This is a genomic window from Eubacterium sp. AF19-12LB (assembly GCF_003479125.1).
GTDB classification, from domain to species: domain Bacteria; phylum Bacillota; class Clostridia; order Lachnospirales; family Lachnospiraceae; genus Eubacterium_U; species Eubacterium_U album.
Map to the genome: position 1 here is coordinate 57672 of NZ_QUGP01000006.1, position 57671 is coordinate 115342.

General features: G+C 32.5%; 52 protein-coding genes and 1 pseudogene (2 of these 53 cut by a window edge). 3 read left to right on the forward strand and 50 right to left on the reverse strand.

The genetic code is table 11. From position 1 onward, the window contains the following. The 5 genes from DWX29_RS07425 to aroD form a co-directional block, all read right to left on the reverse strand. Nucleotides 1-523, reverse strand: the 5' portion of a protein-coding gene (locus DWX29_RS07425) for a hypothetical protein (protein ID WP_118565528.1). Its footprint begins 341 nt before the window's first position; only the first 523 of its 864 coding nucleotides appear in the window; it begins with the start codon at nucleotides 521-523; its stop codon lies off the left edge, out of view. 74 nt (nucleotides 524-597) lie between these two features. Continuing rightward, nucleotides 598-1542 carry a D-2-hydroxyacid dehydrogenase gene (locus DWX29_RS07430; RefSeq protein WP_117910656.1) on the reverse strand — a complete coding sequence of 315 codons (945 nt, stop codon included), beginning with the start codon at nucleotides 1540-1542 and terminating at the stop codon, nucleotides 598-600. A 221-nt stretch (nucleotides 1543-1763) separates the two neighbouring features. Beyond that, on the reverse strand, nucleotides 1764-2321 hold the full coding sequence (gene efp, locus DWX29_RS07435) for an elongation factor P (protein WP_117910655.1): 558 nt from the start codon (nucleotides 2319-2321) through the stop codon (nucleotides 1764-1766). A 139-nt stretch (nucleotides 2322-2460) separates the two neighbouring features. Continuing rightward, nucleotides 2461-3609, reverse strand: a complete 1149-nt coding sequence (locus tag DWX29_RS07440) for a hypothetical protein (protein ID WP_118565529.1) — start codon at nucleotides 3607-3609, stop codon at nucleotides 2461-2463. Between the two features lie 243 nt (nucleotides 3610-3852). After that, complete coding sequence (gene aroD, locus DWX29_RS07445) at nucleotides 3853-5115, reverse strand: type I 3-dehydroquinate dehydratase (RefSeq protein ID WP_117909852.1); 1263 nt, start codon at nucleotides 5113-5115, stop codon at nucleotides 3853-3855. A 406-nt stretch (nucleotides 5116-5521) separates the two neighbouring features. Between aroD and DWX29_RS07450 the strand changes: the two genes are divergently transcribed. Next, entirely contained in the window at nucleotides 5522-6388 is an 867-nt protein-coding gene (locus DWX29_RS07450; RefSeq protein WP_118565530.1) for a shikimate dehydrogenase, read from the forward strand. Between the two features lie 191 nt (nucleotides 6389-6579). Here DWX29_RS07450 and DWX29_RS07455 read toward each other — a convergent pair whose 3' ends face one another. From DWX29_RS07455 to lgt, 21 genes and pseudogenes are all read right to left on the reverse strand, one after another. After that, complete coding sequence (locus DWX29_RS07455; RefSeq protein WP_118565531.1) at nucleotides 6580-7095, reverse strand: YqeG family HAD IIIA-type phosphatase; 516 nt, start codon at nucleotides 7093-7095, stop codon at nucleotides 6580-6582. A gap of 186 nt (nucleotides 7096-7281) precedes the next feature. Next, complete coding sequence (nrdR, locus tag DWX29_RS07460) at nucleotides 7282-7731, reverse strand: transcriptional regulator NrdR (protein WP_022088197.1); 450 nt, start codon at nucleotides 7729-7731, stop codon at nucleotides 7282-7284. A 62-nt stretch (nucleotides 7732-7793) separates the two neighbouring features. Beyond that, entirely contained in the window at nucleotides 7794-8057 is a 264-nt protein-coding gene (locus DWX29_RS07465) for a PRC-barrel domain-containing protein (protein ID WP_117909849.1), read from the reverse strand. Nucleotides 8058-8239: 182 nt separating this feature from the next. Beyond that, the gene (gene sigG, locus DWX29_RS07470) at nucleotides 8240-9016 is read right to left on the reverse strand and encodes an RNA polymerase sporulation sigma factor SigG (RefSeq protein ID WP_118565532.1); all 777 of its coding nucleotides are present in this window, start codon (nucleotides 9014-9016) and stop codon (nucleotides 8240-8242) included. Nucleotides 9017-9115: 99 nt separating this feature from the next. Beyond that, nucleotides 9116-9817: an RNA polymerase sporulation sigma factor SigE gene (gene sigE / locus DWX29_RS07475; RefSeq protein WP_243003032.1), complete on the reverse strand. Its 702-nt coding sequence runs from the start codon at nucleotides 9815-9817 to the stop codon at nucleotides 9116-9118. Between the two features lie 90 nt (nucleotides 9818-9907). After that, nucleotides 9908-10813, reverse strand: coding sequence for a sigma-E processing peptidase SpoIIGA (locus tag DWX29_RS07480; RefSeq protein WP_118565533.1), 906 nt, complete (start codon nucleotides 10811-10813; stop codon nucleotides 9908-9910). Between the two features lie 159 nt (nucleotides 10814-10972). Further along, complete coding sequence (locus DWX29_RS13045; protein WP_347497665.1) at nucleotides 10973-11149, reverse strand: hypothetical protein; 177 nt, start codon at nucleotides 11147-11149, stop codon at nucleotides 10973-10975. Then, nucleotides 11126-11341 (reverse strand): annotated as a pseudogene (locus DWX29_RS12940) (pyridoxal 5'-phosphate synthase lyase subunit PdxS); the annotation flags it as partial. The gene DWX29_RS13045 and the pseudogene DWX29_RS12940, both read right to left, overlap by 24 nt. A gap of 234 nt (nucleotides 11342-11575) precedes the next feature. Continuing rightward, nucleotides 11576-12874, reverse strand: a complete 1299-nt coding sequence (locus tag DWX29_RS07490) for a hypothetical protein (RefSeq protein ID WP_118565535.1) — start codon at nucleotides 12872-12874, stop codon at nucleotides 11576-11578. Further along, nucleotides 12862-13770: an ABC transporter ATP-binding protein gene (locus DWX29_RS07495; protein ID WP_118565536.1), complete on the reverse strand. Its 909-nt coding sequence runs from the start codon at nucleotides 13768-13770 to the stop codon at nucleotides 12862-12864. Before DWX29_RS07495 ends, DWX29_RS07490 begins: the two co-directional genes overlap by 13 nt. Next, nucleotides 13770-14147 carry a GntR family transcriptional regulator gene (locus tag DWX29_RS07500; RefSeq protein WP_118565537.1) on the reverse strand — a complete coding sequence of 126 codons (378 nt, stop codon included), beginning with the start codon at nucleotides 14145-14147 and terminating at the stop codon, nucleotides 13770-13772. The genes DWX29_RS07495 and DWX29_RS07500 overlap by 1 nt, the downstream gene beginning before the upstream one ends. Before the next feature lie 130 nt (nucleotides 14148-14277). After that, entirely contained in the window at nucleotides 14278-15396 is a 1119-nt protein-coding gene (ftsZ, locus tag DWX29_RS07505) for a cell division protein FtsZ (protein ID WP_117909842.1), read from the reverse strand. 170 nt (nucleotides 15397-15566) lie between these two features. Continuing rightward, the gene (locus tag DWX29_RS07510; RefSeq protein ID WP_117909841.1) at nucleotides 15567-16760 is read right to left on the reverse strand and encodes a cell division protein FtsQ/DivIB; all 1194 of its coding nucleotides are present in this window, start codon (nucleotides 16758-16760) and stop codon (nucleotides 15567-15569) included. A gap of 22 nt (nucleotides 16761-16782) precedes the next feature. Further along, nucleotides 16783-17970 (reverse strand): putative peptidoglycan glycosyltransferase FtsW, encoded by a 1188-nt coding sequence (locus tag DWX29_RS07515; protein ID WP_117909840.1) that lies wholly within the window; start codon nucleotides 17968-17970, stop codon nucleotides 16783-16785. A gap of 39 nt (nucleotides 17971-18009) precedes the next feature. After that, a complete protein-coding gene (gene mraY, locus DWX29_RS07520; RefSeq protein ID WP_022088210.1) occupies nucleotides 18010-18981 on the reverse strand; it encodes a phospho-N-acetylmuramoyl-pentapeptide-transferase in 972 nt (323 codons plus the stop codon). A 115-nt stretch (nucleotides 18982-19096) separates the two neighbouring features. Continuing rightward, complete coding sequence (locus tag DWX29_RS07525) at nucleotides 19097-20818, reverse strand: penicillin-binding transpeptidase domain-containing protein (protein WP_199663680.1); 1722 nt, start codon at nucleotides 20816-20818, stop codon at nucleotides 19097-19099. Nucleotides 20819-20886: 68 nt separating this feature from the next. Beyond that, nucleotides 20887-22872 carry a penicillin-binding protein 2 gene (locus DWX29_RS07530; RefSeq protein ID WP_118565539.1) on the reverse strand — a complete coding sequence of 662 codons (1986 nt, stop codon included), beginning with the start codon at nucleotides 22870-22872 and terminating at the stop codon, nucleotides 20887-20889. A 6-nt stretch (nucleotides 22873-22878) separates the two neighbouring features. Continuing rightward, entirely contained in the window at nucleotides 22879-23364 is a 486-nt protein-coding gene (locus DWX29_RS07535; RefSeq protein ID WP_118565540.1) for a cell division protein FtsL, read from the reverse strand. 2 nt (nucleotides 23365-23366) lie between these two features. Beyond that, the gene (gene rsmH / locus DWX29_RS07540) at nucleotides 23367-24302 is read right to left on the reverse strand and encodes a 16S rRNA (cytosine(1402)-N(4))-methyltransferase RsmH (RefSeq protein ID WP_118565541.1); all 936 of its coding nucleotides are present in this window, start codon (nucleotides 24300-24302) and stop codon (nucleotides 23367-23369) included. A 30-nt stretch (nucleotides 24303-24332) separates the two neighbouring features. Continuing rightward, nucleotides 24333-24758, reverse strand: a complete 426-nt coding sequence (gene mraZ, locus DWX29_RS07545; protein ID WP_022088215.1) for a division/cell wall cluster transcriptional repressor MraZ — start codon at nucleotides 24756-24758, stop codon at nucleotides 24333-24335. A gap of 317 nt (nucleotides 24759-25075) precedes the next feature. Continuing rightward, on the reverse strand, nucleotides 25076-25996 hold the full coding sequence (gene lgt / locus DWX29_RS07550) for a prolipoprotein diacylglyceryl transferase (protein ID WP_022088216.1): 921 nt from the start codon (nucleotides 25994-25996) through the stop codon (nucleotides 25076-25078). Between the two features lie 227 nt (nucleotides 25997-26223). On the opposite strand from lgt, the gene ychF reads away from it, so the two are divergent. Both ychF and DWX29_RS07560 read left to right on the forward strand, forming a co-directional pair. Continuing rightward, nucleotides 26224-27321, forward strand: a complete 1098-nt coding sequence (gene ychF, locus DWX29_RS07555) for a redox-regulated ATPase YchF (RefSeq protein ID WP_022088217.1) — start codon at nucleotides 26224-26226, stop codon at nucleotides 27319-27321. Nucleotides 27322-27625: 304 nt separating this feature from the next. Beyond that, nucleotides 27626-28360: a phosphatase gene (locus tag DWX29_RS07560; RefSeq protein WP_118565542.1), complete on the forward strand. Its 735-nt coding sequence runs from the start codon at nucleotides 27626-27628 to the stop codon at nucleotides 28358-28360. A gap of 472 nt (nucleotides 28361-28832) precedes the next feature. On the opposite strand, the gene hydE is transcribed toward DWX29_RS07560, so the two are convergent. From hydE to DWX29_RS07680, 24 genes are all read right to left on the reverse strand, one after another. Further along, nucleotides 28833-29879 carry a [FeFe] hydrogenase H-cluster radical SAM maturase HydE gene (gene hydE / locus DWX29_RS07565; RefSeq protein ID WP_118565543.1) on the reverse strand — a complete coding sequence of 349 codons (1047 nt, stop codon included), beginning with the start codon at nucleotides 29877-29879 and terminating at the stop codon, nucleotides 28833-28835. 14 nt (nucleotides 29880-29893) lie between these two features. Then, nucleotides 29894-30547 carry a ribulose-phosphate 3-epimerase gene (rpe, locus tag DWX29_RS07570; RefSeq protein WP_117909833.1) on the reverse strand — a complete coding sequence of 218 codons (654 nt, stop codon included), beginning with the start codon at nucleotides 30545-30547 and terminating at the stop codon, nucleotides 29894-29896. A gap of 23 nt (nucleotides 30548-30570) precedes the next feature. Then, complete coding sequence (gene rsgA, locus DWX29_RS07575; RefSeq protein ID WP_022088513.1) at nucleotides 30571-31455, reverse strand: ribosome small subunit-dependent GTPase A; 885 nt, start codon at nucleotides 31453-31455, stop codon at nucleotides 30571-30573. A 52-nt stretch (nucleotides 31456-31507) separates the two neighbouring features. Continuing rightward, nucleotides 31508-33532, reverse strand: a complete 2025-nt coding sequence (gene pknB, locus DWX29_RS07580) for a Stk1 family PASTA domain-containing Ser/Thr kinase (RefSeq protein ID WP_118565544.1) — start codon at nucleotides 33530-33532, stop codon at nucleotides 31508-31510. Beyond that, nucleotides 33525-34268, reverse strand: a complete 744-nt coding sequence (locus tag DWX29_RS07585) for a Stp1/IreP family PP2C-type Ser/Thr phosphatase (RefSeq protein WP_117909831.1) — start codon at nucleotides 34266-34268, stop codon at nucleotides 33525-33527. The genes pknB and DWX29_RS07585 overlap by 8 nt, the downstream gene beginning before the upstream one ends. Further along, complete coding sequence (rlmN, locus tag DWX29_RS07590; RefSeq protein WP_118565545.1) at nucleotides 34265-35317, reverse strand: 23S rRNA (adenine(2503)-C(2))-methyltransferase RlmN; 1053 nt, start codon at nucleotides 35315-35317, stop codon at nucleotides 34265-34267. The genes DWX29_RS07585 and rlmN overlap by 4 nt, the downstream gene beginning before the upstream one ends. A gap of 11 nt (nucleotides 35318-35328) precedes the next feature. After that, the gene (rsmB, locus tag DWX29_RS07595; protein ID WP_022088509.1) at nucleotides 35329-36681 is read right to left on the reverse strand and encodes a 16S rRNA (cytosine(967)-C(5))-methyltransferase RsmB; all 1353 of its coding nucleotides are present in this window, start codon (nucleotides 36679-36681) and stop codon (nucleotides 35329-35331) included. Continuing rightward, the gene (locus DWX29_RS07600; protein WP_117909828.1) at nucleotides 36671-37399 is read right to left on the reverse strand and encodes a zinc metallopeptidase; all 729 of its coding nucleotides are present in this window, start codon (nucleotides 37397-37399) and stop codon (nucleotides 36671-36673) included. The genes rsmB and DWX29_RS07600 overlap by 11 nt, the downstream gene beginning before the upstream one ends. 2 nt (nucleotides 37400-37401) lie before the next feature. Beyond that, nucleotides 37402-38328, reverse strand: coding sequence for a methionyl-tRNA formyltransferase (gene fmt, locus DWX29_RS07605; RefSeq protein ID WP_022088507.1), 927 nt, complete (start codon nucleotides 38326-38328; stop codon nucleotides 37402-37404). A gap of 85 nt (nucleotides 38329-38413) precedes the next feature. After that, nucleotides 38414-38887 (reverse strand): peptide deformylase, encoded by a 474-nt coding sequence (gene def / locus DWX29_RS07610; RefSeq protein WP_022088506.1) that lies wholly within the window; start codon nucleotides 38885-38887, stop codon nucleotides 38414-38416. Between the two features lie 16 nt (nucleotides 38888-38903). Next, nucleotides 38904-41135: a primosomal protein N' gene (gene priA, locus DWX29_RS07615; protein ID WP_158574519.1), complete on the reverse strand. Its 2232-nt coding sequence runs from the start codon at nucleotides 41133-41135 to the stop codon at nucleotides 38904-38906. A gap of 31 nt (nucleotides 41136-41166) precedes the next feature. Beyond that, the gene (gene folD / locus DWX29_RS07620; protein WP_118565546.1) at nucleotides 41167-42009 is read right to left on the reverse strand and encodes a bifunctional methylenetetrahydrofolate dehydrogenase/methenyltetrahydrofolate cyclohydrolase FolD; all 843 of its coding nucleotides are present in this window, start codon (nucleotides 42007-42009) and stop codon (nucleotides 41167-41169) included. Between the two features lie 124 nt (nucleotides 42010-42133). Continuing rightward, entirely contained in the window at nucleotides 42134-43804 is a 1671-nt protein-coding gene (locus tag DWX29_RS07625) for a formate--tetrahydrofolate ligase (protein ID WP_117909826.1), read from the reverse strand. 11 nt (nucleotides 43805-43815) lie between these two features. Beyond that, on the reverse strand, nucleotides 43816-46491 hold the full coding sequence (locus DWX29_RS07630; protein WP_117909825.1) for a DNA translocase FtsK: 2676 nt from the start codon (nucleotides 46489-46491) through the stop codon (nucleotides 43816-43818). A gap of 78 nt (nucleotides 46492-46569) precedes the next feature. Next, on the reverse strand, nucleotides 46570-47442 hold the full coding sequence (locus DWX29_RS07635) for an undecaprenyl-diphosphate phosphatase (RefSeq protein ID WP_117909824.1): 873 nt from the start codon (nucleotides 47440-47442) through the stop codon (nucleotides 46570-46572). A 190-nt stretch (nucleotides 47443-47632) separates the two neighbouring features. Then, nucleotides 47633-48304, reverse strand: a complete 672-nt coding sequence (locus tag DWX29_RS07640) for an ATP-dependent Clp protease proteolytic subunit (protein WP_022088500.1) — start codon at nucleotides 48302-48304, stop codon at nucleotides 47633-47635. A 129-nt stretch (nucleotides 48305-48433) separates the two neighbouring features. Then, complete coding sequence (gene hisA, locus DWX29_RS07645) at nucleotides 48434-49210, reverse strand: phosphoribosylformimino-5-aminoimidazole carboxamide ribotide isomerase (RefSeq protein ID WP_118565547.1); 777 nt, start codon at nucleotides 49208-49210, stop codon at nucleotides 48434-48436. Nucleotides 49211-49239: 29 nt separating this feature from the next. Beyond that, nucleotides 49240-52410, reverse strand: a complete 3171-nt coding sequence (locus DWX29_RS07650; protein WP_118565548.1) for an ABC transporter permease — start codon at nucleotides 52408-52410, stop codon at nucleotides 49240-49242. 25 nt (nucleotides 52411-52435) lie between these two features. Further along, a complete protein-coding gene (locus tag DWX29_RS07655) occupies nucleotides 52436-53134 on the reverse strand; it encodes an ABC transporter ATP-binding protein (RefSeq protein WP_022088497.1) in 699 nt (232 codons plus the stop codon). Between the two features lie 180 nt (nucleotides 53135-53314). Continuing rightward, nucleotides 53315-54595: an O-acetylhomoserine aminocarboxypropyltransferase/cysteine synthase family protein gene (locus DWX29_RS07660; RefSeq protein WP_118565549.1), complete on the reverse strand. Its 1281-nt coding sequence runs from the start codon at nucleotides 54593-54595 to the stop codon at nucleotides 53315-53317. 63 nt (nucleotides 54596-54658) lie between these two features. Beyond that, nucleotides 54659-55849, reverse strand: coding sequence for a UDP-N-acetylmuramoyl-L-alanine--D-glutamate ligase (murD, locus tag DWX29_RS07665; RefSeq protein WP_118565550.1), 1191 nt, complete (start codon nucleotides 55847-55849; stop codon nucleotides 54659-54661). A gap of 4 nt (nucleotides 55850-55853) precedes the next feature. Next, entirely contained in the window at nucleotides 55854-57227 is a 1374-nt protein-coding gene (locus tag DWX29_RS07670) for a hypothetical protein (RefSeq protein WP_117909821.1), read from the reverse strand. A gap of 201 nt (nucleotides 57228-57428) precedes the next feature. After that, nucleotides 57429-57632: a hypothetical protein gene (locus DWX29_RS07675; protein ID WP_022088493.1), complete on the reverse strand. Its 204-nt coding sequence runs from the start codon at nucleotides 57630-57632 to the stop codon at nucleotides 57429-57431. 21 nt (nucleotides 57633-57653) lie between these two features. Then, a protein-coding gene (locus DWX29_RS07680; RefSeq protein WP_022088492.1) for a hypothetical protein crosses the window boundary here: on the reverse strand, nucleotides 57654-57671 show its end. The gene runs 1476 nt beyond the window's last position; 18 of the gene's 1494 nt are visible here — the last part of the coding sequence; the start codon falls outside the window, past its right edge; it ends in the stop codon at nucleotides 57654-57656.

A 57671-nucleotide genomic window follows, 5' to 3' on the forward strand; every position in this document is an offset into this window, starting at 1 on the left:
TAAAACTTGAATCAGCATCATTAGGAAGTACTTCTGAGAGTGCATAAATATCACCCTGTTCTTCTGTTCTGTCACCAAATTCTCCACCCATTCCATAATAAATGAATGTTGCATTAGCAGATGCTTTAAATGTTGCCTTGTAGTTTTCTGTTACGCCCGGCTGTAAGTGTAACCAGTCTGCATAAACTACTGTGTCCTGTGAATCTGTAACTTTAAAGAATACCCATTTTTCAGCCGTTGTAGTTGTTGCTTTAAAACTAAGAGTATACTTCTGTCCTTTCTTCACTGTGATGTCTCTGTGTGCCTGTGCTCCCCAAACACCGCCCCAGCCAATCGCATCCATATCAGCTGAGAAAGAACTTGCTGTTGCGCCTGACAAACTACCGTCAGCTCCTTCGTACCAATTTTCTCTCTGTCCAAAGTAGCCTTCAAATGTTGTACCTGCAAAACATGTTGCACACATAGCTACTGTTATAGTTGTTGCAACTATAGCAGCTGAAATTTTCCTGATAACCTTTCTCATTGGTTAATCCTCCTTAAATATAAGTATTTGTATCTTCTTTTAGAACTATAACTTATATCTAACACCCTTCGGTTCTATTTTATAACATTTACAGGGGCTCCTGCAACCCATTTTTTAATATTATTTTTTACAATTTCAACAAGTCTTGTCCTGGTTTCAACAGGTGCCCATGCTGAGTGAGGTGTAATAATTATATTATCTATATCAAGAATCTCTTCATGCTTTTCCATCGGCTCTACTGCTACTACATCAAGACCTGCTCCTGATATTTTCTTAGATTTAACAGCATCAATTAATGCCTGTTCATCAACTACTCCGCCTCGTGATGTATTTATAAACAGTGCTCCATCTTTCATTTTTTCAAAAAACTCTTTATTACACATCTTTTCTGAATCGCTATTTAATGGGCAATGAATAGAAACTATATCTGATTTTTCAAGCAGTTCATCCATTTCTACAAATCGGACGCTTTCATCTTTCTTAGGACTTCTGTTATACGCTAAGACCTTCATATCAAATGCCTGTGCAATTTTTGCAACTTTCTTTCCTATTGAACCATATCCTACAATTCCTAATGTTCTTCCATCCATTTCCTTCATTGGTTTAAATGGCGAAAATTTTTCGCTGTGTATCCACCCTCCGTCTTTAACAAATTTGTTATACTCTCCAACTTTATTGTAATGTTCAAGAATAAGAGCAAATACATGTTGTGCTACAGCATTTGTAGAATAACTTCCTGCATTACATACCGTTATATTTCTTTCATTTGTATATTCTATATCCACATTATTATATCCTGTAGCAAAAAGTCCTATATACTTTACATTCTTTGCATCCTTCAAAGTCATTCTGTTCATTATCGACTTATTACACAAAATAATTTCAGCATCCTTTATTCTTTCCGCTATCTGATTATATTTAGTATAATCATAAATTGTCACTTCACCAAATTCATCAAATACCGAAAAATCAATATCATCATTCGTTAAAGTTTTTGCGTCTAAAATTACTACTTTCATCAGCCCAATATCTCCTACTATTATATGTATTACCACTTCCATTAGTCAGTGGTCATTTGCCAAAGCATTTATGTAAAATTAACTTCATTCAATGTTTTTCTAAACATTGCTTTCATGTTAAAGACTTTCACCTATTAGAAACGTGCACCGCAAGGTGCACAACATAAAAAAAGAAGTTCCCAAACAGGAACTTCTTTTTATTTATTAATCCTAAAATCAGATTATACTCTTGAAAGGTATTCACCTGTTCTTGTATCAATCTTAATCTTTTCACCCTGATTAACGAATAATGGAACATATACTGTTGCTCCTGTTTCAACCACTGCAGGTTTTGTAGCACCTGTAGCTGTGTTTCCTTTAACACCAGGTTCAGATTCTGTAATCTCTAATTCTACGAAAAGAGGTGGTTCAATTGCAAATACATCACCATTGTGTGAGCAGATTGTAACCATTTCGTTTTCTTTAACAAACTTAAGTGCATCACCGATTGTTTCTTCTGATAATGCAATCTGTTCAAATGTTTCTGTATCCATAAAGTTATACAATCCACCATCTGCATATAAATACTGCATTGATTTTCTATCGATGTGAGCCTTAGGACATTTTTCAGTTGGTCTGAAAGTCTTTTCAACTACACCACCACTCTTGATATTTTTTAATTTTGTTCTAACGAACGCTGCGCCTTTACCTGGTTTTACATGCTGAAATTCGATAATCTGATAAATCTGTCCTTCAACTTCGATTGTAACACCATTTCTAAAATCGCCTGCTGCTATCATAATATTTCCTCCTAACAGTTCATTGTGTTTTACCACGCTACGTTTTATTTTATAATAATAATATTATTATTTCAACTATTTTTTACTACAGCAATTATTAAGCGTGCTATTTTTCTATTTATTATACTAGAAAAATGTATTATAAAACGTCAAATTCCATAGGAATATTTATTCCTTCTATTGTATGAATATATCTATAGTGTCCGGAATGTAGTCCTACATAATCCTGGAATATAGGAATACTAAAATATCCCGGTCTTAAATTTTCAATCAATATTATAATTTCCGGAAATCTTGCATCGTCACTCAATTCAATGTTCTTCCACTGATTATCCTCATATATTTCAAGTTTTCCCGGTTGAAGACTTCCCGGATATGTATTATCTTCATTACCTACAGCATAAACATAAAATGATAATTCATCATTCATATTTATTTGATTATTCTTTAATATACCAACAAATTTTGTATCATTTTCATATACATTAAAATTAACGATACATTCCTGTCCATTAACTTTATTGGTTAATCGATATTGCCCGATTGAAATATCATAGTAATTATTCAAATCTGCATTTCTAATCATCTCACTATCATTAACCTCATACATTGTATTCTGATACTCATTTTTCTTTTCGATGATTTCCCATTTTCCATCTATATATTTTTCCAATTTTTCTGTTTTATAATCTAGTGCTATCACTCCCTTGCCATTAGTCAATGAATATTTAATTATTAGATTATCCTTTAAAGTTATTTTATCGTTAACATATGACAATTTTATTTTTGTTTCATTTACAGGATTTTGATTATCGCCTTTTCCCGCTTCTCCATTTGTAGTTGTCTCTTCATTCTTATTATTTGCAGTATTCTGTGATGATGTTGTTTCACTATTTTGCGTTTTGTCCTGATTATTTATTATTTTTTCTGAATCTGTATTCTTTTTCTTGTTTTTATTAACAACATTAATAATAAATACTCTCTTCTTATTTTTATATTTTGCTATAATTTTTGTCTTGCCATTTTTTATTCCCTTTATTTTTAAAATATTATTTTTCTTACCTTTAATTTTTACTATTTTAACAATCTTTTTATTTTTAATTGTCCATTTTACTTTTACGCTTGGCTCTTTCACTTTTATAGTCTTTGTCTTATTAACTACGATATCAACTTTTTTTGTATCAGCATTTACATTAATAGTTCCAACTATACCTACAACACATATTACACATGCAATTACAATTTTTTTAATATAATTAATTGTAATTCTACTTCTTCCTTTAGTCATATAAATCTCCTTTCCAACTAAATTATTCGAACACTAATTTTATGATAACCATAACATATACTTCTATTTATATCTATATGTTTTAGTAACGAAAGTATTTTTTCAGATTATTTTTTCAGATTATTTTTTCAGATTATTTTTTCTTTAATATTTAAACCACTGTATTTTCATCACGTAAAAAATCCGACAGGCTAAACCTATCGGATTTTCATTTTCTTTCTAATACTATATCTTTATCCTATGCTAAAAACTTATACGCTCTAAAATCTCACCACAGATTTCAACTCTGCTTTTTCCATCTGTTGCTATAGAAACCTGAGCTGCCTTTTGATATCTTTTTTCTCTGTCAGCAATCATTTTTTCTATATATTCTACTGTCATATGATTATTCAAAAGTGGTCTGTCTTTATTTTCGCATATGCGGTCATAAATAGTTTTCGGTTCTGCCGTGAGAAGTACTGTTCTTCCGCCTTCTTTCATTATTTCTATATTTTCATCTTTAAGAACAACTCCACCACCGCATGATACTATTTTTCCTGCATTAATTTGCATCTCTTCTAAAGCTTTTGTTTCAAGTTTTCTAAAATATTCTTCCCCATTTTTTTCAAATATATCACTTATAGACATATTTTCCTGTTCTTCTATGTATTTATCAATATCAACAACCGGCATTCCTGTAATATAGCCTAACGCATTTGATATTGTAGTTTTTCCCGTGCCCATAAAGCCAATCATAAATATATTTTTATCTTTGATATCATCACAATTAATACCTAATATATTTCTAACCTGTTTAATTGTCATTTGTCCCGGTGCTGATGTATTTACACCTGCCGCAAATGTTATTACTGAGCCTGTTGTCTTTCCACATACTCTTGTTACTGCGCCTAATTCTCCCATTGACATTGTAACTATAGGTGCTATCATTTTTTCATTTGCCTCAATAGAACCATATACGAGTTCCTTAACATCCTCTTCGCAACTTGGCATTACTGCCATTTTACATATATCTGCTCCAAGTTCTTCCATCGTCATTAATGTTTCCACTATCTTTTCTCTTGACGGCGTTTCATTAAAATGATGATTTGAACCAATTACTTTTGCTCCCGCCTTATGTATTTCCTCTATCATATCTAAGGCAATTGAATCTTTAGAGTAGGCTTCTACATCTATTAATTCAGCCAGTCCTGTCTTAGCTACCTGAACATTCAAATCATAATAACTGTTGTTTGAGATAAATTTTTTTCCACCTTCGCCATCTGTTCTGAAAGTAAAGATTAATGGTATATCTTTAATTACCTCACGCAAATCTATCAGCATATTCTCCACTTCATCAATATAAACGCTGTCAAAGAAATCACATCTCCATTCGATTATATCCGGATTCATCTCCACAACTTTTTTTGCCTGTTCTATCACTTCATCGTGATTTTCGCCTACTATCGGTACGCACACTTTGGGGTGACCGTCGCTAAGTTCAAGGTTTCCGACCTTAATTTGTTTCATTTTTCTTCTAATTCCTTTTTCGGAATTATTCCTCCTTTTACATTATTTGCCATCTGTTTAAATTACGGCATTTGACGTACATTATAACATATATGATTTTTATATAAAAGAGCAAAAATGTCTAAATGACATTTGCATAACTAACTAAAACTTTCTAAATGCTGTTTGTTATTGAAGTTATTTTACATTTACACGCAGTAATAGTGTATATCATTTAGAAAAATACCCGGCATTTATTAAAACCCACTTCCATTTGTTTTCAAATTTATGTATCATAATATATGGTGTTGAATTAATTCAGCATATATCAACTAAATTAGAATTATAAAAGTATCCAACAATAACCGTAATAAAGTTTATTGAACAAAAATATACCGGCTCAAATAATTACAACGGAGGTACTACAATGGAAAATATAAATATTACAGGGTCAACAAAACTTACAGGACTTCTTGGCAGTCCTGTTGCACATAGCAAATCACCCGCAATGCACAATGAAGCCTTTCGACTTTTAGGTTTAGATTATGTATATTTATGCTTTGATGTGGATGAAAATAATATGGAATCAGCAGTTGAAGGTCTACGAACATTAGGAGTTGCCGGATTCAACTGTACAATGCCTGACAAAATAAAAATGTGGGAATTATGTGATGATTTATCTCTTGCAGCAAAGTTAATAGGTGCTGTAAACACAGTTGTTAATCAAGACGGAAAATTTATTGGTCACAATACTGACGGAATTGGATATATGCAATCTGTTAAGGATGCCGGATTTGATATAATTGGAGGTAAAATGACATTAATGGGTGCCGGTGGTGCTGCATCTTCAATTCTTGTTCAGGCTGCAATAGATGGCGTGAAAGAAATCGATGTTTACAACAGACCCGGAACTAATTTTGATAAAGCTCAGATTTTAATTGACAAGTTGAATAAAGTTACTTCAGCTAAAGTTTCTCTCTATGATTTAAATGACGAAACTTCTTTAAAGAAGTCATTGGATTCAAGCACAATTTTAACTAACGGAACTTCTCTTGGTATGGCGCCAAATACCTACTCTTGTGTTATTAAAGACAGTTCCTTTTTACATCCTGAATTAATTGTTTCTGATATTGTTTATAACCCACTCGAAACAAAACTTATGAAAATGAGTAAAGAAATAGGTTGCCCTGTATTCAATGGTTTATATATGCTTTTATATCAGGGGGCTGAAGCCTTTAAGCTTTGGACAGGGAAAGAAATGCCTGTTAATGAAATCAAATCAAAGTTTTTTTAGAAATATTATCAATTAATTTTGAACAATAAATTTTAAAATGAATTATTTTATTCATTACGGATGATATAATTTTTTCAATATCATCCGTAATTTTTTTATTATTCAATAAAACAAATCTCACATTTTCAATATTTATATAATTTAGGGTTGTATAATCAATTTATCAGACTCATATAAACTTATGATTTATACTATTTACTCATATCGGTTTTAGACATTTTCTTTTTCCAACGCCATAAAATAAATTTTTCAGGAATTCTTTTTAAAACTATTTGAATTTCTTCTTTTTTATCGATTTTTTTAACCATCACACTCTGGATTCCTGTTCTGTTTGCGCCATACACATCTGTGAATATCTGGTCGCCTACAAATATTGTAGAATCTACATCTGTGTGCATTAATTCCATCGCTTTTTTATAGTTCCTAGTTGAAGGTTTATGTGCATCAAATATGTATTTTGACTTAACTGCATAAGCGAATGGCTCAACTCTTGGTTCCTGGTTATTTGAAATAAGACACGTATCAAGTCCTATTTTTCTTAATTTTTCGAAAAATTCAATACTCTTATCTGTAGCGGGATGTCCATGAGGAACTAATGTATTGTCAATATCAAATATCACTCCTCTTATCCCCTGTTTATAATACATGTCAAAATCTATATCTTCTACAGAATTTATATATTCATTTGGGTAAAATCTTTCAAGCATATTTTTCTCCTGCGTTCTATCTTTTATTTACGATGTTCTTACATCATCAAATGCTCTAATTTAAAATGTTCCTACATTGTGAGATGCTCTAATTTAAAATGTTCCTACATCATCAGATACACAATTTTAAAATATTTTTACATCATTAGATGCACTAATCAAAGTTATTCTTTCATCATCTATGCACTAATTTAAAAATTTCTTTAACTCATCCATAAATGTATTTACATCTTTAAACTCTCTATATACAGAAGCAAATCTTACATATGCAACCTGGTCTAATTCTTTAATTTTATCCATAACGATTTCACCAATCTCATTACTTGAAATCTCTTTTTCTTCTTTATTAAATATCTCTGCCTCTATTTCTTCAACCGTAGATACTATCTGATCATAAGATACAGGTCTTTTATGACATGAACGTACAATTCCCCTCTCTATCTTACTTCTATCATACGGTTCTCTGTTATCATCTTTCTTTATAACGATAAGCGGTATTGTTTCTACTTTTTCATATGTAGTAAAACGTTTACCACATACCTCACACTGTCTTCGGCGTCTGATAGAATTATTCTCTTCTGCCGGTCTTGAATCAATTACCTTTGTATTTTCTTCTCCACAAAATGGACACTTCATATTCTGCCTCCTAATACTTAATTCCAGTCATAAATTGATTATAAAAAGAATTAGTTATCTGGTCAAGACGTTTTGTACTTATGCTTTACATCATCTAAGTCTACACTAACCAAAATAATATCATCCCCAATCTGCTTTACACATTTTACAGGAATTATATATTCAAAATCGCTACATATAAGATTACAGAATTTTGTAGGCCCGGGCACAATCAGTGCTTCTATACATCCTGTGCAAATATCAAATTCCAAGTCTTCTACCGAGCCTATCATTTTACAGTCACAACAATTAATTACTTCTTTCTGTTTTAACTCACATATTCTCATTTTTGCTCTGCAGTCTTTTTTTTATTTTATGAGAAAAATTTATATTTTATGATTTTATCTTATATAGCGTTTTACTATTTTAACTGATATATTATTTTGTATTTCCATGTCATCTATTTTTTATCATTATTATTACATATATCGCTTTGCATTTTTTATCTTATATAGCTTTTTACCACTTCTTATCGCATATAATGCCTCATTGCCTTTATCGCATTTTTTTCAAGTCTGCTAACCTGTGCCTGAGAAATTCCTATTTCATCAGCTATTTCCATTTGTGTTTTTCCCTTAAAAAATCTTAAGTCTATTATTTCTTTTTCTCTTTCCGGTAGCCCTTTAATTGCTTCAGCAAGAGCTATTCTATCTACCCATTTTTCTTCTTTATTTTTTTTATCACTTATCTGGTCCATCACATACAAAGTATCTCCTCCCTGGTCATATACCGGGTCAAATAAAGATACCGGACTTTGTATTGCATCTAAGGCATATATAACTTCTTCAGATGTAGCTCCAATTTCTTTAGATATTTCACTTATGGTTGGTTCTTTATTGCTTGTCTTCATTATACGCTCTTTAGCATAAATAGCTTTATACGCTGTATCTTTTATCGACCTGCTTACTCTGATTGATGCATTATCTCTTAAAAATCTCTTTAGTTCTCCTGCAATCATAGGTACTGCATAAGTTGAAAACTTTACATTTAATGTGTCATCAAAATTGTCAACTGCTTTTATAAGTCCAACGCATCCAATCTGAAACAAATCATCCATATTTTCATTGCTTCCCGAAAATCTCTGAATAATACTTAGCACAAGTCTCAAATTCCCCTGAATGTACCTTTCCCTTGCTTCTTTGTTTCCTTTTTTTATCTCTTTAAAAAGTTCAGTTTTTTCTTCATTTGTCAGTAACGGTAATTGTGTCGTGTTTACTCCACTTATTTCCACTTTAAAAAGAGCCATATTTTCCTCCAAATCATTCAATTACTTCTTATCAACAAACAAATATTTGTCAATTTGTATTACATTTAAATGATTAACAAAAACACGGCTCTTTATACATTATTCATATTTTACAATTTCTTTTTTAAGTCGATTCATTATCTTTTTTTCTAATCTTGATATGTACGATTGTGATATTCCAAGAAAATCTGCGACTTCCTTCTGTGTCATCTCCTCCCCATCTTTATTATTTAGTCCAAATCTCATTTCCACTATTGATTTTTCACGTTTATTTAATTTTTCAATTGCTTTTTTTAACAGACTTTTCTCCACTTCATTTTCAAGTCCTCTTGATATAACGTCCTCATCTGTTCCAAGAATGTCCGAAAGCAAAAGTTCATTACCATCCCAGTCAACATTTAAAGGCTCATCTATAGATACTTCAAGTTTTGTTTTATTGTTTCTTCTCAAATACATTAGTATTTCATTTTCAATACAACGTGATGCATATGTAGCAAGTTTTATGTTTTTATCTGTCTTAAACGTATTTATTCCTTTAATAAGACCAATTGTTCCTATTGATATCAAATCTTCTACGCCTACCCCTGTATTATCAAATTTTTTTGCTATGTATACAACCAGTCTCAAATTATGTTCTATTAACATTCTTCTTGCTGATTCATCATTTTCATTTATTAATTTTTCTAACTGTTTTGCCTCTTCTTCACCTTCAAGTGGAGCCGGAAGCACATCCGGTCCTCCGATATAATGTACTTCATTAGACTCATCTGAAAGTATCCATCTGGTAAGCACAGGAATCACATTTAAATTTTTAAGCAATTTTTCTCTCCTCTCTTTTATTTTTAATTGTGGACATGCATTGCAATTTCGCAATCATCTATTTACTTTGTTTCAAAATTGCGAGTGCATATTGCAATTTTCGCAATCGCCTATTTGTTTTTGATTTGTTTTACTATTATGTAGAATAAATTCAGAATTTAAAAGCATCTGATATTTTTTATCGTTATTAAACATTCCTTTATAAATTCCTAATACCGGATTTAAAATTTTCAAGTTAATGTCTCTATTTTTAATTTCCATATAATCAACAGTAATTCCCGTCAATATTCCATTTTGACTTCCAACTGATTTGAATGGAATAAGAAAACATTTCTCATTTCCGGTTAAAATTTGTTTTATTACATTGTATTGCAAAACAGATACCGGTCTGCCTTTGTACGGTTCTCTTAAACTATTTCCTGTATCTTCTAAAGCGACTGTTTCTATCTTTGAATCGCCATTTACAATTCGTACATTATACAGATTTTTGCGGATCTTGAGTTTGTTTAGCATTTGATAAACTGCCACCTTCATTAGCAGACATCCAATTACTATTCCAAACATCAGCATTAGTACATTTAATTTTTTGTGTTCCTGTGTTTTTGCCTGTGCCACTGTTTTCCCCCAAAAACTATAGCTGCTAAGCATTGATACCACCCCATTCAACACAAAAGTAACACAATATACAACAGTCAGCATTTTTATTCCAGATAACTTTCTGTTATTAAACGCAATTCCGGTCATTATGTATGGGACAACCAGCCATGTAAATAATATTTGCAACACTCCGTATTTTACTTTAAGCACTAATATTATTACACTGTAAGTTGCTCCAAATAAAGCTGCGATAACACATCTGATTGCTGTTCGTACCTCTATTTTTCCTTTAAAGTTAAGTATCTGTTTTGCAACAACTAAAATAATAAAATCCATTAGAAAGTTTATTGCAAAATACACGTCTACATATATTACATGCATCCTTCACCTCCAAATGGTAAAGCCATTATATACTTAAATCCCCGAAAAATTTGTCGAACTCTCGTGTAATAAAAAAATACATTTACAAAAAATGTAAATGTATTTTTCTTAAAACGTAAAATCTGATTTCATGACATCTTTAATAAATAAAAGTAAATTTTATTTATTATTTATTATCATATCTACGAAATATTTATGTATTTTATCACTCTCATTTAATTCAGGATGAAATGACATTGCTAACATATTATTGTATTTTACGGCTACAATTTTTTCATTTATCACAGCCATAATTTCTGTGCCACATTTAACTGCTTCCTGAATTCCTTTAATCATTGCAGGGTCACTCATTCTTGCCACACCGCCTGCTGCTCTAATATCTGCCGGAATTCTTTCAAGTGCCATTACCGCACATGCTCCTGCTTCTTCTGCTATCTTTGCCTGTTCCGGTGTTGTAACATCCATAATTACTCCACCCTTTAACATCTGTGCCAATTCCTTATTAAGTTCATATCTTTTATTTGCCATTTTTGCTCTCCTTATAATACCTTTATTTGTATTTATTTTTAGGATTACAAACGCGTCTGTAAATTCAACCTATTCTCTTTTATATTTAGGCTTCTTATTTGATATATCTTTTTTACTTTTACATAATACAAAAAACTGATACTGTCTAAATATCCATTTTAGCACTTTTAGACAATACCAGTTTTTTATATTTATTCATTTGTATTAATTATGCTTATTATCATGACTTATATTTTAATCCCATCCTACACTTTCTTCCTGAACTATATATTTTTTTGGAATATGCACATTTACCTCATAACTTGACAAATAGTAATTTTCCACATCAGTATTGTACCCAACATTACTATTGTCAAATCTATTCGTAAAACTACCTAAAAATACATCTTTAGACAACACTAAATACAGTTTATTTTGCTGTTTGCTTTCTATATGCATCTTATGATTCTTTATATATACATTAAATTCCATATTTTCATATATATCCTTAATATAATCGCTATGTATTTCCGGTGCATGCCTTACTATTTCTACATACGGTTCAGTTTCTCCATCTTCCAGTGCTGAAATTGAATAACCATGTATCATCATTTGACTTTCAATATCAGCATCCATATCAATTTTTTCACCATCTGAAATATTCAATGGATATCTTACAGTTTCTACAGAATCATCAACATAATCATCAACATAATCAACAACATTTTGTTCACTAACATATGATGTACCCATAACTGCTGCCATTAGTGTAATTGCTAATAGCACCGCACTAATTACTTTATTTCCATTTTTACTGTCTTTTATGTTTATTTCTAACAATAACCCTGCACTAAAGCAAACAACTGATGTAATTAATATTTTACATATGTACACCCATATATTATTTTCAAAACAATAGAAATTAACAACTGTCTTTGCCATATCAAAAATAATATTATTTCTTTGCCAAATAAAAATTGATACAAATAGTACAACCATCACAATAGAAGCTGCTATACTTTTCCTAAACACTGTACTTACAAACTGCATAATACATGTGACGAAAACTATCCACATTAGTCCCATAACAAAAAACAACAATACATTTTTTACAACCATTTCATTAACAACAACTAATTTATCATTATATTGCTCTATTAATTTTGCCAGACCATATCCTAACACCATATTTAATGTGCATTGTAAAATCCATATTATTCCAACTGTATTCATTGTTAGAAAATGAGATAAATATATTGTTTTACTGTTACACGGATAATTATTTACGTAGTCTTTATAAAAAGAATTAAAATATGTCATTACTACTATAAATATAATAGATGCAATAATTGCATATTGTCCATCAATTCCCATGTAATCAAATATTATGTCCCCTTTTTCATTATTAAAGTAAGAAAATAAAAGACTCAAAACCCAATCAATTTCCATAAAAAACGTTACCGGTATAATAATCATCATAACCTGCTTTATTCTATACATTTTGAGTCGCAATTTATACAAATCAAATATATTTTTACGCTCTATTTTTCCCATAATTTTTCCAAATCCTCTCCTAAATTTACCGTTGTTCTATACATATAGAATTCTTCTGCTGTCAATCTTTCAGCAATAAGTCCCTTATCCTTAATCTCTTCCATAACAGTTTTATTGTAATCTTCTTCCACAACAGCAATATTATTAGTCTCGCATAATTGTTTAAAAATAACTTTCTTATCTTTTACAAATTCAGTTACCTGCTGTCTTGTTCCTTTTACCTTAAATGCTTTATGTTTCATTTCATCTACATCGCCATTATAAAGAATCTGTCCAGCCCCAATCATACATATATTTGCAAGTATATTTTCCATCTCTGATAGCAAATGACTTGAAATTAATATTGTTCTTGGATATTCTATATAATCACGTAATATAATATCGTATATCTGTTTTCTTCTTACAGAATCCGCTCCCGATACAGGTTCATCTAAAATTGTAATTTCTGCTCTTGAAGCAATTGCACATATAAAATTAAATATTGTTGTCTGACCTTTCGACAAACGTCCTATCCTTTTGTTCTGTTCTATATCAAAAACATCCATTAACTTATTTGCAAAATTAATATCAAAATTCTTATACATTAATTTATGATATTGAAGTATATCTTTTAACTTTGATCTGCTCTCAGTATTATAAGTGCTTGATGCATAGATTATTTTATTAGCAGTCTCAATGTCAGTTGCCGGATCCCTGTCATCAATTAATACACTTCCTTCATCGGGACTGAGTCTTCCTGCTATAAGCTTCATCAATGTTGTCTTTCCTTCACCATTTCTTCCAACTATTCCAACTATTTGTCCCGGTGCTATGCTAACATTTAAACCATTGAATATCTTTTTACTTTTATATCCATATCCAAATTTCAGATTTTCTATTTTAATCTCATTACTCATTACTGCCCTATCTCCTTATATTTTTCTTCTATCAGCTCAATCACTTCCTGTTTAGACATCGATAATCTTTTTCCCCAGCAAACCAGGTCATCTACTATCTTAGTCATCTCTTCTTTTCGTTTTCTGTCTTCAACAAGTTTTTTAGCATTAACTGCAATGGTCATTGCCTGACCTCTTTTCTTAATTAAAATTCCTCTGTTGACAAGAAGATTTATTCCCTTTGCAGCTGTTGCCGGATTAACATGCAATTCCTTTGCCAAAACCAATTGTGAATAACATGATTCTCCTTCTTCGAGTTTACCTGATAAAATATCGTCTTCTATAGCATCTGCAATTTGAACATAAATAGGGACCATACTATTTTCATTAATATCCATTATGTTTCTCCTACTACATTACTCATATAATGTAGCATAGTTGTAGTGTAGTTATTTGTCAAGTTGAACGCAAAAAGAGACAGACTCACTTAAATCATGAGTCTGTCTCTTTTATATATTTTAATCTAATTTATTTGTTCTGTAAGAAATCAGGAATCTTTAATTCTCTTGGTTCTACTGTTGGCTGTGGTTTTATCGGCTGACTTGATGTAAATGGCTTAATTGTTGATGCACCTGATATTCCGCCAAAAGGTCTTGTTGTTTTTCCTGTTGCAAATGGATTAGCTGTGATTGCACTACCCTGATCAATTCCTGTAGCCATAACAGTAATTGAACATTCATCAGGATATGTATCATCATAGCGAACACCAAAGATGATATTAGCATCTTCACCTGCTAATTCCTGAACATAACTTGCTGCTTCATTAGCTTCAAAGAGTGATACATCACCTGTAATATTAACGATAACGTGCTTAGCACCTTCAATTGTTGTTTCAAGTAATGGAGATGTTACAGCCATCTGAACTGCTTCGTTAGCTTTTTCATCACCACTTGCTGAACCGATACCGATATGTGCAATACCTGCATCTCTCATAACTGTCTGTACATCAGCAAAGTCAAGGTTAATTAATGCAGGTACATTAATTAAGTCTGTAATACCCTGTACTGACTGCTGTAATACTTCATCAGCTTTCTTTAATGCTTCAGGCATTGTTGTTCTTCTATCAACGATTTCAAGTAATTTATCATTAGGAATAACAATTAAAGTATCAACATTTTCCTTTAATCTTTCTACTCCTGCTAATGCATTGTTCATTCTTGTCTTAGCTTCAAATCTAAATGGCTTTGTAACAACACCTACTGTAAGTACGCCCTGTTCCTTAGCGATTCTTGCAACAACAGGTGCAGCTCCTGTACCTGTTCCACCGCCCATACCACAAGTAACAAACACCATGTCTGCTCCCTTGATTAACTGAGCTAATTCTTCAACATTCTCTTCTGCTGCTGCTTCACCAACTTCAGGCTTAGCTCCTGCACCAAGTCCCTTAGTTACCTTTTCACCAATCTGTAATGTTGTTGGTGCTTTACATCTCTTTAATGCCTGTGCATCTGTATTTACACCAATAAATTCTACTCCACCTATATTTTCATCTATCATACGGTTAACAGCATTATTACCTGCGCCACCAACGCCTATAACGATAATCTTTGCAACTGCTTCTGTTTCATTTGTTGTGATTTCTATCAAGAGCTTGTCCTCCTTCGTTTCATTTCATTCATTATTCTCGATACTCTAACTCAATTAGTATACAACAATGTAGACAAAAAATCTACTTCATTGCATATATTATATATAATATATTCGTTTGAAAAAAATATCAACAAATTTTTTTACAAAATAATAATATTTTTAAATTTTTACCGTTCAACTGCTGTAGTTTCTTCATTTGTTGCTTCATTTGTTGCTTCATTACTTACCGGATTACTATTATTTTGTGTTTCATCCTGATTTGTACTATCCACACTCTCACTTTCACTCTGGGATGATGTCTTAGTTTCATTTTCCTTTAAAGTATATCCGCTTCCATCTGTACTCAAAGACTTCATGTTAAGAGTGCCTTTATATTTAAGTAGTCCTCCATCAATCATATCACTCAAATCTATCATTTTTTCATTTAAGTCTCTACCTTTTCCAAATTCAATTTTTACTTTCTTTATGTAAATAGAAGCCTGTCCATCTTCTGTAATTTCAATTTTCTTTACATTAAAGTTATATTTCTGAATTGCCTGGGAAACAGTCAGTAGCAAATCATATACATCTTCATCTTTAACTTCAAATTTTTCATACAATTTAGGATTATTAATTTCGATTCCAACAACATTTGGAATACCTTTTATTTTCTCGGTAGCTAATTTTTCTATAACACCGTCTCTGTCAAAATAAATATATATGCCATCTTTTTCCACATAACCAATTAGACTTTTTTCATATACCGATATTTGAAGTTTTGATGGTGACTTCATTTTGACATCATATTTATCTAAAAACGGAATTTCCACTTTTCCCATTCCGGTTTTCGCTTTTAACCAGAATACAAATGTATTTTTATTTTTTCCATCTTTAAATATGTAATCCGTCAATTCCTGCTGTGTGTATATTTCATTTCCTTTCATTTCTACGGAATTTAATTTAAAGCCAAAATATATAATGCAAAATACCGCTGCCACAACTGCAGAAATACTTAAAACAACTTTAAGCACCTTTCTTAAAGTTCTTGTTGCCTTTCTAAATCGCATTTTACGTATTCTTTTTTTACTTTCTTTTTGAATACGCCTTTCTTCTTTCTCCTCGTTCTTTCTTGCTCTTTCCTGTGCTTTTTTCTGCAGAATTCTCTCTTTTTCTTCTGCCTTTTTAGCCTGAAGTTTTTTCTTTCTCTGTTCCTGACGTCTTAGCTCTTCCTGACGTCTTTCATTTCTTTCTCTATTTTCTCTTTCGTTTCTTCGTCTTTGTTCGGTTCTTTCCGCCTGCTGATGATTTTTTATCTGCGTCTGATGTCGATGTTGACGCTGTTTTTTCATCTGCGCACGTTTTCTATCCATTTTTCTGCTCATAAAACTGCATCAACTCCTTTTCTTATTGTATTCTCTTAATCTGTTTTGAGACAGCTAATACAAGTGACATTTCATATAACAGGAACAATATTGATGTTCCTCCATAACTTATAAACGGAAGGGATACACCTGTGTTCGGGATTGAATTTGTTACAACCGCTATGTTAAGCACTACCTGAACTGATATTTGTGCCATAACACCAACAACCAATAATGACGAAAATAAATCCGGTGCATTTCCTGCTATAATTCTCATTCTTCTTATTATAAATGCAAATAAAACAATAATTGCAACTGCTCCAAACAATCCTAATTCTTCGCATACAATTGAAAAAATCATATCATTTGCACTTTCAGGAACAAAACCAAGTTTCTGTGCACTCTGTCCTAATCCTTTACCAAATAATCCTCCTGAACCTATGGCATACAATCCCTGAAGCACCTGAAATCCACCATCAGCCGCATTATCTTCCGGATTTAGCCATACCGAAATACGATTCAATCTAAATCCATCACCATGTAATGTTAAATATGCTCCCATTGGAATTGCTGCTAATGCTACAAGAAATATCGCCTGTTTAACAAATTTCTTTGGCACACCTACTACTAAAATCATAATAGCCGGTATTGTTGCAATTATAATGGCTGAACTTAAGTTAGATGTTAATACCATGATTGAAAGTGTCGCTACAATTGTATAACTATATACGCGCCATATGTTTCTGTAATCCTTTAACGCCTTTTGTGAACATTTTGACAACAGACTTGCAGTAAGCACTATAACCGTAAATTTTACAAATTCTGCCGGCTGGAAAGAAAATATTCCATATCCTAACCATCTTTTTGCACCATTTCTTTCGATTCCAAGAGGTGTTGCCACAACCATAACAACACAAACAATAGAAACTATGTACATTGGCATTGCCATTCTATTCATAAGTGTTATAAAAAACTTTGAATTTTTTATAACAAACCAACCTACAACCCCTCCTGCAATAGTAAATATAATTTCTCTTTTTACATAATAACTTGCATCGCCTTTAGCTAACTGAGCCGAATAGGAACTTGCACTATAAAGTAATACAAATCCAAGGCAAATCAAAAAAATTAAAACGCATAAAAGGCTATAGTCAAAATAATTTACAGATTTCTTTTCTTTTTTAGTTTTAACAATTTCATCTTCTGAAACTGAATTGTACTCTGTTTTCATATTTACTCCTTTCTAAGCGTTTTAATTTATATTGTCATTTTATAATGCTACATATCCTAAAAGGCATAATACTGCTGTTATAACTGTAAATGCTGCAACTATCTGTGTTTCCATATATCCACATTTTTCAAAATGATGATGTATTGGTGTCATTTTGAAAATTCTTCTTCCCTGACCATATATTTTCTTTGTTATTTTGAAATATGTAACCTGCATCATAACTGTTACTATTTCCATGAGATAAATAAATGCAACTATCAAAATAAATAATGGCATTTTCATCATATATGCTGTTGCAGCAACAAATCCGCCAAGTGCTAAGGAACCTGTGTCTCCCATAAATACTCTTGCAGGATATACATTAAATAATAAGAATCCCATTAATGCACCTGCTAAAGCTGCTGTAACTGGTGCTATTCCACTATTTGTTCCTATTGAAACCACCATGAAAAATACTGCTATCATTAATGTAACACTTGTGGCCAATCCATCTAAACCATCTGTAAAATTAGCTCCATTTACAGTTCCTAATACAACGAAGAACAGCATTGGTATAAACAACCATCCCATGTCAACTGTCTGACCATGTGTAAATGGAATTATAATTTCTGTTCCCATTCCTGAATATTTTACCATATAAAATGCGAATATTGCTGTGATAACAATTTCACACAACATTTTCTGTATCTGATTTAAGCCTTCATTTCTCTTCATAACTACTTTAATGAAGTCATCTAAAAATCCTACAATTCCAAATCCTATTGTTACAAATAATATTGGAACAATCTTTGGATAATCTTTTATAAAGAACAAAGATGTTACGATTAAACTAAATAAAATAATCATTCCACCCATTGTAGGTGTTCCTGCTTTGCTTTTATGACTCTCCGGTCCTTCTTCTCTAATATACTGTCCAAATTTTACTTTTTTTAATATTGGAATTACTATAGGGCATAAAATTATGCTAATAACAAATGACATAATTATTCCAAAAATAATATTTGTATCCATTTTTTCTCCTCTTTCTGTTTTTTTATAATTATAATCACTTCTTTACAAATAGAAAAGCGATTTAATTTACGTGCATTAAATATATATCACATTTTTAATAAGTATGCATTATATTTTATTTAACAACATACGGTAAAATATTCTCATATAGTTGTTTCATTAACGGTCCAACTACTGTTCCTCCATAATATACTCCTTGCGGTTCATCAACAATTATCATCGCAATAACCTGTGGATCATTAGCAGGTGCAAATGCCATAAAAGATGCTATATATTTTCTGGCACTTCTTGGAAGTTTCTGCGATGTGGCGGTCTTTCCACCTATTCTATATCCTTCAACCTGTGCTTTATTTCCCGTTCCTTCAGCAACCACTTTTTCCAAAATATATTTCATTTTTTCTGAAACATCTTTGCTTATTACATTTTTCTTTTCATTATATTTTAATTTTTTAACTGTTTCATTGTTTTCATTTCGAATTTCAACACCAAAATGTGGAGTTACCAAATTACCTCCATTTACTATGGCACTTGCCGCAGTCAAAAACTGTACAGGTGTAATCTGAAACGACTGGCCAAATGACATTGTTGCTAATTCAACATTCCCTACATTTTTCTGTTTATGAATAATTGTTCCTGCTTCGCCAGGCAAATCAATTCCGGTTGTTTTTAAAAGTCCAAGCTTATCCATATAATTATAAAACTTTTTTACTCCAACTCTTAATCCAACATTTACAAATACCGGATTGCACGAATTCATGGTTCCATGTACAAAATCCTGACTTCCATGCCCAGTAGTCTTATGGCATCTTATCCTTCTGTCATCTACAACTACAAATCCCGGACAATTAAATGTCGAATCCAAACTTACAAGATTTTCTGACAAAGCCGCGGTTGCCGTAACAATTTTAAACGTAGAACCCGGCTCATATGTGTCATTTATGCATTGATTTCTCCACATATTATTAAGTAAATCCTGTTTTGATTTTCCGGAAGTATCATTTGAAAATTCTTCTGTAAGAGAATATGGATTGTTCAAATCAAATTCCGGTGCATTTACCATGGCCATTATTTCTCCGTTTCTAGGATTCATAACTATCACCGAAACATAATTTGCCTGCTTTGCTCCTAATGCATTGTAAGCTATTTGCTCACAATATTTTTGAATATTTATATCTATTCCTGTAACCAGATTATAGCCGGGTACAGGTTCAACTCTTTCTTCTAATGCTGTATCTAACTCTATTCCCCTTGAGTCAGTAGGCGTTAGAATGAGTCCGTCCCTGCCCTGAAGATATTTGTCATATTTAACCTCAAGTCCTACAATGCCCTGATTATCCGCTCCGGTAAATCCTAACACTTTTGATGCCATCGAAGAATAAGGATAATACCTTTTGTAATCTTCGTCAACCTTTACGCCGTCAAAATCATAGCTTCGTATTTTATCTCCTATTTCTTTATCCACATTGGACTTTATTTTTTCTCTTACACTTACTTTTTCTACTTTTTTTCTTACTTCTTTTTCTTCTAAATCCAGTTCTTCACATAACATCTTAATTACTGCGTCCGTATCTCTAATCTGTCTGTGAATTACCGAAACCGTACATACAGTTTTGTTAGACGCAATAACATTATTATTTCTGTCTAATATTTTTCCTCTGGCAGCTTTAATTCTACGTTCTCTTTCCTGCACATCCAACGCTTTCTGAGAATAATATTCACCCTTAACTACCATTATATATACAAGTTTTCCAAATACCCCTAACATCATTATGTATATTATGCAGACATATATAAGCATCATTTTACGTTGCTTGGTTCTTACTTTACCCAGTTTCATAAATAACCATTTTTTTAATGATTACTACTAATATATTCTGTCATTTTAAACATATTCTGTATAAATAATTATTCTTCACCTGTATAATCATTTTGATTTTCTGTCTGTGTTTCTACAGGCATATCCTCCTGTGTTATTCCCTGAGAATAATTATCCTTTATATCACTCTTTTTTGTATTTGTTATATCCTTATCTTTTCCTGCATCTTCAGTCTGAGAAACACCCATATATGGAAGTACCTGTTTCATAATATATGTCCAAAATTCTGTACTAAACGCTGTGGACTGTGTATCCTCTTTTGGAGAATCCATGATTGTATAGCATACTACCTCAGGATTTTCAACAGGTGCACATCCTAAAAATGAAACGATATATTCTCCTGGAATTCTTCCTGTCTTTCCATCTGTATAATGCTTTTCTGCTGTACCTGTTTTACCACCAATTGTATATCCCGGAATAGCTGCTGTTTTACCTGTTCCGTCTGTAACTACAGCTCTTAACGCTTCTTTTATAAAATCAGAAGTTTTATCAGTTACTGTTTCCTTTACTAAAGTCTTTGAATAATTATCAATTAATTCTCCATCCTCTGAAACAACTTCTTTTACTACATGTGGTTCGTAATAATTTCCGCCATTTACTAAAGAAGAAAATCCTGCAACCATTTGAATCATGTTTACATTGATATTCTGTCCAAATGAATTAGTAGCTAAACTTGATGCACCCATATTACTATCATATACAAGTCCTCTTGTTTCACTTGGTAAATCTATACCTGTTTTCGCACCAAATCCAAATCTTCTCTGATATTCAACTAATTTTTTTGCTCCTAAATCAAATCCGATTCTCATAAGAGCATCATTACATGAATATGCCAATGCCTGTTTTGTTGTGATTGTTCCATGTCCTGAAACATCATGACATCTAATAGTAAATCCACCTACAACTTCATATCCATCACAAAAATATGTGCTGTTTCTTGTAGTTTTTCCTTCTTCATATGCCGCAGCAATAGTAAACGGTTTAATTGTTGAACCCGGTTCAAATGAATCACTTACACAAAAGTTTTTCCATCTTGAATTAAGTTCATCAGAAATTTCTTTTTCTGAAAGATTTTCCTGTTCCTGTTCTGTGTATTTAAATGATAAATCCCATGGTTCATTTAAATTAAACGTTGTATTATCAGCCATAGCAAGTATTTCACCTGTATTAGGGTCTGCTATTACTGCTGCAAGTCTCTTTGGCTGATATTTTTTCATATATTTCTTTATTGCTTTTTGAACAATTCTTTGTATATTCATGTCTATAGTCGATACAACTGTATCTCCATTAGTAGGATCCTTAATTACAGTCTCCATACTGTTATCTGAATTTACATATCCATATTCTCGTCCGTTAAGCCCTGAAAGTACATCATTATAACTTGATTCAATTCCAATATTCGCACTTCCATCTTTATTAACAAATCCTAAAGTGCTGCATGCTAATGAATTATACGGATACATTCTCTTATATTCTTCTTCAAACCATACACCCTTTACATAAGATATTTCCTTTGCTTCTTCTTTTGATGGTTCTTCCTTATTAATATAATCCTTATACCCTTCTATATCTTTGTATTCTAACTGCTTTAATACTACCCAGTAACTGTTATCTTTTCTTTCTTTTATGCCTTTTGTAAGTTCATCTTTATTCAAGTCAAAATATCTTGTCAAAACATTTACTGTTGGTTCAAGATATTTTTTGTTGCTAAGAATTACCTTTGAATCAATCACAAGATTGTATACTTTAACGCTTGTCGCTAACACATTTCCATTTCTATCTAAAATGTCTCCTCTTTTATAAGGAAGTGTCTTGCTTGTATAACCTTGCTGTGCCAATACCTTAATTGAATATTCATCTCCTTTTGCCTTTGTCAAATATCCAATTCTTATACATAACGCAAATAAAGCTAGGATGATTAATACAAATACAATCGCTAGCTTTTTCTGCATTCCTTTATTAAATTCTGCTCTCTTATATGACCGTCTTGCCGGTCTTCTTCTATTTTCTACCATAATCTTTTATTCTTTCGGAATATCTCCATACTGCACGGTATAACCGCTATCGCTTGATTTGTAGAAAACTATCTGCTCATCTGTAGCTTGAGTCATACCCATTTCCTGTGTTGCCTTTTTATAAATGTTGTTTGTATCCATACAACTGTTTATAGAATAATTTAATGAGTCATTTTGTGAAGCTACTGTGCTAATGTCTGTTTTTAATTTTGAAATTTCACTTCTTGTTTGAGAAATTTCTGACTGTACATATAAATATCCAAAGCACATTGCAAGACATACCGCAAATACTCCTGTAAGGAAAAATACATATGAACCATTCATATGTAATGCTCTTTCCCTTTCTCTTATTTGTCTTTCTGACTCATATACTCTTTTTCCATCTTTATATACTCGTCTTGTTCTCTCTGGAATTATTTCTTCTTTTCTAACTGTATTTCCGTCTATATATGCATTACCACGATATCCGTACTCCCTTTTTTCCTGTTTCATTGCTATCGCCTTTCAAATATTCTTAGTTTTGAGCTTTTTGCTCTCTTATTCACCTCAATCTCCTCTTCAGAAGGGATTATAGGCTTCCTTGTAATAACCTTTCCTTTTGATACTTTTCCGCAAACGCACACCGGAAAATTAGGTGGGCATGTACAAGGATTTTCATTTTCCTTAAATTTAACTTTTACTATTCTGTCTTCTAATGAGTGGAACGTTATTATACAAATTCTTCCACCCGGTTTTAAATGATCAATCATTGTATCTAGCGACTGACTCAACACTTCTAATTCTCTGTTTACTTCAATTCTTATTGCCTGAAATGTCTTCTTTGCAGGATGTCCACCTTTACTCTGTACTTTCATAGGTATCGCACCCTTTATAATGTCACTTAATTCTTTTGTTGTTTCGATTTTCTTTTCTTCTCTCGCTTTTACGATATGCTTTGCAATATTCTTTGCAAATTTGTCTTCACCATAATCTCTGATTATTCTGTAAAGTTCCATCTCGCTGTATTCATTAACAACACTGCTTGCTGTTCTGCTTTGTCTTGTGTCCATTCTCATATCAAGTGGAGCATCTGATTTGTAAGAAAATCCTCTTTCTAAATTATCAATTTGATATGAAGAAACGCCTAAATCCAATACGATTCCATCAACTTTTTCTACATTCAAATCCTTAAGTATTGTGTCTATCTCACAATAGTTGCTTCTTACTAATGATGTCTTGTCTTCAAATTCACTTAATCTTTTTCTTGCTGCTTCTAAGGCTTCTCCATCCTGATCAATTCCTATGAATCTACCTTTATTCGACAGACGCTTGCATACTTCATATGCATGTCCGCCTCCGCCTAATGTTCCATCTACATATATTCCGTCTGGTTTTATATCTAAGCCATCAATGGTTTCTTCTAAAAGTACTGACACATGTTTGAAATCCATATGACCCCTCTTTTCTAATTGTTTTATATTCTATATTCCAAGTTCTGACATGTGCTCTGCAATTTCATCCATGTCATCATATTCTGTATTTTCTGCCCATTTATCCGGATTCCAGATTTCTATTCTTTTTCCTGCGCCTACCCATACTATATCTTTTTCAAGTGAGGCATATGCCCTTAATTCTGCAGGTATTAAAACTCTTCCCTGTTTATCAGTCTCAAGGGTTGCTGCCCCCGCGAGGAAAAATCTAACAAATTTACGGACATTTTTGTCTGTTAATGATAGTGACCCAATTTTTTCAGCTAATATATTCCATTCACTTTCTGTAAACCCGAATATACACTGGTCTAATCCTTTGGTAATTACAAACTTCTCCCCAAGTTCTTCTCTAAACTTGGCAGGGACAATTGCTCTACCTTTTGTATCAACTTTTTGATTGTATTGTCCCATTAACATTGAAATCACCTACTTTTTATGGTTTTTTGCTAATTTTTAACCACTTTCAACCACTTTTCTCCACTTTGTGCCACTCATAAGGCTATTTTAGTACAAATATGGGCTTTCTGCAATACTTTTTTTGCTGTATTTGCCATACATTTCTTACAAATTAGTTTTCTTATACAAACTATGCGAAACACGCTTTGCGATTTTCTCAAGTTATCGCGGCAGTCGCCAAGGTCTCACGCAAGCATGGACTTTGGCTTGTTGCTCGTGTAAATAAAAAGCTTCGCCTAAAATAAGACGAAGCTTTTTAAAATAATTACTATTCACTTTTATATTTCAATTTCCGATGTGTCATCAACATCCTTTTTTAATTTATTTCTCATATAAATAGCAAATGCTATTCCTACTATTACAAGTATTAAAGATAATACCTGCGAAACAGGCCATCCTGTAACCGGCATTATAAGTTGGTCAGAACGTAGTCCCTCAATAAAGAATCTTCCTGTTCCATACCCGATTATATACCACAAAAATACCTCTCCATTATATTTCTTCTTATCTCTAAATATAAGTAATATAATTAATAGTACCAGATTCCAACATGATTCATATAAAAATGTAGGATGAACCTGAATGTATCCTATCTGTTCCAATGTTTTGCCAAACATTTTCTCCATTCCTTCTCTTACGGAATCCGGAACCTGAGTTATACTATAATGACTGTCAAAATATATTTTCATTGCGAATGGATTTTTACCTGATGCAACTCCTCCGAACGCTTCTCTGTTAAAGAAATTACCCCATCTTCCAAGTATCTGTCCAAGTATTAATCCTAACACTGCCGTGTCCATTACTCTTGGCATTGACATTTTTTTAATTCTCGTATATACAAAACACGTAATTATTGCTGCAATTATTCCACCATATATTGCAAGTCCTCCACCTCTTATATTTAATATCTGTCCCGGATTTTTCTTATAATAATCCCAACTGAATATTACATAATAAAGTCTTGCTCCAATAACGCTAAATATAATTGCATATATTGCGAAATCAATATAGTCATTTGGATCCTGTCCTGTTCTCTTTGCTTCTGCACACGTAACAATTATTCCTAATATCATACCTGTTGCTATTATCATTCCATAATAAGCAATATCAACTCCAAATATCGAAATACTTTTTCCAACATTATTAAGTTTTATTCCCAAATTGGCAAATTCAATGCTGGTTGCTAAAATACTATTCATATAACTTTCCTTCTTATTCTTTTTATATTCTTATTGCTATTTTCCTATTAATATCATTTTTAATCTAGGCTTTTTTGTCTTCTCCGATTATATCTTTGACAATATTTAATGTCAATGTTTACCGCTCTTTTGCCTTCTTTGTTTTAACTGCATTTATTCTTATTTTCAAATTTATAAAAGTATGCTAAACTATGATGTGGTAATACCAAAGAAACGGAGGATTTCATATGAAGTTAGGTATTGTAGGCTTACCAAATGTAGGCAAAAGTACTTTATTTAATTCATTAACAAAGGCCGGTGCAGAATCAGCAAATTATCCTTTCTGTACTATCGACCCTAACGTTGGTGTTGTTGCAGTCCCTGATGAGAGACTTAACAAGTTAGCTGCTTTATACAACTCAGCTAAAGTAACACCTGCAGTTATTGAATTTGTTGACATAGCAGGATTAGTAAAGGGTGCTTCTAAAGGTGAAGGTCTTGGAAACCAGTTCCTTGCCAATATCCGTGAGGTTGACGCAATCGTACATGTTGTAAGATGTTTTGAGGACACAAATGTTATCCATGTAGACGGAAACATTAATCCTTTAAGAGATATTGAAACTATTAATCTTGAATTAATCTTATCTGATGCAGAAATTTTGGAACGTCGTATCGCTAAGACAACAAGAGGTGCAAGAAATGATAAGACTTTAGCTAAAGAACTTGATTTCTTACAGAGATTAAAAGCTTATCTTGAAGCAGGAAATCTTGCAATCGGATTTGATACTGATGATGAAGATGAACAGGCATGGATTAAAGAATATAATCTTTTAACATACAAACCTGTTATCTTTGCTGCAAATGTTTCTGAAGATGATTTAGCTGATGACGGTGCTTCTAACGAGCACGTTGCTGCTGTAAGAAAGTTTGCTGCTGAGAACAATTGCGAAGTTTTTGTAATCAGTGCTGAAATCGAACAGGAAATTTCTGAATTAGATGATGACGAAAAGCAAATGTTCCTTGAAGACTTAGGATTAAAGGAATCAGGTCTTGATAAACTAATCAAAGCAAGTTATTCTCTTCTTGGTCTCATCAGTTATTTAACATCAGGTGAAGACGAAACAAGAGCATGGACAATCAAGAAAGGTACAAAAGCTCCACAGGCTGCCGGCAAAATTCACACTGATTTTGAACGTGGATTTATCAAAGCCGAAGTTGTAAATTATCAGGATTTGCTTGACTGCGGTTCTTATTCAAAAGCAAAAGAAAAAGGTCTTGTAGGCCTTGAAGGAAAAGACTATATTGTAAAAGATGGAGATGTAATTCTTTTCAGATTTAATGTATAGCATTATCAATAAGACCATTTGTTTATCAGATGGTCTTATTTTTATATATAGAAATTCAATCTTTACATTTACCTTTCAATTTGGGATGAATGTAAAACTTAACGAAAGAACGCTCGCGCTGCTTGCCGCTCGTAGCAGTTCTAAATATTCAGCACATATTCTAACTTTGAAAACTGCGTTTTCAGCCAGAATATGCACTGAATATTTGAACCGACGGCGACAAATGCTCTTTCTTTTAAGTTTTACATTCATCCCAAATAAAAACAAATTAATTATGCAATACATATTATCAGGAGATTATTATATGAAAGAAATTAAATTAGATGTTCACACACATACATTAGCCAGTGGGCACGCTTATGGTACAATCAACGAAATGATTAAAGAAGCATCCAATCGTAACTTGGATATTTTAGGCATAACAGAACACGGTCCCGGAATTCCTGGTGCATGCAATCCATTCTACTTTTTCAACATAAAGGTAGTTCCACGTATGCAATATGGAGTTAAACTTATGCTTGGTGCTGAGATTAATATACTTGACTACAAAGGAACCTTAGATTTAAAGCCTGAACATATTAAACATTTAGATTTAAGAATAGCGGGAATTCATTTTCAATGTTACAAACCGAGAAGCATCGACGAAAATACTACTGCAATAATCAACGCAATAAAAAATCCTGACATTGACATAATCAGTCATCCTGATGACGGACATTGCCCTTTAGATTACGAAGCTGTAGTAAAAGCAGCTAAAGAATACCATACCTTATTAGAGCTTAACAACAACGCCCTACGTAGTTCTTCCCGTTTAAATGTAGCACAAAACCAGGAAACTCTAACGAAATTGTCAATGAAATATGATGTACCTATGATATGCGGTAGCGACGCTCACTACATGAATGACATTGCAAACTACACATGCATCGAACCAATTATTAAAAAAGTAAACTTTCCTGATAAACTTATAATCAATTATGACTCAAAGAAATTTGAAGAATATATAAATGAAAATGCAAAAAACAGATTATACCATTAATTTAAAAATTATAATGCAAATGATGTCAAGGTCACAATATGAGCAAAGAGTGGGATAATTCCCACGATATGCGAATATTGGGTAGGATTGTGGAAGTGCATAGCACGGAATAATCCATAGGCATCAATGTTTGGTGCTTTTGCCCCCCAACATCATATAAATTGATATAACAAAATTTATAATGACTATAAAACTAATAAACTAAATTTGCGATGGCTATAAAACTTAAAAGAAAGAGCATTTGTCGCCGTCGGTTCAAATATTCAGCGCATATTCTGGCTGAAAACGCAGTTTTCAAAGTCAGAATATACACTGAATATTTAGAACTGCTACGAGCGACAAGCAGCGCGAGCGTTCTTTCGTTAAGTTTTACAGTCATCGCAAGGTAAGTTAATTGGTTTGGAACGCTACGAGCGGCAAGCAGCGCAAGCGTTCTTTCGTTAAGTTTTATAGCCATCGCAATACAAGTTAATTATTGTATTCTGCTGTTTCCAATATCAGTTACTATATGATATCCCGTAGATTCCACCCTTAAATTAAGACAATTTCTACACTGTGCTGATTCTTCTCCCGTACAAATCTTATTATCATACAACTCATATTTTTTTCTAACTCTTACAGGAGACAAATTAGGCATTACAACATTTGCTCCTGCCTTTAATCCTAATTCTCTTCCATTTGGGTCTATTGTTCCAAGAGCCGTTGTAGCCGGTAGTAAAACTTTAGGAAATAACAATCTGATTATTGCAAGTAATACTAACGTCTGTTGCAATGATCCATTTTTTTGATTATTAAATGGTGTATTTTCATGAGATAAATATGGTCCTATTCCAATCATATGCGGTCTTAAATCCTGCATAAACCTTAAGTCTTCAACCAAATTATCAGTTGTCTGGTAAGGCGAATCTACCATAAATCCTGCCCCTACCTGATATCCAATTTTTCTAAGACTGTATAAACATTCTTTTCTATTTTCAAGACTCATGTTATATGGATGTAATTTTTTATAATGTACTTCATTTGCAGTCTCATGTCTAAGCAAATACCTATCTGCTCCCATATTCCACCAATATTCGTACTCATCATAAGTTCTTTCACCTACCGACAAAGTAATAGCACAATCAGGAAATTCATTTTTTATGCATTTAACTATTTTTCCAATCTTTTCCTTCGTAAAATAACTGTCTTCTCCACCTTGTAAAACAAATGTCCTAAATCCTAACACATATCCTTCTCTAGCACATTCTAATATTTCATCCAAGGTAAGTCTGTATCTTTCTACTTTATCATTACTTTTTCGTATTCCACAATAATAACAATCATTTTTGCAAACATTGGTAAATTCTATCAGTCCCCTAATATAAACATCATTTCCATATTCTCTCTCCCTCACCCTTCTTGCATAGTAAAAAAGCTTCTCTCTTTCCTCTTCACTTATCGTATTTATCAGTTGTAACAATTCACAATCTTCTAAATTTTGGTTTTCATATAACTTTTCTATTAATTCTGTGTTCTTCATATTATTTATTTGATTTACTTATTAAATATTTCTTTAAATCTTTTTACATTTTCTTCTACGTTTCCTTTATATACAGCTGAGCCTGCAACAATTACATTTGCTCCGGCTTCTAACGGGACATTTACATTATCTAATGTAACCCCACCATCTACCTGTATAGCTAAATCCATATTATATTCTTCTTTTACTGCTCTAAGCACTTCAACCTTTTCAGTACATTCATCTATATATGACTGTCCTCCAAATCCCGGATTTACTGTCATAACCAAAATCATGTCTACCATTTCCATATATGGAATTACTTCATCTACTGCTGTTGGCGGATTTAGGGCCAAACCGACTTTAAGTCCTGCTTTTTTTATTGCCTCAATAGTAGTTTTTACATCTTCACAAGCTTCTACATGTATAGTAAGAAGGTCAGCTCCTACCTCTTTAAACTGTTCAATATATCTTATTGGTTCTTCTATCATCAAATGAACATCAAATAATTTATCAGTACATCCTCTTATAGATTTAATAACAGGTATACCAAATGAAATATTTGGTACAAACATTCCATCCATGACATCTATGTGTATCCAGTCACATCCTGCCTCGTCTATTCTTTTTACATCTGCTCCTAAATTTGCAAAATCTGCTGATAAAATTGATGGTGATAACTTATTCATTTTCTTTTCCTCTCCATATATATTTAATATTTATTTCTTTCCATTTCTTCTAATTCTTTATAAAGTAAAATATAATTTTCATACCTTGTCTTAGAAATTTTCCCTGAATTCACTGCTTCTTTAACCCCACATATAGGTTCATTTATATGTGCACACCCTCCAAATTTACATTCCGGCTCATACTGTGCCATTTCAGGAAAACAATCCTGCAACTTTTCTTTAGTCATTCCAGGTACAAACATCGAACTAAAACCGGGAGTATCTACGATATATGACTCTTTATCCATGTTAAATATTTCTGAATGCCTTGTTGTATGCTTACCTCTGCCTATTTTCTCGCTTATTTTACCTGTTTCCATTTTATCTTCATTTGTAAGCGCATTTAACATTGAAGATTTACCTACACCTGACGGTCCGGCTAAAACAGTTGTCTTTCCATATAGTAGTTTCTTTATTTCTTCCACGCCTTCATTTTCCGTAGCGCTTGCAAATAAGACCTTATATCCTGCATTGTTGTATGTGTTCTTTAATTCTTCCATGAATTTTTCATTTCCAATGTCTATTTTATTAAAACAGATTATTGTTTCAATATTCTGATATTCCATCATTACTAAGAATCTGTCCAATAGATTTAAATTAGGATCAGGTTTTTTTACTGCAAATACTATCATTGCCTGATCTACATTTGCAACTAATGGTCTGATAAGATCATTTTCCCTTGATAAAATTTTTACTATATTTCCTTTTTTCTCTAAAGAATCCAATATATCAACTTCTACATTGTCCCCTACTAAAGGTTTTATTTTATTATTTCTAAATTTTCCCTTTGCCTTGCATTCATATATTCCATAATCTTTTATGTGAACATAATAAAATCCCGCAATTCCTTTTATTATTTTTCCTGTCATTCTTCACCTATACAACTTAATAGGGGACTAAAAAGTCCCCTATTGTTATTCATCATCCACCTGCGTTAATTTTAACTATACGACTACCTATCATTAATGTGTATGTACAATCTGTTCCATCCTGATTTGTTGGAACATTGATTATTGTAGTATCCCATGTTGATGCATCGTCTGTAGCTTCTGTTTGTCCATTACTATATGTTACCGTAATAACACCGCCTGTAACAGGTGTGTTGTCATCTTCAAAATATAACTGTGATTTTACTAAAACAGCCTGTTTAGATTCATTTATAACCTGTTGTGTAGTTGTCTCAGGTACAGTTGTTACTTCAACCGGTCCTAAACTTACTACAAGTCCTATTGTTGTACCCTTTGGAATTGTTCCACCTGATTTAACCGTCTGTCTTATTACTTTTCCATTAGCAACGGATTCATCATTTACATATCGTATTTCTCCAACTTTTAATCCTGCTGCTGAAATAGAACTTTTAGCATCTTTCTCTTTCTTTCCAATCAAAGACGGTACAATAGTTGTTGTTGAAATTTTAGTTCCTCTGCTTGCCTTAATATGAACCGTATCTCCTTTTGAAACCGGTGCTCCTTCACTCGGATTAATATCTAATACAGTATCAACACTTGCTGAATTATATTCGTATTCTATTTCCCAGTTTACTCCGATTTCATCAAGTTTTGACTCTACATCAGCTAGTTTTTCTCCAACTAGTTCCTTAGGTATTTCTAATTTTTCAGAACCTTTACTTACCGTTAAGATTACTGTTGTGTGCTTATCAATTACACTATCTGCATCAACGGACTGCTTACATATGTATCCGCTTTCATATTCATCATTATAAACATAGCCTTCATATTGGTATCCTAACGCCTTATCATGTAATGCTTCCTGTGCTTCATCTTCTGTCATTCCTACTACATAAGGAACTATTGTCTGCTTTGAATCAATAGTAGATGATTCTTTTTGAGGTGTTGTAGGTATTTCTACGTTATTACTTTGTACAACTACTGTTATAATTATAACGATTATAATAAACATTATTATACCTGCAATAATTCCACCTACTGTAATTAACTTATCTAACTTAGGATCAACAGCATCTATATCATTGTTATCCTGTATTTTTTCAATCTTTTCATCAACTACTTTACCATCATCAGGATTTATTTTCTTAATTCCTGAATCAGTAATTAATGTTGTTTCACTTAAATCTTCATTTGAATCAAATCTTACAAAATCATCATAAGGATTTAATAATGACTTTTTCAAATCTGCTATAAGTGATGATATTTTAGGATATCTTCTGTCTGGTTTATTCTGTGTACATTTAAGGACTATTTTTGAAATACTTACCGGCATTTCAGGAATTATGCTTCTTATGTCAGGAACATTATTCTGAATGTGCTGTAATGCAATATTTACAGTATTATCTCCATCAAACGGTACTTTTCCTGTAAGCATTTCATACATTGTAATGCCTAGCGAATAAATATCACTTCTCTCATCTACATAACTTCCCTTTGCCTGTTCAGGAGATATGTAATGAACTGACCCCATGGCATTTCCATTTATCGTATTTGCTGAAGCAGCTTTAGCTATTCCAAAATCAGTTACTTTTACTTTTCCTTCTCTTGAAATAATAATATTCTGCGGCTTTATATCTCTATGCACTATCTGATTGTTATGTGCACACTCTATGCCCTGTGCAATCTGGATTGCAATACTTGTAGCTTCTTTTACTGAAAGCCTTTTCTTTCTTGCTATATATTGCTTTAATGTAATTCCTTCAACAAGTTCCATTACAATATAATAAAGTCCTGCATCTTCTCCTACATCATAAACATTTACAATATTTGTATGTTCGAGTCTTGCAGCAGACTGCGCTTCCACTCTGAATTTTGATACAAAATTCTTATCTTTACTAAATTCATGTTTTAATACTTTAATAGCTACAAATCTATTTAACTTATGGTCTTTTGCTTTATAGACATCCGACATTCCACCGGAACCTACTTTATCTAAAACCTCATACCTGTTTCCAATAAACATACCCTTCTTAATCATTGTTACACCTCATCACTCCCGGCTCAACAAGAACAACCGATATATTATCTTTTCCACCGTTCTCATTAGCCTGATCAATAAGTCTATGGACTGCTGATTCAATATCATCGCTAGATTGAACTATTGTTTTTATCTCATAATCCTCAACCATATTAGTTAATCCATCTGAGCACAACAAAAGCTTATCATTTGGCTTTGTCTCAATCTCAAAAATATCTGCTGTCACAGCCTCTTCTGCACCTACCGCGCGTGTAATAATATTCTTTTTAAAATGAGTTCTGGCTTCTTCCTTTGCCAACTGACCTAATCTGACCATTTCTTCTACTAAAGAATGATCTCTTGTTATCTGTTGTATATCCTCATTTACAAGGTATAGTCTACTGTCACCTACATTTGCAATATAAACATGATTCTCAACAATTGTAGCTGCTACAAATGTTGTTCCCATACCTGAATAATCTTTATTAGACTTTGCTAAATCAAGAATTATTTTATTTATCTCCATAATCCCCGAATCGAGTATATTAGCCGGATCTGTCATATTAGTTGTGCATACATATTTAATAAATTCTTCTATGCTTTTCCTAGACGCAACATCTCCTGCCTTATGTCCGCCCATGCCATCGGCTACAATGAATAAATTTGGAAGTTTTCCAACGGAACTCATTGATACAAATATACTATCCTGATTAATTGTTCTCATTAATCCAACATCGCTTTTTCCATATGCTTTCACTCCAAATCCTCCTTTCGCTGACTCATTGCTTCGTTTCGAAGTTGACCACAGGCTCCATTTATATCTCTGCCCATCTCTCTTCTTATAGTAGCATTTATTTTATATTTTTCAACTCTCGATTTAAATTGTAAAACAGCTTGTTTTGCAGACTGACGGTATTCTCTTTCTTTAATTGGATTTACCGGTATCAGATTAACATGACAATTCAAATCTGATACAAGTCTGCCTAATTTATCCGCCTCTTCTATTGTATCATTTACACCTGCAACAAGACTATATTCAAATGTTATTCTTCTTCCTGTTTTATTGAAATAGTATCTGCATGCATCTAAAACTTCTTCTATTGTATATTTATTTGCAATAGGAAGCAATTTCTTTCTGGTTTCATCATCTGATGCATGTAAGGAAATTGCCAATGTAATTTGAAAATTCATATCTGCTAATTCCTTAATTTTTGGAATCAGTCCGCATGTTGATAACGTAATATTTCTCTGGCTTATATTTGCACCATTCTCATCTGTTATCATTCTAATGAAATTAGTCACATTCTCAAAATTATCTAAAGGCTCGCCACTTCCCATTAAAACTATATTTGATACTCTCTCATCTATATTTTTTTCTATCTGATAAATCTGTTCAAGCAGTTCAGATGTAGTAAGATTTCTATCTAATCCATTTAGCGTTGAAGCACAAAAGCGGCATCCCATACGACATCCTGACTGTGTTGAAATACATACTGAATTTCCATGATGATATCTCATTAACACACTTTCAATTACTGCTCCACCTTTTATTCCAAATAAATATTTTCTTGTTCCATCTATTTTAGAAATTAAGACCTTTTCAGGTTTAAGAGTGATTATCTCATACTTTTCATCTAATTTATGTCGCAAATCTTTTGACAAATTAGTCATTTCGTCAAAGCTTGAAACTCTGTCAATATGAAGCCATTTATATATCTGTCCTGCTCTAAAAGGCTTCTCTCCCATCTGACTTAATTCATTCTTTAATTGTTCTAAATTATATGATTTAATGTCTAATTTTGTCATATCTTTTCATCCTATTTATCTATTCTTCTAAATGCCGAAATAAAAAATCCATCCATTCCATATTTTCCCGGAAGAATCTGAACATAATCATGTTTGTTGTCAATTATCTGTTCCGGCAGTTTTTTATTTAATGACTGTAATTTAAACGGAAGATTTTCTTCTATCCATTTTACATTATCTTCATTTTCTTCTTTTGTCACAGTACAAGTACTATATATTAATGTTCCACCCGGTTTAACATATTTGGAAACCACGCTTAATATTTCTTTTTGCAATTTTGCAAGCTCATTTATCTGTTCAATACTTGTGTTATATTTTATATCAACTTTATTTCCTATAACTCCAAGTCCTGAGCAAGGCAAATCTGCTATAACAATATCTGCTTTACCTATGACATTTTTATCTAATTTAGTTGCATCTTTACATTCAGCAAAAATACAGTTAAATCCGGTTCTTTTTATATTTTCATTAATAAGGCCTACTTTATATTCAGTTAAGTCTCTTGCCCTAATTTTACCTTTATTATGAATCAAATCAGCTATATGAAGGCTTTTTCCTCCAGGTGCCGCACACACATCAATTATGTAGTCCCCTTCTTTAGGATTAGCTGCCATTCCTACAAACATTGAACTTAAATTCTGTACTACAATGTTTCCTTTATTAAAATCATAAAAATCTGCAATCTGATTATAATCTGATATTTCTAATGCATTGCTATACAATGTAGAGCGTTTTACTTTTGCTCCTTCATTTTCAAGTCTTACTACTACTTCGTCAACTGTAGTTTTTGACGTATTCACTCTAATAGTTGTTGTTTTTTTATTATACACACTTTTAAGTATATTTTTTGTCGTTTCAATGCCAAATCTTTCAATCCACATATCAACAATCCATAAAGGCATTGAATATTCAATCTCAAGTCTTTCATTTTCTTTTTCAGGATATTTTATGGAATCCATATTTCTGGCTATATTTCTAACAACACCATTTACAAATCCACTTAAATTAGAAAATTTTCTTTTTTTTGCTAATTTAACTGCTTCATTACAAACTGCCGATTCAGGAACACTGTCCATATATTTAAGCTGGTAAACAGACATTCGTAATATATATCTGATTACCGGCTTCATTTTATTAACTTTTGTTTTAGAAAACAAGTTAATTATATAATCTTCTTCAATTGTTCTTTCTATAGTTCCCTGAAACAGGCGTGTAATAAAAGCTCTTTGATTTTTATCAAGATTTTTATTTTCATCTAATGTATCTTTAACAATTAAATGACTAAGTCTACCTTTATTATTTTCTAAAAGCATATTTAAAACTATATTTCTAAGATTAACTTCCGGCGCTTTATTAGTCGTCACGTCTTCTTCCTCCGCCAAATAATACAATAAGTCTCAATAACTGCAAAATAGATGAAGCTGCTGCCGCAACATATGTCATAGCCGCTGCTGATAAAACTTTTCGTGTATATTGTAGTTCCTGTGTTCCAAGAATTCCTGTTGATTCGAGTATTTGCATTGCACGTGATGATGCATTAAATTCTACCGGCAATGTAACGAGCTGGAATAATACGGCTAATGAAAATGCCCATATTCCTAAATCAATAATCATCTGCGATGAATTGCCGCCTATAAACAATCCTGCGATTATTAATATCCATGAAAGTCTTGAGCCCCAATTTGCAAATGGGACTAATGCGCTTCTAATTGAAATAGGTGCATATCCTTTTGCATGCTGTATTGCATGTCCACATTCATGTGCTGCTACTCCGACTGCTGCAACGCTGTCACTTGCATAGGTTGCATCTGACAAACTTAAAACTTTATTTGCCGGATTATAATTATCTGTCAGATTGCCTCTTATATGACGAATCTGAACATCTGTAATTCCCTGAGATCTTAATATTCTTTCTGCAGCCTGAGCTCCTGTAAGTCCTGACATACTTCTATAATTGGAGTATTTATTATATGTTGAATTTACTCTTGCTGAAGCTATCATACATATAGCTGCACCAATAATTAAGAAAATATAAGTTGGATCAAAATAATAATATCCATATCCATAATATGCTAAAATCATATTTATCCCTCCATTCTATCAGGAATTTTAGCTCCATTTAGGAAATCTCTTGTTTTCATTCTCTTTTTGCCCTCTAACTGTAGTTCTAAAATTTTAAGGCTTCCCTTTCCCGTTGCAACACGGATAAAGTCTTTACCTACTTCAGTAATTGTTCCTGGTGCAGAATCATTTTCAGAATCGTCCACATCTGCATCCCATATTTTTAAAGTCTTACCATCCATTTTTGTATATGCACTTGGCCATGGATTCAACCCTCTTATAAGTCTCTCAATTTCATTTGCAGATTTATTAAAGTCAATTTTTCCTAACTGTTTATTAATCATACCTGCATAATTTGACTTACTGTCATCCTGCGGAGTTCTTACTGCTGTTCCATTTTCAAGTTCAATTAATGTTTTTAAGATTAATTTCCCACCCTCTATTGCTAATTTATCAAATAAGCTTCCGCCGGTTTCTTTCTTATCAATCGGGACAACTACTTTGTCTATAATATCCCCTGTATCTAATCCTTCATTCATATACATTGTTGTAACACCTGTTTCTTTTTCGCCGTCAATAACTGACCACTGAATAGGTGCCGCTCCTCTGTATTTAGGAAGTAATGATGCATGTACGTTTATGCATCCATACTTAGGCATATCTAAAATTGCTTTTGGTAAAATTTGTCCAAATGCAATTACCACAATTGCATCAGGATTCATTTCTTTTAACTTTTCAATAAATTCAGTTTCTTTAACTCTTTGTGGCTGATATACATCAAGTCCTAATTCCAATGCTTTTTCTTTTACCGGTGTGTATTGCATTTTTCCACCACGTCCCTTTGGTTTATCAGGTTGTGTAATTACACCAACCACATCATGACCTGCTTTTACAATATTTTCTAAAGCATTAACTGAAAAATCGGGAGTACCCATAAATACTATTTTCATCTTATTTCTCCTCTAATAATATGTATTGCCCCTCCCTTAGGTCGGTGGCTTGTCGTCGGAAAGATTTATTAAAATGAATTTTTCTTTATTCATCTTCTAATTCTTCATTGTCATATATTCTTCCTTCAACCTTGTCTACATACATTATTCCGTCTAAATGATCACATTCATGCTGTATTGCTCTTGCTAGTAATTCTGTTCCCTCTAATTCATATAATTCCATATTTTCATCATATGCTCTTACAACAACATGGTTGCTTCTTGTGACTACCCCTGATTTTCCTGGAAGGCTTAAACATCCTTCATACCCTGTCTGTTCTCCATCTTTTTCTATAATTTCAGGATTAATCATGATAATCGGACCATCTCCTATATCTATTACGACAATTCTTTTAAGAACACCAACCTGAGGTGCTGCAAGTCCGACACCATTTGCCTCATACATAGTATCAAGCATATCATCTATAAGAATCTTTGTTCTAGCATTAATATTTTTAACTTCTTTACAAACTTTTCTTAAACATGGATCTCCTAATTCTCTAACATTTCTAAGCGCCATCTCATTTCTCCTTTTATCACTCTCTCACATTAAATTGTAAGGTTATACCTTTAACTTTTTGTGAAGTATTTATTAATTCTTGTATATAGTCTGACATTCTAATAAGTTTTTCTTTATCAAGACTTTTTAAATATATCATTCTTCTATATACATCATTTATCTTTGCCACCGGAGGTTTCGCCGGTCCAATTATCATTAACTGTTTAAATTTTGCTTCTTTTAATTTGTTTATATATTTAGTAAGGGCATCTGTAAATCTGTCTAACAACTCCTCATCTTCAGATTGAATTAAGATTTCAGTCATTGCCGCTACAGGTGGATATTGCATTAATTGTCTATATGCTAATTCTTCCTGATAGAATTCTTCATAATCCTGCTTTGCTGCTGATTCAATACTATAATTATCCGGTGAGTATGTCTGAATTACGACCTGTCCTTTTTCTTTTCCTCTTCCTGCTCTTCCTGCTGCCTGCGTTAGTAATTGAAACGTCTTTTCAGCCGCCGTATAATCACTCGCATATAATGACATATCCGCTGCTAAAATTCCAACTAATGTTACATCAGGAAAGTCATGTCCTTTTACAATCATCTGAGTTCCAACGAGGATATCTGCCTGATGATTTGCGAAAGCTGACAGTATTTCTTCATGACCACCTTTCCTTGATGTTGTGTCAAAATCCATTCGCAATACTTTGGCCTGTGGAAATTCTTTTTTTATCATTGTTTCAACTTTTTGTGTTCCTATACCAAATCCGGCTATATATTTAGAACCACATTTTGGGCATAACCTTGGAATCGGTTCTTCGTAACCGCAATAATGGCACACCATTTTTCCATTATTATGGGCTTTTAATGTCACATCACAATGTGGGCATTTGACTGCCTCTCCACACTCCCGACACGACACAAATCCTGCATATCCTCTTCTATTTATAAACAACATAGTCTGCTGTTTTTTTTCTAATCTGTCATTAATCAGCTGCTTTAATTCCATACTAAACATTGACTTATTGTCATTCTTTAGCTCTTTCCTCATATCAACTACTGACACCTGTGCCAATTTGCCTTTTTCTCTGCTTGTAAGTCTGTGTAACTTATATTTCCCTGTCTGCGCATTAAAATATGATTCTAAAGAAGGTGTTGCTGAGCCTAAAACTAATGTTGCTCCTGTAATATTGCATAATTTTGCAGCCACCTCTCTTGCATGATATTTAGGAACATTTTCACTTTTATATGCTCCCTCATGCTCTTCATCAATTACTATAAGGCCTAAATGTTCAAATGGGGTAAAAAGCGCAGATCTTGGACCTATGATTATACTTATTTCTCCTCTTTTTGCCCTTTCAAACTGATCATACTTTTCTCCTGCTGACAGTTTTGAATTAATTATTGACACCTTATCTTTAAATCTTCTCGTAAATCTCTTTACTGTCTGATATGTTAAAGCGATTTCAGGAATTAAAACAATCGCCTGTTTTCCATCGTGGATAGTCTTGTCTATAATATCCATATAAACTTCTGTTTTACCGCTTCCGGTTATCCCATAAATCAAATGAACATTTGCTTTTTCACTTTTTTTATAATCCATTGTCTTTTTAATACTGTCTGCGACAGCTTTTTGCTGTTCATTTAATATTATATCATAACGCTCAAGATTATTAAAATTAACAGGATTTCTATAACTGTTTTCAATTTCTATCAAAATATCTCCTGTAGATTCAAGTGCCTTCAGAGTACTTGGCGATATATTTAATTTGTCTACTACAAGCTCCTTTGACATATGTTTTATATCTTTTAGTTCCTGTAGCAATCTGACCTTTGCCTTTGCATTGGACTTTTTATATTTTAATATCTTTTCTTCTGCTTCTTCTTCACTTATATTAAGCGTTATTGTCTTCTTTTGTATATTTTTTATTTTCTTTTTAACAGGTATGACTGTTTTTAATGCCTGATTCATTGTACAGCTATACTCTTTCTTTATCCACCAGGCTAACTCTATAAGTTGTTTTTCAACCGTTGCCGCGCCTTCATTTGCACGAATAATATATTTCATCTTATTTATATCAAATGACGGCTTGTCTGTTATCTCGATTACATATCCTGTTATCTCTCTGTTTCCTTTTCCAAATGGAATAACTATCTGAGTACCTATAGATATCTTATCTTCTAATTCTTTCGGTATTATATAACCAAAAGGGCGGTCCAATTTTTCATGTGAAATATCAACAATAATATTCGCAAATTTCATTTGACACCGCCCTTTCATATCTTATTTATCTTTATCTAAATAACTTTGCACTTCTTACGCAATTTGCCAATAACATTGTAACAGTCATTGGTCCAACGCCACCCGGTACAGGTGTTATTGCATATGTTTTTTCACTTACTGAATCAAAATCCACATCTCCACAAAGCTTGTTATCTTCATTTCTATGGATTCCTACATCAATTACAACCGCTCCTTCTTTAACATAATCAGCTGTAATAAACTTTGGCTTACCTATTGCTACAATTAAAATATCTGCTCTTTTTGTAACTTCCTTTAAGTCTTTTGTTCTTGAATGTGCAATTGTTACTGTTGCATTTTCTTTGAGCATAAGCATCGCCATTGGCTTGCCTACAATATTACTACGTCCTATTACCACACATTCTTTTCCTGAGATTTCGACACCTGTTCTCTTTATAAGCTCAACAATTCCTGCAGGTGTACATGGTAAAAATGTTTCTTCACCAATCATCATTTTTCCGACATTCATTGGATGGAAACCATCAACATCTTTCTTGCTGTCAATTCTGTTTAGCACTTCTGTTTCGTCTAAATGTTTTGGTAATGGAAGTTGTACAAGAATTCCATTAATTTCTTTGTCTGCATTTAACTTATCTATTAATTCAAGAAGTTCATCCTGTGTAGTTTCTTCCTTTAATGCATATGTAATTGATTTTATTCCTACATATTCACATGCTTTTTCTTTATTTCTAACATACACAGCTGATGCAGGGTCTTCTCCAACCTTTACGACTGCAAGTGCTATGTCAATCCCCTGTTCTTTTAACTTTGCAACTTCTTCCTTGATTTCATCTTTAATTTCACCTGAAATCTTCTTTCCATCAATTAATTTCATTACTTTATAAACGCTTCCTTTCTTCGCAGTAATTATTATAGTTAAGGAGCAAAATGCATTTTGCTCCTTATTGATACCTACGAATTAATTTTAATTCATTGCATTTTATACACGGCATCATTTATTAGAATAATCCTGTAATCTTTCCATCGTCTGTAACATCAATATCGTATGCTGCAGGATGTTTTGGAAGTCCCGGCATTGTCATTACATTTCCAGTTAATACAACAACAAATCCTGCTCCTGCTGATATATATACGTCACGAATGCTGATTTCAAATCCTTCCGGTCTTCCTAATTTATCTTTATCATCTGATAATGAATACTGTGTTTTAGCCATACATACAGGAAGATTTCCATATCCCATATCTTCAATCTTAGCAATTGCCTTCTGAGCTTCAGGTGAATAATTAACTCCATCTGCTCCATAAATTTCTTTTGCAACTGTTTCGATTTTTTCTTTGATTGGTAATTTGGTATCATATAATGGTTTGAATTTAGATTCTTTATTTTCTAATGTTTCAAGAACTTTATTAGCTAAATCAATTCCACCTTTTCCACCTTTTTCCCATACTTGTGCCAATGCAAATTCGCATCCTCTGTCTTCACAGAATTTCTTAATATATTCATATTCAGCTTCTGTATCTGTGATAAATGAATTTAATGTTACAACTACAGGGACTCCAAATTTCTGAAGGTTTTCAATATGTTTTTCAAGGTTAACAATACCTTTTGCCAACGCGTCTAAATTTTCTTCTGACAATTCACTCTTTGGAACTCCACCGTTATATTTTAATGCTCTTACTGTTGCAACTAAAACAACGCAATCAGGTTTAAGTCCTGCCTGACGGCACTTAATATCCATGAATTTTTCTGCTCCAAGGTCTGCACCAAATCCTGCTTCTGTTACTACTATATCAGCCATCTTTAATGCTGTCTTTGTTGCTCTTACTGAGTTACATCCATGTGCGATATTTGCAAATGGTCCACCATGAACAAGTGCTGTTGTATGCTCTAATGTCTGGATTACATTAGGTTTAATAGCATCCTTTAAAAGTGCTGCCATTGAACCTACTGCCTGAATATCCTTTGCAGTTACAGGCTTACCATCATATGTATAAGCAACAATTATTTTTCCAAGTCTTTCTTTTAAATCTGCTAAATCATCTGCAAGGCAAAGAATTGCCATAATTTCTGATGCAACTGTAATTACAAAATGGTCTTCTCTTACTGTTCCATCAACCTTTCTTCCAAGACCTACAATAATATTTCTTAATACTCTGTCATTGATATCCACACATCTCTTCCATACAATCTGATTAGGGTCAATTCCGAGTACATTTCCCTGCTGAATGTGATTATCAAGCATTGCTGCTAATAAATTATTAGCTGATGTAATTGCATGGAAATCTCCTGTAAAATGAAGATTTAAATCTTCCATAGGAACAACCTGTGAATATCCACCACCTGCTGCTCCCCCTTTAATACCAAAGCAAGGTCCAAGAGATGGCTCTCTAAGTGCAATTACTGCTTTTTTATTTAACTGACCTAAAGCCTGTCCTAAACCAACAGTAATTGTTGTCTTTCCTTCTCCTGCAGGAGTTGGATTGATAGCTGTTACAAGTACAAGTTTTCCATCTTCATTATCTTTTATTTTATTCCAATATTCATTTGAAATTTTTGCTTTATATTTACCATATAATTCTAAATCATCTTCTGTTAACCCAATTTTTGCTGTTACCTCTTTAATTGGAAGCATAGTAGCTTCCTGCGCAATCTGAATATCTGTTTTCATTTTCTTCTCCTTTATTGCTCCTCTTTTTTATTATTGCCTGAAATATACTCATCAAATTGTTCCATGCTCATAAGTATTTTTCTAGGTTTATTTTGTTCTTCCTGTCCAACAATACCGGCATCGTATAATTGTTCCATTATACGTGCTGCTCTATTGAATCCAACTCTGAACTGTCTTTGCAGCATACTTGTAGAACCTTTGTCTTTTTCAATGCATAATCTTGCTGCCTGTTCAAAGTATTCATCTCTTCCATTTTCTTCTCCATCTTCTTTAGATGGTTCCGATAATTTTTCTTCAATGGAAGTTTCGTAAACAACCTCACTGCTATGCGATACAAGGTATTGAACTGTCCTTTGTACCTCTTCATCAGATACATATGCTCCCTGCAATCTTACAGGTTTAACATAGCCTGATGGATAAAACAGCATATCACCATTACCAAGCAGTTTTTCAGCTCCATTCATATCTATAATTGTTCTGGAATCTGTTCCTGATGAAACAGTCAATGCAACTCTAGATGGAATATTTGCCTTAATAAGACCTGTAATAACATCTACCGAAGGTCTTTGAGTGGCAATAATCAAATGAATTCCAGCTGCACGTGCAAGCTGTGCAAGTCTGCATATCGCATCTTCAACTTCTTTTGCTGCAACCATCATAAGGTCTGCTAACTCGTCAATTACTATTACAATCTGAGCCATCTTTTCAGGTGGTTCATCTCCTTCGTAATCTCCTGCTTCAATTTTTGCATTATATCCTTTCAAATCTCTTGAGCCTGTCTGCGAAAATTTTTTATATCTTTCTGACATTTCAGCCACAGCCCAATTCAATATACCTGCTGCCTTTTTAGGATCTGTAACAACGGGATATAATAAATGAGGTATTCCATTGTAAACCTTAAATTCAACTACCTTAGGATCAATTATAATCAACTTAACTTCATCAGGTGTCGCTCTATATAAAATACTCATTATTATTGAATTTGTAAATACTGATTTTCCCGAACCTGTTGTTCCGGCTACAAGCATATGTGGCATTTTTGCAATATCTGCAACTACAACCCTGCCTGCAATATCCTTACCTGCCGCAAAAGCAATCTTTGAAGAATTCTCTTTTAGTTCTTTGGATTCTAATAATTCTCTTATATAAACTGTATCTCTTCCTTTGTTAGGAACTTCGATTCCAACTGCTGCTTTTCCCGGAATCGGAGCTTCAATTCTAATATCTGCTGCGGCAAGATTTAATTTGATATCATCTGTAAGTGCAGTTATCTTGCTAACTTTTGTTCCCATTTCCGGTTGTAATTCATATCTTGTAACCGAAGGGCCTTTACTTACATTTGTTACTGTTACATTAACTCCAAAATTCTGAAGAATTTGTTGCAATTTATTTGCTGTTTCCATAAGTTCCATTTTTGATGTTGGATTCTTACTTCCCGGATTTTTATTTAAAAGACTATATGTTGGTTTAGTATATTTCATCTTTTTCTTAACCGGTGCAATAATCTTTCCTTCTGATGATGCTTTTTCAGGCACTTTCGTCTGTGGATTAATTTCCTGTGCATCCATCGTTTCCTGTGAAGGTTTAATTTCCTGCATGCCATAAGGCTTTCTATTCATTACTTCTTTTGCTTCTTTTGAAACAAATATTCTTTCCTTAGGTTTAAACTCTCCATCATTTGCATGTTCATCCGCTATCGGAGTTTTATTAATAGGCTCTTCTTTAAGTTTCGCCGTAACACCACTTTGTTTTCCATATATAAACTGACCTGTCGGTTCTTCTTCTAAATCAATATGTCCACTATATTCCGGTTCTAATCCTTCTATATTAATTTCATGTACATTCTGACTTTCTTCTTTTATTCCTGAGACATTTATAGCATCTAAATCACTAAAATTGACAGGCTTTGCCTTTTCCATTTTTTTCTTTTCAACTTCCTCAGCCCTTACCTTAGCTTCAATCTCCCGATGAACTCTCTGAATTTCCTTTTCCTGTCTGTTTATTTCTTTTTGCTTCTTTCTTTCTATTCTTGCAACTTCCTGCTGTTGCTGAATATCCTTCATATCATCTCTTGCGCTTTCGTAAACGCTGATTCCATGATTTTTAAGCATATCTAAAATAGATTTTTCAGTTAATATAACAATTGTTATAATTGCAATTATTATTACAAACACATAGGTTCCTGCTATTCCAAATAAAGTTTTAAGGCCATCTCCTATGGCTCCACCTATAATTCCACCACCTATTTTATATTCACCACAAAAAGAGTAATATTCACTAACTGTAGTCTTTTGTACATTCAAAATCAAATGTGCAAAAACACATGCATCAAAATAAAGAATTAATGCAGTTACACTTTTAGCAACCGCTCTAACATCGCCTAAATTTACAAACAATATACCTGCTATAAAAAACAGCACAATAGGGAATATATATGCCGGTACTCCAAATGCTCCAAACATAAAATAACTGAGCATATTGCCTACTACCCCGCAAACTCCAAAATTACTTAAAAAAAGTAATAATGCTACCGCAATTAGAATCCATATGTAAATTTCTGATATTATTCTTATCTGTTCACTGGTTCTCGAATTTTTTGAATTGCTCTTACGGGTACCGGTGTTTCGTCCTTTATTTGTTGTTTTTTTGGATTTGGTACCACTTGTTCTTTTTTTAGTAGTAGCCATCATTACCTCCATCAAATTTTTATTATTCAATCAATTACTCTATTTCAGTCATTAAAATAATTACGTTAATTTTTCTTTTTATTTTACAAAATAACCAATAACAGCTATAGCGCCAACTAAATAGCAATAGTATGCAAAATATTTAAATTTCTTATTTCTTACAATAACAAGCATTGTCTTAATACAAATATATCCTACAACTGCCGCTACTAAAGCTCCGGCAATGTAACATCCTAAATCTGAAGATGTCATTCCATCTTTTCCAAAATCTGCGATGTCTAGCACTGCAGCACCCATTATTGCCGGAATTGACATAATAAATGAATATTTAACTGCAAATTCTCTTTTTAATCCACATAACAGACCCGCTGTTATTGTAGTTCCAGATCTTGAAAGTCCTGGTAAAGTTGCAATTCCCTGACATGTTCCAATAAATAGTGCATTTAAATAGCTTGTTTTCTTTGGTTTCTTTTTTCCATCAGGAAGATTATCTGAAATAAGAAGAAGTGTTGCTGTTATAATAAGACATATTCCGGGAACTAAAAGAGTAGTTCCTGCTTTTTCAACTAAATCTTTTCCAAAATAACCGATTATACCTGTTGGGATTGTAGATACTATTACCAGCATTGCGAATTTTCTATAACCATTACATATTACTTTTCTGTAAAATGGCTCATCCTGCATTTTTTTGCTGACAAAAAACTCTTTTATATTAAAGCAAACATCAACAATAATTCCTATTCCATCTACTATAAGACGTCCTATATCTCTCCAGTAAACTAAGAATACTGCCAGCAATGTTCCAACATGTAAAATAATATCAAATGAAAAACCGATATCTTCCATTCCAATTAATTGCTTACATATAGTCAAATGTCCTGAACTACTTACAGGTAAAAACTCTGTCAGTCCCTGCACAATTCCTAATATTATCGCCTTAAATAATCCCATGTATCCACCTACTACTTTCCAAATAGTTTTATCCTTCTAAAATCCATAAGTACATTTCATTTTACTATTTTTTCAATCTTAATTCAAGTTATAATACATATTAATGCTTGGCAGCTATAAAAGCCATAAAAGGTCTAAGCCCACTTATGAACAAACTCACGCGGACTTAGACCTTTTGCCCCTTACATCATTATATTTTTTTATCATCTATCATGGATTTTAATTTATTCATTGCCTCCTTTAAGCCACCAACTTCGTTTATTATTTTTTTATCCACTGTTTCCTTTCCAACAAGAATACTTCCAACATCTTTTGTAAGCACTTCAGTTTCTGTCATCAATGTTATAAATCTATGCTCAGTTATCCCACAATGATTAACAACAAATTGGTTTATTCTTTTTTGTATTCTCATAAAATAATCATATGTTTGTGGAACCCCAATAAATAATCCATTCATTCTTACAGGATGTATTACCATTGTTCCGGTCGGAACAATAAATGAATAATCCGTAGAAACAGCTAATGGCACTCCTATTGAATGACTTCCTCCAAGGACAAGTGAAACTGTAGGTTTACTCATACTTGCAATCATCTCTGCTATTGCAAGTCCACACTCCACATCTCCACCAACAGTATTTAATATAACAAGCAAACCGTCTATTTCATCATTATCCTCAACTTCCGCAATCGTTGGAATAACATGTTCATACTTTGTTGTTTTCGTATTACTGCTAAGACAATCATGCCCTTCTATTTCACCTATAATATTAAGCAAATGTATTTTCTTATGTTCTTTATTTTTATCTAAATCAGTCTGCCCATATTCTATGATATCGTCATTTTTTTCTTTATTTTCACTCATAAAAAACCTCCATACTACTTTCTATAAATAGTATGGAGATTTTTCAAAATAATATTATAAACCACTTAAAAGATGCCAATCATAAAATGCTATACGATTGCACAAGAATAAAAATGTAACCTATCATTTTTATTCATTATATTTAGCAACTATTTCCTGATATGATAAATGTCCACCAAAAATATCCAATGCACTTCCTATTGTAAAATCTAATTTTGCATCACATATTTTTTTGAAATTATCTATCTGATCTACACTTGCAATTCCGCCTGCATAAGTAATTGGGTTCTTCTCCCACTTTGAAAGCAATTTTACTAACTCTTCTTCCATTCCCGAACCTTTTCCCTCCACATCAACTCCATGGATTAGAAATTCATCACAATATTTGGAAAAATGCTCCATTGTTTCTTCATTTAATTTAATGTTAGTAAATGTCTGCCATCTGTCTGTAACTATATAATAATCATTGTTTTTCTTTCTGCAACTTAAGTCCAATACGATTTTACTTTTACCTACTGCCTTTACAAGTTTGTCTAAATTTTCGTAATTTACTTCTCCATTTTTGAATACATATGATGTAACAATAACATGACTTGCTCCATTTTCAATATATTCAGCTGCATTTTCTGCATTAATTCCTCCACCTATCTGCATTCCTTCCGGATAAGCAGCAAGCGCTTCAAGTGCCTGCTTTTTTGAAGCCTCAAAATACTCGGAATCTGCTGCATTTAAAATAATAATATGTCCACCTTCAAGATTGTTATTTTTATACATATTTGCATAATATGCTCCACCTTTTTGTGACACAAAATTTTCCTGTGCCTTATTACCTTTATCTTTAAGCGTTCCACCTACTAACTGTTTTACTTTCCCATTATGAATGTCTATACATGGTCTGAATTTCATTTTTTCTTCCTATCTTTCTTTTTTATTTACTATTCTCCACTTTTTAGTGATGTTGCCATATCAACTTTTTTCAATTTAAAATGCATCGAAATATTAATTATTACAGCAAATAAAATTGTTAATAATGTGCTATAAATGTAACCACGCGTTCCAATATTTCTTCCAAACATAACCATATCAATTTCTGCCGTCTGAATTACAAATTGGTGCAAAATTATTCCAAATCCAATGCCTATTATAATTCCTAAAATTGTGATAATGACATTTTCTCTGTAAATATAACCTGACACTTCCATATCATAAAAGCCAAGTACTTTAAATGTTGCCAATTCTCTTCGTCTTTCAGCAATATTTATATTGTTAAGATTATAAAGTACAATAAATGCAAGTAGTCCTGCCGAAAATACAAGTACGATTACAACCGTATCCATACTTTTCATCATTTCACTAAAACTATTATATGTTGTCTGTAAGAATGATACTCCTGCAACACCATCATTACTCATTATTTTATTTCCTATTTTATCGTCTATAACTCTGCCTTTTTTCAGGATACAAAAAGCAGTATTCATTTTTGCATCTTTCCCGGTTATCTGTTTATAATATTTTCCGGTCATATACATATAATGATAACTATAATTTTCGATTATTGCACTAACCTTTACATTATATCTTACAGTATCGCTTTCTTTGAAATAAATTTCATCGCCTACTTTGGCTCCGATTTTCTTAGCCATTTTTTCAGATATAAGCACACCATCATCATTTAACTTATATTTTTCATTTTTAGTTCTGCTCTTAAATGTAACGTATTTAGATATATCATCTGTGCTTTCAGGTATAACTATGTATGTACTTACCGTACTATTTTCCTTTCCAACATCATAATTCAATACATCTGCCTGTAAATTATCTTTTATATCCGAATTGCTGTTGAGAATCTTTTTAAGTTCATCCGTTCCATTCTTCTTAGTCCATTCATCATCGTATGTAACTGTCAAATCATAATGGAATAAATCGTCAAACTGTATTGTTAATATTGAATTTATGGAATTTTTAACGCCAAATCCAACAAGCATTAAAGCCATACATCCACCTATACCAAACAAAGTCATGAACAATCTTTTTTTGTATCTAAACAGATTTCTAAAAGTCGATTTTATATTAAAACTTAGATGATTCCAAATAAAAGGTATTCTTTCAAGCAGCACACGCTTTCCGGCTTTTGGAGCTTCTTGCTGCATAAGTGATGCCGGTTGTTCCATAAGTGCTTTATAACACGCAAGTATTGTTGCACCTATTACACTTACTGCTGCTGCAAGACATGCTGTCACAAAATAATATCCATTTATAGGAATTTCTATTATATATAAATTCTGATACATCAATCTATACGCAGTTATTATAATCCATGGTAAAGTTTTGCTACCTGCTATACCTCCAATTATGCCACCTGCAATTGTTGCAACTGCTCCATATGCGATATATTTTCCGGCTATGCTTCCTTTTCCATAGCCCAGTGCCTTAAGTGTTCCAATCTGAACTCTTTCTTCCTCAACCATTCTTGTCATAGTCGTCAAACTTACCATTGCTGCAACCAAAAAGAATATAAGTGGAAATACTTTTCCTATATTTCCAATACGCTCTGCGTCCTGACCAAATTCAACAAATGACACAACCGTTTGTCTGTCCAGCACATACCATTCTTTCTTTTCTATCTCATATACTTTATCTTTTGCCTTATCTACTTTTCTTTGCGCTTTGTTAAGCTTTTTCTGAGCCTTAGCAAGCTTCGTATATGCCTTATCAACCTTTTTTTGTGCCTTTATAATCTCATTTTTACCATCAGTAATTTCTTTTTTTCCATCAGCTAGTTTTTGCTTTCCGGTTTCAAGTTTTTCTTTCGTATTATCTAATACTGCTCTTGATTTTTTTAATTCCTGCTTTCCAACAATTAAACTTTTCTTTGCTTTATCAAGCTTCTTTTTACTTTTATCCAGTTTAATTTTTGCTTTATTTAATTGTCGCTCATGTTTAGAAATCTCTGACTGTGCACTTTCAATCTGGCTCTTAACCTGCGGCACATCACTCATTCCCATTGCAGCAAATCTTTTTTTAGTGTTATTTAAATCATTTTTCCCACTTTCAAGTTCTTTTACTCCTGTTTTATATTTAGCATATCCACTTTCATATTGTTTTTGACCATTTTTATACTCTTTTTCACCTTCTTTCAATTTTACGCTGGCAGATTCATATTGCTTTTCCCCTTTATTGTATTGTTCAACTCCACTTTTATATTCTTTTTCCTGCTTTTTTAATTCACTTTCTCCCTCTTCTATTTTTTTACTATTTTCTTCTATTTCCTTCTGTCCATCATCCGCTTTTTTCAAACCTTTTTCGTATTTTTTATAATTTTTATCTATCTTTTCCTGAGCTGACTGAATTTCTTCATTTGCCACGTCAACTATTTCTTCGTATCTTTTTTGTTCCATAGCAGGCGCAACTTTTTTAATTTTATTTGTCACTTTATCAACATACTTTTCATATTTTGTTCCATAGCTGTCTAACTTTTTAGCACCTTTTAATGTAATATAAATATCAGAGAAGTTATCCATATCAAACTGATTTTTATTAATAATTATTAATCCATCAAGTTTTCCTGAACCTACTGTACTGCTTCCTTTGTGAAATGATAAATAATTACCTGTACAAAAAGTTCCTTTTACGGTATATTCCTTTCCCTTTACGTATTCATTATCAACTGTTATCTTGTCCCCTACCTTAATGTAATTATGTTCAGCTAACTGTCTATCCACAAGGCACTCATCATCTGACAGTTCATTCACATTTGTTTTCACTTTATTAATTGTATCCGTTCTAGACATCATTTTCACGGTATACTCTGTTTCTCCATTCTTAACTACCTGATCCACATTATATATACCTTCGATGTCTTTTATTTCATCTATAGACTTTAATGCATTAATATCGTTATTAGTTACTCCAAGTTCACTTACAACTCTAATATCATAAATGTTTTCTTTATCATAAATTGCATCCACGGATTTTCTCATGTCAGGTTCCGTAGAACGTATTCCAGCATAAAAAGCCACACCAAGGGCAACAATTAAAAGCAGGGATAAAAACCTGCCAAATGTCTTTTTTATCTGAACATAAAATTCTTTTCTTAATGCCTTCATATAGCTACCTCTTGATACTTAATTTTTACCATTCAATTTTTTCTACCGGAAGTGGATTTTCATTTATTGTCATATCACTGACTTTACCGTTTTTGATTTTAATTATTCTGTTTGCCATTGGTGCAATTGCCTGATTGTGCGTAATTACAACAACTGTCATACCTTTTTTACATGTATCCTGCAATAATTTTAATATAGCTTTTCCTGTCTGATAATCTAATGCTCCTGTCGGTTCATCTGCCAATAATAATTTAGGATTTTTTGCAATTGCCCTTGCAATAGATACCCTTTGCTGCTCTCCTCCTGAAAGCTGTGCCGGGAAGTTTTTCATTCTTTCCTTAAGTCCAACGCTTTCAAGAACTTTTTTTGCATCTAACGGATTTTTGCAAATCTGACCTGCCAGTTCTACATTTTCCAATGCTGTAAGATTTTGCACCAGATTATAAAACTGAAAAACAAAACCAATATCATGTCTTCTATATGTAGTTAACTCCCTATTGCTGTATCTGCTTATATCTTTTCCATCAACAATAACGTTACCGGAAGTCAATTTATCCATTCCACCTAAAATATTAAGTACGGTAGTTTTTCCTGCTCCTGAAGGTCCGACAATAACAACAAATTCTCCTTTTTCAAATGAAAAATTCATTCCATCTGCCGCCTTTATTGTTATTTCTCCTGTTTTATATTCTTTTACAACATCTTTTATTTCAACGTAACTCATAAATCGCACCTCCTAAAAGCATGTTTCATACTACCATCTACCATCTAAAATCTAATTTCTCTTATATATATATTAACTGACATTTTTTTTTCATTCAAGGGCAAAGTAACTTTGTTATCTTTAATAAAATTAAAGGTCTTCATGTTTAATCCATGAAGACCTTTGTTTTGTTTAATACATTTAAATTCTATTTAAAGCCTGTTCTAAATCGTTAATAATATCATCAGCATTTTCTATACCGATTGAAAATCTAATTAAATCCGGTTGAACTCCTGCTTCAATTAACTGTTCATCTGTCATCTGTCTGTGTGTATGGCTTGCAGGATGAAGTACACATGAACGTGCGTCTGCAACATGAGTAACAATTGTAATAAATTCAAGGCTGTCCATAAATTTAATTGCCGTTTCTCTTCCACCCTTTAATCCAAATGTAATTACACCACATGTACCATTTGGCATATATTTCTTAGCCAAATCATAATATTTGTTTCCTTTTAGCATCGGACAGTTAACCCACGCTACTTTATCACTGCTCTGAAGGTATGTTGCCACCTTTATAGCATTTTCACAATGACGTGGCATTCTTAAATGGAGTGTCTCAAGTCCTACATTTAACAAAAATGAATTCATAGGTGCCGGAATCGAGCCTAAATCTCTCATAAGCTGAGCTGTTGCCTTTGTAATATAAGCTCCCTTTCCAAATCTTTCAGTATATACAATTCCATGATATGAATCATCAGGAGTTGTAAGTCCCGGGAATTTATCTGCATGGGCATTCCAATCAAATTTTCCACTATCAACAATCGCTCCACCTACTGCCATTGCATGACCATCCATATATTTTGTTGTTGAATGTGTAACAATATCCGCTCCCCACTCAAATGGTCTGCAGTTAATTGGTGTTGCAAATGTATTGTCTACTATAAGTGGCACTCCGTGTCTGTGGGCTGCCTTTGCAAACTTTTCAATATCTAATACAACTAAAGATGGATTTGATATTGTTTCGCCAAATACCATTTTTGTATTTGGTTTAAATGCAGCTTCTAATTCTTCTTCTGTACAATCAGGATTAATAAAAGTTACATCTATTCCCTGTTTCTTCATTGTAACTCCAAAAAGATTAAATGTTCCTCCATAAACATGTGCTGAACATATAATATGGTCACCTGCTTCGCAAATGTTAAATGCTGCATAATAATTTGCTGCCTGTCCTGAAGATGTAAGCATACCTGCCACACCACCCTCTAAATCGCAAATTTTCTGTGCCACAACATCATTCGTAGGATTCTGAAGTCTTGTGTAAAAATATCCTTCTTCCTCTAAGTCAAATAATCTGCCCATCTGTTCCGAATTGTCATACTTATATGTAGTACTTTGATAAATAGGAAGTACTCTTGGCTCTCCATTTTTAGGCTGCCATCCTCCCTGTACGCATATAGTGTCTAAGTTTCTCTTTTCCATTTTGTAACCTCACTAACTTTATTATTAGCACATACTTTGTGTTTACCATCCCCGTATAGTTTTTTATAAACCTAAAGTGTGTTTGTACAAATCACCACGCTCTTCAAAATTCTTAAAATGATCATATGAAGCTGCTGCCGGTGACAATACACACGCTTGTCCTGATTTTGTAATTTCTTTTGCCTTATTTGTTGCCTCTACTAAGTTATTACACATATAAAGATTTTCTCTGCCTGATAACATATCATAAATTTTTTCACCTGAAGCATACATGCAAATAACATTTACCTTCGTATTCTTTTCAAAATAATCACAAAGAATCTGATAATCAATTCCTCTATCCATTCCACCGATAATAATAGTTCCAATATTTTCAATACTTTCTACAGCCTGAATTGCTGACTGACATATTGTCGAAATTGAATCATCATAATAAGTAACTCCGTCTATTTCCCCTAAACGTTCCATTCTATGTGGAAGCCCTTCAAAAGATTCGATGTATTTTGTTACTTCTTTTTCATCTAATCCAAAGCACTTTGTAGCAATATAATATACTACATTTGCATTGTATTGGTTATGTATTCCTCTTAATTTAAGGAAGAAATCTTTTGCTAAATTTTTATCTGACATAACAACTTTTCTTGCATTTACCGGTATATCTAAATCGATTTCCTCATTTACAATAAAAGTATCTGTAACTCTCTGATATCTGAAAATATTAAATTTAGCATTTTTATATCTTTCCATTGTATCGTAGTAATCCAAATGTTCTTCATATAAATTAAGAAGGACTGCTATTTTAGGTGATGCCTTTGCATGTGCCAACTGATGGCATGACATTTCATACACTATTGTAGTATCATCTTTTATTTCGTCATATCTCTCAAGACATGGTCTTCCTATATTACCAACTAATACACAATCTACTCCACAATTCCTTAAAGTTGTGTACAACATAGATGCTGTAGTACTCTTTCCCTTTGTGCCTGTAATACCAATTATATTTTTTGCAAATTGTGCTAACATCAATTCCGTCTGTGAAGTAAATTTAATATTATCTTCATGGCATTTTATGCCCGGACTTTTAACAATTATATCATATTTATCACAATCGATATCTTCATATTTACCTTCAAAAATATCATATTCACAATCAATATTATGGTCTATAATAAAATGTTCTGTTGATTTACCTTCTCTTCCATATCCCCAAATTAAAATCTTTTTCCCTGTTAAAATATCTGCTATTTTCATATAACTACACCACTTTCCTTATTTCCTTTACAAAATTGTCCGGCACAAGATGCTCATCGCACCATTCACCTAGCAGTATCTTTAAATCTTCTCCATTATTCACAATATAGTCTTTATATTTTTCAGTAAGTTTTAGTTTTTCACCCTTTTCAATAATATATTTCAAGCTTGCCACAACTTCACTTCGTGTTCCCACACACTCAAATGGTTTGTTCTCATCTATTCCTACAAGTTCTCTGAAATACTTTTCTAAGCTCTCTTTGTTTAATAAATTTTCACCAAAAACTTCTGTCAATCTCTCCTGACTTAAGAATGGTGAAAGAATTATATATACAAATAAACATTTTGGACAATCGCAACACCAAATACCTTTTTTACTTCCTGCATTACAGCTTCTAAATATTTCAAGGTACTTGTCACTTGATGCAAATATTTTTGCAATCTGTATTTCTGTAAGTGGTCTTAATAAACTAAAGTATCTTATGTCTGACTCCACTATGGTTGCAATGTAATCATTAAAATCTAATTCAAATTCATAACTTTTTGAATATTGATGATTTACTTTTGAATCTTTAACCGTTGATTCGTTTGCGCTGTTTTCATTTGACAAAGTTATATATTTCTGTCCGTTTAATGCAGCTGTTAATACTGAAGAAAATGCAACAATAGCAGAAAATGGTGTATGTCCATTAATATATCCCTCACTATTTAACTGTAACATTGTTTTATCTAATGTTCTCCTACAAAGAATATCTCCAATTTTATTATCAGTTACATCTATTACTTTCTTTACGGCTTCAATTCTGTTTACGCTGTAAGTTGTTATTTTCTCATCTTTAATTCTTTTAAGCACTTCTAATGAAACACATGAATCTTTTCCACCACCAATAGGCACTAAACACCCTTCATATATCCCATGCAATTTAACAGGCTTTGTGCAATCTGTCTGTTCTTTACTATAATCACAAACTAAATGCATGAATTCTTTTTCATACGCTTCAATGCCATTAACATAAAAGCATTCGCCTAAACCATTGTAATATAGTTTCTTCCACCATTGTAACTGTGTATCAGTCAATACTCCACACTTAATAATAACATTCTGTGGACATGCAATTTTCCAATAACTGACTAATTCTACCATTCCCAGATTAAAAATTAGTCTGTTTATTGCATCTTCATTTGTATCTTCAATATTCTTAAATGGTATCTTCCATGTTGGATGAAACTCTGCAAGTCCCGGCACAACAAAATTATATTTAATATCTAGCTCATTGCTATTTTTTTCAACTTCATAGGAATCAAAAATAAAATCTTTATATTCACTTCTTAACAAATCATATTTTTGCTGTCCTGTCAGTTCTTTTAGATTCTGCATATTTCTCTCCTACCTTACCGACAACTATTCATAATAATTAACATATGCTTATTTTTTGCTATTGAATTTGATTATACCATTATCAATATAGTAATTGCAATTGTTTGTGAAAAAATTCACAAAAAAAATGCAACAGTCCAACCAAATAGCTAAACTATTACATTTTTATATATTTTTATATATTTTTTTATATTTTTTATACTATTCCGGATTATAATCCTTCAGCATTATATGAGCAACAATTGTGCATATAGTAAATAATATAAAAAGTACTGCCATTAAAACTATAAACTGTGTTGTAGTCATTGGTATTCCTGCAAATACTACAACAATAAATACCACAAATATAATTGTAGCTATTATATTTGCTACTTTTCCTATTTTTATCTTTGTTTCCTGTGACATATTATTTTCTTCTTTCGTATTCTATTTTCTTTTCATCAA

Bases quoted from the DNA above. Each gene is read 5' to 3' on its own strand.
- DWX29_RS07430 (WP_117910656.1), bottom strand. From the start codon at position 1,542: ATGAAAGTAGTAATTTTAGACGCAAAAACTTTAACGAATGATGATATT.
- efp (WP_117910655.1), bottom strand. From the start codon at position 2,321: ATGATAGCAGCAGGCGATTTTAGAAATGGTGTTACAATCGAAGTTGAA.
- DWX29_RS07440 (WP_118565529.1), bottom strand. From the start codon at position 3,609: ATGACTAAAGGAAGAAGTAGAATTACAATTAATTATATTAAAAAAATT.
- aroD (WP_117909852.1), bottom strand. From the start codon at position 5,115: ATGAAACAAATTAAGGTCGGAAACCTTGAACTTAGCGACGGTCACCCC.
- DWX29_RS07450 (WP_118565530.1), top strand. From the start codon at position 5,522: ATGGAAAATATAAATATTACAGGGTCAACAAAACTTACAGGACTTCTT.
- DWX29_RS07455 (WP_118565531.1), bottom strand. From the start codon at position 7,095: ATGCTTGAAAGATTTTACCCAAATGAATATATAAATTCTGTAGAAGAT.
- nrdR (WP_022088197.1), bottom strand. From the start codon at position 7,731: ATGAAGTGTCCATTTTGTGGAGAAGAAAATACAAAGGTAATTGATTCA.
- DWX29_RS07465 (WP_117909849.1), bottom strand. From the start codon at position 8,057: ATGAGAATATGTGAGTTAAAACAGAAAGAAGTAATTAATTGTTGTGAC.
- sigG (WP_118565532.1), bottom strand. From the start codon at position 9,016: ATGGCTCTTTTTAAAGTGGAAATAAGTGGAGTAAACACGACACAATTA.
- DWX29_RS07480 (WP_118565533.1), bottom strand. From the start codon at position 10,813: ATGCATGTAATATATGTAGACGTGTATTTTGCAATAAACTTTCTAATG.
- DWX29_RS13045 (WP_347497665.1), bottom strand. From the start codon at position 11,149: ATGATTAAAGGAATTCAGGAAGCAGTTAAATGTGGCACAGAAATTATG.
- DWX29_RS07490 (WP_118565535.1), bottom strand. From the start codon at position 12,874: ATGGGAAAAATAGAGCGTAAAAATATATTTGATTTGTATAAATTGCGA.
- DWX29_RS07495 (WP_118565536.1), bottom strand. From the start codon at position 13,770: ATGAGTAATGAGATTAAAATAGAAAATCTGAAATTTGGATATGGATAT.
- DWX29_RS07500 (WP_118565537.1), bottom strand. From the start codon at position 14,147: ATGGATATTAATGAAAATAGTATGGTCCCTATTTATGTTCAAATTGCA.
- DWX29_RS07510 (WP_117909841.1), bottom strand. From the start codon at position 16,760: ATGAGCAGAAAAATGGATAGAAAACGTGCGCAGATGAAAAAACAGCGT.
- DWX29_RS07515 (WP_117909840.1), bottom strand. From the start codon at position 17,970: ATGAAAACAGAGTACAATTCAGTTTCAGAAGATGAAATTGTTAAAACT.
- mraY (WP_022088210.1), bottom strand. From the start codon at position 18,981: ATGGATACAAATATTATTTTTGGAATAATTATGTCATTTGTTATTAGC.
- DWX29_RS07525 (WP_199663680.1), bottom strand. From the start codon at position 20,818: ATGAAACTGGGTAAAGTAAGAACCAAGCAACGTAAAATGATGCTTATA.
- DWX29_RS07530 (WP_118565539.1), bottom strand. From the start codon at position 22,872: ATGGTAGAAAATAGAAGAAGACCGGCAAGACGGTCATATAAGAGAGCA.
- DWX29_RS07535 (WP_118565540.1), bottom strand. From the start codon at position 23,364: ATGAAACAGGAAAAAAGGGAGTACGGATATCGTGGTAATGCATATATA.
- rsmH (WP_118565541.1), bottom strand. From the start codon at position 24,302: ATGGATTTCAAACATGTGTCAGTACTTTTAGAAGAAACCATTGATGGC.
- mraZ (WP_022088215.1), bottom strand. From the start codon at position 24,758: ATGTTAATGGGACAATACAATCAAAAAGTTGATACAAAAGGTAGAGCA.
- lgt (WP_022088216.1), bottom strand. From the start codon at position 25,996: ATGAATAGTATTTTAGCAACCAGCATTGAATTTGCCAATTTGGGAATA.
- ychF (WP_022088217.1), top strand. From the start codon at position 26,224: ATGAAGTTAGGTATTGTAGGCTTACCAAATGTAGGCAAAAGTACTTTA.
- DWX29_RS07560 (WP_118565542.1), top strand. From the start codon at position 27,626: ATGAAAGAAATTAAATTAGATGTTCACACACATACATTAGCCAGTGGG.
- hydE (WP_118565543.1), bottom strand. From the start codon at position 29,879: ATGAAGAACACAGAATTAATAGAAAAGTTATATGAAAACCAAAATTTA.
- rpe (WP_117909833.1), bottom strand. From the start codon at position 30,547: ATGAATAAGTTATCACCATCAATTTTATCAGCAGATTTTGCAAATTTA.
- rsgA (WP_022088513.1), bottom strand. From the start codon at position 31,455: ATGACAGGAAAAATAATAAAAGGAATTGCGGGATTTTATTATGTTCAC.
- pknB (WP_118565544.1), bottom strand. From the start codon at position 33,532: ATGATTAAGAAGGGTATGTTTATTGGAAACAGGTATGAGGTTTTAGAT.
- rlmN (WP_118565545.1), bottom strand. From the start codon at position 35,317: ATGACAAAATTAGACATTAAATCATATAATTTAGAACAATTAAAGAAT.
- DWX29_RS07600 (WP_117909828.1), bottom strand. From the start codon at position 37,399: ATGATTTTAGCATATTATGGATATGGATATTATTATTTTGATCCAACT.
- fmt (WP_022088507.1), bottom strand. From the start codon at position 38,328: ATGAAAATAGTATTTATGGGTACTCCCGATTTTTCAGTTAATGCTTTA.
- def (WP_022088506.1), bottom strand. From the start codon at position 38,887: ATGGCGCTTAGAAATGTTAGAGAATTAGGAGATCCATGTTTAAGAAAA.
- priA (WP_158574519.1), bottom strand. From the start codon at position 41,135: ATGAAATTTGCGAATATTATTGTTGATATTTCACATGAAAAATTGGAC.
- folD (WP_118565546.1), bottom strand. From the start codon at position 42,009: ATGAAATTAATTGATGGAAAGAAGATTTCAGGTGAAATTAAAGATGAA.
- DWX29_RS07625 (WP_117909826.1), bottom strand. From the start codon at position 43,804: ATGAAAACAGATATTCAGATTGCGCAGGAAGCTACTATGCTTCCAATT.
- DWX29_RS07630 (WP_117909825.1), bottom strand. From the start codon at position 46,491: ATGGCTACTACTAAAAAAAGAACAAGTGGTACCAAATCCAAAAAAACA.
- DWX29_RS07635 (WP_117909824.1), bottom strand. From the start codon at position 47,442: ATGGGATTATTTAAGGCGATAATATTAGGAATTGTGCAGGGACTGACA.
- DWX29_RS07640 (WP_022088500.1), bottom strand. From the start codon at position 48,304: ATGAGTGAAAATAAAGAAAAAAATGACGATATCATAGAATATGGGCAG.
- hisA (WP_118565547.1), bottom strand. From the start codon at position 49,210: ATGAAATTCAGACCATGTATAGACATTCATAATGGGAAAGTAAAACAG.
- DWX29_RS07650 (WP_118565548.1), bottom strand. From the start codon at position 52,410: ATGAAGGCATTAAGAAAAGAATTTTATGTTCAGATAAAAAAGACATTT.
- DWX29_RS07655 (WP_022088497.1), bottom strand. From the start codon at position 53,134: ATGAGTTACGTTGAAATAAAAGATGTTGTAAAAGAATATAAAACAGGA.
- DWX29_RS07660 (WP_118565549.1), bottom strand. From the start codon at position 54,595: ATGGAAAAGAGAAACTTAGACACTATATGCGTACAGGGAGGATGGCAG.
- murD (WP_118565550.1), bottom strand. From the start codon at position 55,849: ATGAAAATAGCAGATATTTTAACAGGGAAAAAGATTTTAATTTGGGGA.
- DWX29_RS07670 (WP_117909821.1), bottom strand. From the start codon at position 57,227: ATGCAGAATCTAAAAGAACTGACAGGACAGCAAAAATATGATTTGTTA.
- DWX29_RS07675 (WP_022088493.1), bottom strand. From the start codon at position 57,632: ATGTCACAGGAAACAAAGATAAAAATAGGAAAAGTAGCAAATATAATA.